A 56,841-nucleotide genomic window follows, 5' to 3' on the forward strand; every position below is an offset into this window, starting at 1 on the left:
GGTAAAGGCCACACCATTCAGGAAGTGCGCATTGTTAAAGGTCTGGACAACCCGGATCTGGACGCGGCGGTCGGGGAAGAGCTGGCCGCGCAGCTGCGCGACGAGCTGGAGCTGGTGAAGGGCGCGTCTCACGAGTTCGACAAAGAGCTGTTCCTGAGCGGCGAAATTACCCCGGTCTTCTTCGGTACCGCACTGGGTAACTTCGGCGTTGACCACATGCTCGACGGTCTGGTGGAGTGGGCGCCGCAGCCGATGCCGCGCAAAACCGACACCCGTGAAGTGGAAGCAAAAGAAGAGAAGTTCACCGGCTTCGTATTTAAGATTCAGGCCAACATGGATCCGAAACACCGTGACCGCGTGGCCTTTATGCGCGTGGTGTCCGGTAAATATGAAAAGGGCATGAAGCTGCGCCAGGTGCGTACCGGGAAAGATGTGGTCATCTCCGATGCGCTGACCTTTATGGCGGGCGACCGTTCGCACGTTGAAGAGGCCTATCCGGGCGACATCATCGGTCTGCACAACCACGGCACTATTCAGATCGGCGACACCTTCACGCAGGGTGAAATGATGAAGTTCACCGGCATTCCGAACTTCGCACCGGAACTGTTCCGTCGCATTCGTCTGCGCGATCCGCTTAAGCAGAAACAGCTGCTGAAAGGCCTGGTTCAGCTCTCCGAAGAGGGCGCCGTGCAGGTCTTCCGCCCGATTGCGAACAACGATCTGATCGTTGGTGCGGTCGGCGTGCTGCAGTTTGACGTGGTCGTTGCGCGCCTGAAGAGCGAATACAACGTAGAAGCGATTTACGAGTCGGTGAACGTCGCGACCGCGCGCTGGGTTGAGTGTTCTGACGTGAAGAAATTCGAAGAGTTTAAGCGTAAGAATGAAGTTCAGCTGGCGCTGGATGGCGGCGATAACCTGACCTATATCGCGCCAACCATGGTGAACCTGAACCTGACGCAGGAACGTTATCCTGACGTTCAGTTCCGTAAAACCCGCGAGCACTAATCCCCTCTCAGAGCACGGCTGCCGCCGTGCTCTTCTTTAATTCCTGTCTTATTAATCCCTTGCGGAATGTTCTTAATTCAACGCAATTTCACGCTATTCGCGCGTTTTTTACCCAATTCTGAAAGCGGCTCTGTGAGAGTGATCTATATTTAACTCAGTGTTTAACACCGGGCGTGGATAAATTAACTGTTCAATGCATGACTTTAGGTTATCCATTTTGCCCGTGTGTTTATTCGCAATATATATCACTACTAAGGAAGTGCGTAGCCCGAATAACGGGTCAACACAGGAATAGATCGATGAATATGACAAGACTGAAGATTTCTAAAACTCTGCTGGCTGTAACCCTGGGTAGCGTTCTGGTGAGCGGCTCCGCCCTCGCGGAAAGCAGCACCATGGATAAAGCACAATCCACGGCCGATAACGCAGGGCAAAAAATCGATAGCTCTATGAATAAAGTCGGCAACTTCATGGATGACAGCTCAATCACAGCAAAAGTGAAAGCCGCACTGGTGGATGATGAAGCCATTAAGAGCACCGATATTTCCGTTAAGACCGACAAGAAAGTGGTCACGCTGAGCGGCTTTGTTGAAAGCCAGGCTCAGGCAGAACAGGCGGTGAAAGTCGCGAAAGGCGTCGAAGGTGTTGCCTCCGTCAGCGATAAGCTGCACGTACGTGACGGCAAAAACGCGTCGGTGAAAGGTTACGCCGGTGATGCCGCCACCACCAGCGAAATCAAAGCTAAACTTTTAGCAGATGACATCGTGCCGTCCCGTAAGGTGAAAGTAGAAACCACCGATGGTGTGGTTCAGCTTTCCGGTACGGTAGATTCGCAGGCGCAAAGTGAACGTGCCGAGTCCATTGCGAAAGCGATAGATGGTGTTAAAAGCGTTAAAAACGATCTGAAAACGAAGTAAATCTGGACCATTCGCCCGCCTGGCTAACACCTGCGGGCGATATAAGAACGACTCTGGAAAAACGCCGGTGAGTGACCTGAGCGCTCACGTTTAGCGGCCGACATTAACTATGGTAAAGGAGAAGCTTATGTTTCGTTGGGGCATTATATTTCTGGTTATCGCGTTAATTGCCGCCGCATTGGGCTTTGGTGGACTGGCAGGTACAGCGGCATGGGCAGCTAAAATTGTCTTCGTTGTGGGTATTATTCTGTTCCTGGTCAGCCTGTTTACGGGTCGTAGACGTCCGTAGCAAACGCAATATTCCTTCAACAAAAAAAAGCCAGTCGCTGTGACTGGCTTTTTCTTATTTGCGTAACAGGTCGGGTGCGTTACTGTGGTGTTATAAAATAATCAAAACAGGAAAGCAGAGGTGGGGCAACGAATTCCCGTTACGCTCGGCAATATTGCGCCGCTGACGTTAAAACCGTTTCGCGCAGGTCAACTCGCGCTGGTCTGCGAAGGTGGAGGACAGCGCGGCATTTTCACCGCCGGCGTGCTGGACGAATTTATGCGCGCGCAGTTCAACCCGTTTGACCTCTACTTCGGTACCTCTGCCGGGGCGCAGAACCTTTCTGCCTATGTTTGTAACCAGCCCGGCTATGCGCGAAAGGTCATCATGCGCTACACCACGGCGAAAGAGTTTTTTAATCCGGTGCGCTTTGTGCGCGGCGGTAACCTGATCGATCTCGACTGGCTGCTGGAGTCGACCTCCAGCCAGATGCCGCTGGCCATGGACACCGCGGCCCGTCTGTTTGATAGCGGCAAAGAATTCTGGATGTGCGCCAGCCGGGGGGATGATTATTCGCCGGGCTATTTTTCGCCTCAGAAGGAGAACTGGCTGGACATCATCCGCGCCTCCAGCGCGATCCCCGGTTTTTATCGTACCGGTGCGCTGCTGGACGGCATTAGCTATCTGGACGGGGGGATCAGTGACGCGGTACCGGTGCAGGAAGCCGCCCGTCGCGGGGCGAAAACCATTGTGGTGATCCGTACCGTACCGTCGCAAATGTATTACACGCCGCAGTGGTTTAAACGGATGGAGCGCTGGTTGGGCGACAGCAGCCTGCAGCCGCTGGTGAACATCGCGAAGCAGCATGAAACCACCTACGGCGCGATGCAGCGCTTCATTGAAAAACCGCCGGGTAAGCTGCGTATTTTTGAAATCTATCCGCCTAAGCCGCTGCTGAGCATGGCCCTGGGCAGCCGCGTCCCTGCGCTGCGCATGGATTACAAAACGGGGCGGCTGTGCGGGCGCTACTTCCTGGCAACGGTGGGGAAAATGCTGGCGGAGCAACCGCCGCTTCATCGCCATAAACGCATTATTACGCCGCCTGCGATTGTCGCCAACGATGCCCTGACGATGCCGCTGGTGGACATCCCGCAGGCGAATGACGCTTTACTGGATAACGAGGATCTGGCGTGACGCACCGCTTTGTCGATACCCACTGCCACTTTGATTTCCCGCCGTTTACGGGGGAGGAAGCGCAAAGCATTGCGAAAGCGGCTGACGCAGGCGTTCAGGCCATCATTGTGCCGTCAGTGGAAGCGGCGTACTTTTCCCGCGTGCTGGATCTTTCTGCGCGGCACCCCGCGCTCTATGCGGCGCTCGGCCTGCATCCGATCGTGATTGAGCGGCATCGTGATGAGCACATAGAGAGACTTGATGAGATAGTGCAGACCGCAGGCGACAAGCTTGTCGCCATCGGGGAGATCGGCCTCGATCTTTATCGCGAGAACCCGCAGTTTGAGCGCCAGCAGACGATCCTCGACGCGCAGCTCAGGCTGGCGAAGCGTCACGATCTGCCGGTGATCCTCCATTCAAGACGCACGCACGATAAGCTGGCGATGCACCTGAAGCGCATCGATCTGCCGCGCAGGGGCGTCGTGCACGGTTTCTCCGGCAGCCTGCAGCAGGCGCAGCGTTTTATTGAGCTGGGCTATAAAATCGGCGTCGGTGGCACCATCACCTATCCGCGCGCCAGTAAAACCCGGGACGTGATGGCACAGCTGCCGCTGTCGGCGCTGCTGCTGGAAACCGACGCGCCGGATATGCCGCTGAATGGTTTTCAGGGTCAGCCGAATCGCCCGGAACAGGCGGCGCGCGTGTTCACCACCCTGTGTGAACTGCGACAGGAGCCGGAAGAGGTGATTGCCGATGCGCTGCTGGAAAATACGCGTTCGGTATTTGGTATCACGCTATAGGTAAAGCGCCGGGCGGATCACCGTTATCTTCTGTTTTTCCAGCGCCCGCGCCAGCGATTCAACGTCCTCGGGCGTGGCGCTGCGCCATGATCCCGCCTCACCGTACACGCCATGCCCATGAAACGCGTTAATACGCACCGGAATATTCCCCAGCCCGTGGATAAACGTTGTCAGCGGTTTCAGATGTTCCAGATAATCACATTGCTCTGGGATCACCAGGAGCCTCAATTCAGTCAGCCGTTGATGCTGTGCCAGCCAGCGAATACTCTGTTTAATCTGCGGGTTTTCGCGCCCGGTCAGAAAACGGTGATGCTCATTGTCCCACGCCTTCAGATCCAGCATCGCGCCATCCAGTACCGGCAGCAGCTTTTGCCAGCCGGTTTCGCTTAACAGACCGTTGCTGTCGACCAGACAGGTGAGGTGGCGCAGGGCAGGATCGGCTTTGATCGCGGTGAACAGGGCGATCAAAAACGGTAATTGCGTTGTGGCTTCACCGCCGCTGACGGTGATCCCTTCGATAAACGGTGCGGATTTGCGGACCTGAGCGAGGATCTCTTCCACGCTGAAGCGGTGCGCCATAGGCGTTGCCTGATGCTGACACAAATGCAGACAGGTGTCGCACTGCTGGCAGTCGCTCTCCTGCCACCAGACGCGCCCGGCCTGAATGGTCAGCGCATCGTGCGGACAGTGGGGCACACAGTCCCCGCAGTCGTTGCAGCGGCCAATCGTCCACGGGTTGTGGCAGGTTTTACAGCGCAGGTTGCAGCCCTGCAGGAACAGGGCCAGGCGGCTGCCCGGCCCGTCCACGCAGGAAAAAGGAATGACCTGACTAACTAAAGCGCATCTGCTGTTCATGGCTAATTACGCGCGGCTGACGTTCCAGAATGCGGGTATTGCGTGCGGCTTCTTCCCCCAGCCACGTGGTGTTCGTTCTCGACCCTGCTTCCCGGTATTTCTCCAGATCCGATAGCCGCACCATATACCCGGTGACGCGCACCAGATCGTTACCCGCCACGTTGGCGGTAAACTCGCGCATACCCGCCCTGAACGCGCCCAGGCACAGCTGAACCACCGCCTGCGGGTTGCGTTTTACCGTCTCATCCAGCGTCAGGATATCGCTTATCCCGGAAGAGTAGTGCTTGTGATGGGGAGCTACCGCCAGCAGGTGGCTGATGGGATCCGGCTCGTCGCCGTAGGGCAGGCGCGCGCCCGGCGTGGTGCCGGAGTCGGAGCTGATCCCCGACTGCGCGTGAAGCATCGCGCGCTGCTTCCAGCCGTGCTTCACCGGCGTGTTTTCGACAAACGCCGCAAGCTGTTCGCTGATGCGATAGCCCAGCGCGTTGGCCTGCTCATCTTTGCCGTAACGTCCCGCGATGCCAGCTTTCTCACAGAGCACGTTTACCGCTTCCGCCAGTCCGTACATGCCAAACATCGGCACAAACCGATCGGCATCAATCAGCCCCTCTTTTACCAGGAAGCTATTCTCAAAGAAGCCAGATTGCTCGTACAGGAAACCACAGCGTGCATCGATGATGGCCATTTGCTGCTGGCAATAGTGCGGGAGCGTGCGGGTGAAGAAGTCTTCAATGGACGTGCTGCATTCAGCAATGGCTTTGAGGTTAAGGCGCACCAGGGTGCTGCCACCGCCAGCCAGAGGCAGGGAGTTGTAACAGCTCACCACGCCATAACGACCTTTTGTGAAAATTTTATCATTCACCGGGCCATTAGAAATGTGCGGTTTACTGCATTCACATATGTTTTTTGCCACCTCAAGCAGCAAATCGTCCGGGGTGATCTCTGGATCATAAATAAAGGTCAGGTTCGGCGCGACCTGCTGCAGCTCTGCGTCGGCACGCAGAATGGCACGGGTGATGGGCGTATCTTCCGGTCCGATATTGGCATGCATAAAGGCATCCGGCAGCGTACGGTCAAGATAGCGCCAGAAACGTTTTATTCGGCTATTGATTTCTTCTTGTGTTAGAATTCTAACATATGGTTGCAGCAGCGCATCAAGCTGGCCGAGATAGACCGGCATCGATGTGACGGACGGAACATGGTGGTAAAGGATGGTTAGCAGCGAGAGGGCATCGTCGAGATCTTTTGCCCCTTCCAGCTCCAGCCATTCTGAACCGTTAGCCAGAAATTTTGCGTAATCCGGCAGAACGTAACGGGGTTTGTAAGGCGCATGGCCTTCGAACATGTCGCAGATAAACCCCTCGTCCAGCGCGGCGCGCGCAGCTTCAGGAAGTGCCGGATACGGCAGGTTGTTTTCCGCTTCCAGCGCCAGAAAATGACGTTTTTGTTCCGCGGATAACACCGGGCTTGTCACAATCTGCTGGCAACGTTGCTGCAGGGCGTCGAGGCTGGAGTGGGGCATATTCGCTTCCTTGAATGTTCTGCGGATGATGAACGGATTGTAGAAAGCCTGCCTGTTGGCGCTTTTGATCCCACAGGGGGTATTGCTGCTTTAGTCGGCAATTTGCGCACTAAAGTTTGAAGAAGATCTCATTACAGTAATGCAAATTAGTACGCAGTTTTCATTAACTGTGATGAATGTCGAAGTGTGGATGCGGGTGGATGTTAGAATACTCACAGACCCGCAAGGTAAAATTTATACGGCACTGCCGTTGGAGATTGTTATGACCGATTTAACTGCAAGCAGCCTGCGCGCGTTGAAACTGATGGACCTGACTACCCTGAACGATGACGACACCAATGAGAAAGTCATCGCCCTGTGCCATCAGGCGAAAACGCCAGTGGGTAACACCGCAGCCGTTTGTATCTACCCGCGCTTTATCCCGATTGCCCGTAAGACGCTGAAAGAGCAGGGCACGCCGGACGTGCGCATTGCAACCGTGACTAACTTCCCGCACGGCAACGACGATATCGAGATTGCGCTGGCAGAAACCCGCGCGGCGATTGCTTACGGTGCAGACGAAGTTGACGTGGTGTTCCCATACCGCGCGCTGATCGCCGGCAACGAGCAGGTCGGTTTTGACCTGGTGAAGGCCTGTAAAGACGCGTGTGCGGCGGCAAACGTGCTGCTTAAAGTGATCATCGAAACCGGCGAGCTGAAAGAAGAGGCGCTGATTCGTAAGGCATCTGAAATCTCCATCAAAGCCGGTGCGGATTTCATTAAAACCTCTACCGGTAAAGTGCCGGTTAACGCCACCCCGGAAAGCGCGCGCATCATGATGGAAGTGATCCGCGACATGGGCGTGTCCAAAACCGTTGGTTTCAAACCTGCGGGCGGCGTGCGTACCGCCGAAGACGCGCAGCAGTTCCTGGCGATTGCTGACGAACTGTTCGGCGCCGACTGGGCCGATTCCCGTCACTACCGTTTCGGTGCGTCCAGCCTGCTGGCTAGCCTGCTGAAGGCGCTGGGTCACGGCGACGGTAAGAGCGCAAGCAGCTACTGATTGCCAGACAACGCCGGATGACGCTTCGCTTATCCGGCCTACAGGATCGTAGGGCGGGTAAGCGTAGCGCCACCCGCCACAACTCCCCCGATTCCGCATGGAGGTTACCGTGTTTCTCGCACAAGAAATTATTCGTAAAAAACGTGATGGTCATGCATTAAGCGACGAAGAGATCCGCTTCTTCATTAACGGCATTCGTGATAACACCGTCTCAGAAGGGCAGATTGCGGCTCTGGCGATGACCATTTTCTTCCACGATATGTCGATGCCTGAGCGCGTGTCGCTGACCATGGCGATGCGAGATTCAGGAACCGTTCTGGACTGGAAAAGCCTCAACCTTAACGGCCCGATTGTGGATAAACACTCCACCGGCGGCGTGGGCGACGTAACGTCTCTGATGCTCGGCCCAATGGTGGCAGCCTGTGGCGGTTACATCCCGATGATCTCCGGACGCGGCCTGGGCCACACTGGCGGTACGCTCGACAAACTGGAAGCCATTCCGGGCTTCGATATCTTCCCGGATGACAACCGCTTCCGCGACATTATTAAAGACGTTGGTGTGGCGATTATCGGCCAGACCAGCTCTCTTGCTCCGGCAGACAAGCGTTTCTACGCGACCCGCGACATCACCGCGACCGTTGACTCCATCCCGCTGATCACCGCCTCTATCCTGGCGAAGAAGCTGGCAGAAGGGCTGGACGCGCTGGTGATGGACGTGAAGGTAGGCAGCGGCGCGTTTATGCCAACCTATGAACTCTCTGAGGCGCTGGCCGAAGCGATCGTTGGCGTCTCCAACGGCGCGGGCGTGCGCACTACCGCACTGCTCACCGATATGAACCAGGTGCTGGCCTCCAGCGCCGGTAACGCGGTCGAAGTGCGTGAGGCGGTACAGTTCCTCACCGGCGAATACCGTAACCCGCGCCTGTTCGACGTCACCATGGCGCTGTGCGTTGAGATGTTAATCTCCGGCAAGCTCGCCAAAGACGACGCCGACGCCCGCGCGAAGCTGCAGGCGGTGCTGGACAACGGCAAAGCGGCGGAGATCTTCGGCCGCATGGTCGCGGCGCAGAAAGGCCCGACCGACTTTGTCGAAGACTACGCGAAATACCTGCCAACCGCGACGCTCAGCAAAGCGGTGTATGCCGATAGCGAAGGGTTTGTTTCTGCGATGGACACCCGTGCCCTCGGCATGGCGGTGGTCTCGATGGGCGGCGGCCGTCGTCAGGCATCGGACACCATTGATTACAGCGTCGGCTTTACCGATATGGCCCGTCTGGGCGACAGCGTTGACGGCCAACGTCCGCTGGCGGTGATCCACGCCAAAGACGAAGCCAGCTGGCAGGAAGCGGCGAAAGCGGTGAAGGCGGCCATCACGCTTGACGATAAAGCACCGGAAACCACACCGACTGTCTATCGCCGTATCACCGAATAGCGGTATACTGATCTGATCGATAATTTTTGAAGCACTACGTACGGAGAACAATTATGAAACGTGCATTTATTATGGTGCTGGACTCATTCGGCATCGGCGCAACCGAAGATGCAGAACGTTTTGGTGACGTGGGTTCCGATACCATGGGTCACATCGCGGAAGCCTGTGCGAAAGGCGAAGCGGACAACGGTCGTAAAGGCCCTCTGACTCTACCCAACCTGACCCGCCTTGGTCTGGTGAAAGCGCATGAAGGCTCTACCGGTAAAATCGCAGCCGGTATGGACGGCAACGCGGAAGTCGTGGGCGCCTACGGCTGGGCGCACGAGCTTTCCTCCGGTAAAGACACCCCGTCTGGCCACTGGGAAATCGCCGGTGTGCCGGTGCTGTTCGACTGGGGCTACTTCTCCGATCACGAGAACAGCTTCCCGCAGGAGCTGCTCGATAAGCTGGTGAAGCGTGCCAACCTGCCGGGCTACCTCGGTAACTGCCACTCTTCCGGTACCGTGATTCTGGACCAGCTCGGCGAAGAGCATATGAAAACCGGCAAGCCGATTTTCTACACCTCTGCTGACTCCGTGTTCCAGATTGCCTGCCACGAAGAGACGTTTGGCCTGGATAAACTCTACGAGCTGTGCGAAATCGCACGCGAAGAGCTGACCGAAGGCGGCTACAACATTGGCCGCGTGATCGCGCGTCCGTTTATCGGCGACAAAGCGGGTAACTTCCAGCGTACCGGTAACCGTCACGACCTGGCCGTTGAGCCGCCAGCGCCAACCGTGCTGCAGAAGCTGGTCGATGAGAAAGACGGTCACGTGGTGTCCGTGGGTAAAATCGCGGATATCTACGCCAACTGCGGCATCACCAAAAAAGTGAAAGCCACCGGTCTGGATGCGCTGTTCGATGCCACCATCAAAGAGATGAAAGAAGCGGGCGACAAGACCATTGTCTTCACCAACTTCGTGGACTTCGACTCCTCCTGGGGTCACCGTCGCGACGTCGCGGGTTATGCTGCGGGTCTTGAACTGTTCGACCGCCGTCTGCCGGAGCTGATGGAGCTGGTGGGTGAAGATGACATTCTGATCCTGACCGCGGACCACGGCTGTGACCCAACCTGGACCGGTACCGACCACACCCGTGAGCACATTCCGGTGCTGGTGTACGGCCCGAAAGTGAAGCCGGGCTCGCTCGGTCACCGTGAAACCTTCGCGGACATCGGCCAGACTATTGCGAAATACTTTGGTACGTCTGACATGGAATATGGCAAGGCCATGTTCTGAATCATGTAGGGTGCGGTCTGATGCCCTCACCCCGGCCCTCTCCCACAGGGAGAGGGTGAAAAGAATAAACAATGTAAAAGGAACTGAAGATGGCAACTCCTCACATTAATGCAGAAATGGGTGATTTCGCTGACGTCGTATTGATGCCGGGCGACCCGCTGCGCGCGAAGCACATTGCAGAAACTTTCCTGGAAGACGTGCGTGAAGTGAACAACGTTCGCGGCATGCTGGGCTTCACCGGTACCTATAAAGGCCGCAAAATCTCCGTCATGGGCCACGGTATGGGTATCCCATCCTGCTCTATCTACACCAAAGAGCTGATCACCGACTTCGGCGTGAAGAAAATCATCCGCGTGGGCTCCTGTGGCGCGGTGCGTATGGACGTTAAGCTGCGCGACGTGGTTATCGGCATGGGTGCCTGCACCGATTCCAAAGTAAACCGCATGCGTTTCAAAGACCATGACTTCGCGGCAATCGCTGACTTCGGCATGGTGCGTGACGCGGTTGACGCGGCAAAAGCGCTGGGCGTTGACGCGCGCGTGGGTAACCTCTTCTCTGCTGACCTGTTCTATGCACCAGACGGCGGTGAGATGTTCGACGTGATGGAAAAATACGGCATCCTGGGCGTGGAAATGGAAGCGGCGGGCATCTACGGCGTTGCGGCGGAGTTTGGTGCGAAAGCGCTCACCATCTGCACCGTATCCGACCATATCCGTACCCACGAGCAGACCACCGCTGCCGAGCGTCAGACGACCTTCAACGACATGATCAAAATCGCGCTGGAATCCGTTCTGCTGGGCGATAAAGAGTAATTCTGTCTCTTCCCTCCCTCTCCCTGTGGGAGAGGGCCGGGGTGAGGGCACCAAACCGCACTTAACGTACGGCCTGCGCAATCCATGCTGACAAATCCCTTAACTCTTTTTCCTGCTCCGGGAAATCCCCAATCAACGCGTCGCATTCCAGCTGCAGCATATCCGCCCGGTATAAACAGCCCTGCAAACGTGCCGCCAGCGCCTCTAACGGTGCCGGATTCAGGCTATCGGTAAACACCTGCGTGCGGGTGATATGGCCTTTCTCCACATCAAAATGCAGCTCCACGCCGCCCCAGGTAAAACGCTCATCCAGCAGATGGGAAAACGCAGGAGCCTGGCCGAAGTTCCACTCCCAGCTGCTCTGGCGGGCGAAGGTTTCCGCAAAGTTGGGCAGGTCCGGGGTTTTGTCAGGAGAGATCACTTCGGCTTTCACGCGCTCGCCGTAATGTTCAAAGAACGCGTCACGGATCGCATCGCAAATCTGCTCGTGCGTAATTCCCGGCAGCAGCTCCACCAAATTCGCCACGCGCCCGCGCACGGAGGTAATCCCCTTAGCCTGGAGCTTTTTCTTGTCCGGATTCAGGTAGTTCGCCAGACGGCTCAGATCGGCATTCAGCAACAGGGTGCCGTGGTGGAACCCGCGATCCATCGTTTCGCGGTAGGCGGAGCCGGAGACCTTCCGGTCGCCCTCGGGGGTTTTGACCACCAGATCGTTACGTCCGGAAGCTTCAGCCTTCACGCCGAGTGAATTCAGCGCATTGAGGACAATGGAAGTAGAGATGGTTTTGTCGTACTCCGGTTTTCCTGCCATAAAGGTAAAGCAGGTATTGCCCAGATCGTGGAACACCGCGCCGCCGCCGCTGCTCCGGCGCGCCAGGCGGACGTTGTCCTCTTCCATACGCCGGGTGTTGCACTCTTTCCATGGGTTTTGCGCACGACCAATGACCACCGTATCGGCGTTACGCCAGAGAAACAGTACGCGCTGGGTGGCGGGCATCTGGCGGAAGATGCACTCTTCTACCGCGAGATTAAACCAGGGATCGTAAGAGTCAGAGATAAGCAGGCGTAACGTCGTCATGGCAAAGTTCCTTTTCCGAATCGTTCGCCTACTTTATCACTATTCTTTCTTCTCGCTCTCTTCGTCTTCAGGGACGGATTTGCTGGCGGTCAGCAGGAACGGGGATTGCTGCCAGCGCGAGCGCTTGCCCCGAAGCAGGGTGCGCGCCAGCACAACGCCGATGGCGAGTGAAAGCAGCAGCATCAGGCGCAGAATATTGGTGGTATTATCGACCTGTTTGGCTTCAGTGGGCAGGGTGTGGGTATCGAGAGTCAGGCGCAGATAGCCCAGCGGACCATTCTTTCCCTGAATAGGTTCGACGATCTGCTGGTTAAAATAACCCCCGGCTTTTTTACCGTCCAGCGCCAGCCTGTCGCGCACGTCGACGTGCTCGCCCGCGCGGGCAATCAGGTTGCCTTGCTCATCATAGACGCCGGCATCAAGAATGCGGCTGTTCTCCGTGAGCTGGCGTAAAACCTGGCCTATCCGCTTATCGTCCGGCGTTTCAGTCCGCATGGACGGCGCGACGTTGAGCGTCACCTGGCGTGCCAGCGTGCGGGCCAGCTCTTCAAACTGAGGGTTGCGTTGCCGTTGATGGTTCTGGCTAAACCAGGATGCCCCTTGCATCAGCACCACTAACAGTGCGAGACAGGAGAGGACAATCACGGCGCGATGGAGCCGGAATTTCAGTTTTGCGCGAGCCATATTCCACCTGCTGAAAATTTACGGCTTAATGTTGCCAGAAGTGATGGTTACAGGGTAGCCTCATGCGTTATTTTCCCTCTGCAACCTTCTGGCGCGAACGAAACTACAGGAGCTTTAATGCCGAACATTACCTGGTGTGACCTGCCAACGGATGTCTCTTTATGGCCAGGATTGCCGCTCTCTTTAAGTGGCGATGAGGTGATGCCTCTGGATTACCACGCCGGTCGTAGCGGCTGGCTCCTCTACGGACGCGGTCTGGATAAGCAACGCCTGACCCAGTATCAAAGCAAGCTGGGTGCGGCGATGGTCATCGTCGCCGCCTGGTGCGTGGAAGACTACCAGGTTATTCGCCTGGCGGGCTCTCTGACGCAGCGCGCAACGCGTCTGGCGCATGACGCCGGGCTGGACGTCGCGCCGCTGGGTAAAATTCCGCATCTGAAAACGCCGGGCCTGCTGGTGATGGACATGGACTCTACCGCCATTCAGATCGAGTGTATCGACGAAATTGCAAAGCTGGCGGGCAGCGGCGAGCTGGTAGCGGAAGTGACCGAGCGTGCGATGCGCGGCGAGCTGGACTTCACCGCCAGCCTGAGACAGCGCGTGGCGACCCTGAAAGGGGCCGATGCCAACATTCTGCGCCAGGTGCGCGACGTGCTGCCGCTGATGCCAGGGCTGACGCAGCTGGTGCTGAAGCTGCAGTCGCTGGGCTGGAAAGTGGCGATCGCCTCCGGTGGCTTCACCTTCTTCGCGGATTATCTGCGGGAAAAATTGCATCTGACCACCGTGGTGGCCAACGAGCTGGAGATCATGGACGGCAAGCTGACCGGCCAGGTGATCGGCGATATTGTGGATGCCCAGTACAAAGCCAATACGCTGACGCGTCTGGCGGAAAAATATGAAATTCCGGTTGTCCAGACCGTCGCGATCGGGGATGGCGCTAACGACCTGCCGATGATCAAAGCGGCCGGCCTGGGCATTGCCTACCATGCCAAGCCAAAAGTGAATGAAAAGACGGAAGTGACTATCCGTCACGCTGACCTGATGGGGGTGTTCTGCATTCTCTCCGGCAGCCTTAATCAGAAATAACGGCCTGCTTTGTAGGCCGGGTAAGCGTAAGCGCCACCCGGCTCGCAGGCCGCACAGAAATAACGAGGTAAACCGTGGCGAAAGCTCCAAAACGCGCATTTGTCTGTAACGAATGTGGTGCGGATTATCCGCGCTGGCAGGGGCAATGCAGCGCCTGCCATGCCTGGAACACCATCACCGAAGTGCGTGGTGTGGCGGCTTCGCCGAGCGTGGCGCGCAATGAACGCCTGAGCGGCTACGCGGGCAATGCGGGCGTAGCGAAAGTCCAGAAGCTCTCGGACATCAGCCTCGAAGAGCTGCCGCGCTTCTCCACCGGGTTTAAAGAGTTTGACCGCGTGCTCGGCGGCGGCGTAGTGCCGGGCAGCGCGATTCTTATCGGCGGTAATCCGGGCGCGGGCAAGTCAACCCTGCTGCTGCAAACGCTCTGCAAGCTCGCCGAACAGATGAAAACCCTGTACGTCACGGGGGAAGAGTCCCTGCAGCAGGTGGCGATGCGCGCGCACCGTCTGGGCCTGCCGACCGGTAATCTGAACATGCTGTCGGAAACCAGCATCGAGCAGATCTGCATGATCGCCGAAGAAGAGCAGCCGAAGCTGATGGTGATCGACTCCATCCAGGTGATGCACATGGCGGACATCCAGTCCTCGCCGGGCAGCGTCGCGCAGGTGCGTGAAACCGCGGCCTACCTGACGCGCTTTGCCAAAACGCGCGGCGTGGCGATTGTGATGGTCGGCCACGTGACCAAAGACGGCTCGCTGGCCGGGCCGAAGGTGCTTGAACACTGTATCGACTGCTCCGTGATGCTCGACGGCGACGCGGACTCCCGCTTCCGTACCCTGCGCAGCCATAAAAACCGCTTTGGGGCGGTGAACGAACTGGGCGTGTTTGCCATGACCGAGCAGGGGCTGCGCGAAGTCAGCAACCCGTCGGCCATCTTCCTGAGCCGTGGCGATGAGATCACCTCCGGCAGCTCGGTGATGGTGCTATGGGAAGGGACGCGCCCGCTGCTTGTCGAAATTCAGGCGCTGGTGGACGTGTCGATGATGGGCAACCCGCGGCGCGTGGCGGTCGGTCTGGAACAGAACCGTCTGGCGATCCTGCTGGCGGTGCTGCACCGTCACGGCGGGCTGCAGATGGCGGATCAGGACGTCTTCGTGAACGTGGTCGGCGGCGTCAAAGTCACTGAGACCAGCGCAGACCTGGCGCTGCTGCTGGCGATGGTCTCCAGCCTGCGCGACAGACCGCTGCCGCAGGATCTGGTGGTGTTTGGTGAAGTGGGGCTGGCCGGGGAAATCCGCCCGGTGCCCAGCGGCCAGGAGCGTATCTCCGAGGCGGCGAAACACGGTTTCCGTCGCGCGATCGTTCCCGCCGCCAACGTGCCGAAAAAAATCCCGGAAGGGATGCAGGTTTTTGGCGTGAAGAAACTCGCAGATGCGTTAAATGTCTTTGACGACTTATAATTACGTATTCGATTTTGCAGGAGGCACCGTAATTTATGTCATCATTTGACTACATCAAGACCGCTATCCGCCAGAAGGGCTGCACGCTGCAGCAGGTGGCAGACGCCAGCGGCATGACCAAAGGCTACCTGAGCCAACTGCTGAACGCCAAAATCAAAAGCCCCAGCGCGCAGAAGCTCGAAGCGCTGCACCGCTTTCTGGGGCTGGAATTCCCGCGTATGCAAAAGAACATCGGCGTGGTGTTCGGCAAGTTTTACCCGCTGCATACCGGGCATATCTATCTGATCCAGCGCGCCTGTAGTCAGGTGGACGAGCTGCACATCATCATGGGCTATGACGAAACCCGCGACCGTCAGCTGTTTGAAGAGAGCGCCATGTCGCAGCAGCCGACCGTGCCGGACCGCCTGCGCTGGCTGCTTCAGACCTTCAAGTACCAGAAAAACATTCGTATTCATGCCTTCAACGAAGAAGGTATGGAGCCGTACCCGCACGGCTGGGACGTATGGAGCAACGGCATCAAAGCGTTTATGGAAGAGAAGGGCATTGCGCCTAACTGGATCTACACCTCTGAAGAGTCCGATGCGCCGCAGTTCCGCGAGCATTTGGGCATCGAGACGGTACTGATCGATCCGAAGCGCACCTTCATGAACATCAGCGGAGCGCAGATCCGCGAAAACCCGTTCCGCTACTGGGATTACATCCCGACCGAGGTGAAGCCGTTCTTTGTGCGCACGGTAGCTATTCTGGGCGGCGAGTCGAGCGGGAAATCAACGCTGGTCAACAAGCTGGCGAACATCTTCAATACCACCAGCGCGTGGGAGTACGGGCGCGACTATGTCTTTTCCCATCTGGGCGGTGATGAGATGGCGCTGCAGTATTCCGACTACGATAAAATCGCGCTCGGTCATGCCCAGTACATTGATTTCGCGGTGAAATACGCCAACAAGGTGGCGTTTATCGATACCGATTTCGTCACCACGCAGGCGTTCTGTAAAAAATACGAAGGGCGCGAGCACCCGTTCGTACAGGCGCTAATTGACGAATACCGTTTTGACCTGGTGATCCTGCTGGAGAACAACACCCCGTGGGTGGCCGACGGCATGCGCAGCCTCGGCAGCTCCGTGGACCGGCGGGAGTTCCAGTCCATGCTGGTGGAGATGCTCAACGAAAACAACGTTGAGTTTGTGCACGTGGAAGAGTCGGACTACGACTCCCGTTTCCTGCGCTGCGTCGAGCTGGTGAAGGAGATGATGGGAGAGCAGGGGTAAGCGTTAACCTCCCTCTCCCTGTGGGAGAGGGCCGGGGTGAGGGCATCAGGCCACTCAATACTCAACCACCACTTTCCCGCGCATATGCCCGTCCAGCACCTTACGGTGCGCCTCGGTAATGCTTTCCACGCTCAGCCCGTGCAGCGTTTCACTTAGCGAGCTTTCCACCATGCCGTTATCCACCAGCTTCGCCACCTCATTGAGGATCTCACCCTGACGCGCCATATCAGCGGTCTGGTACATGCTGCGGGTGTACATAAATTCCCAGTGCAGCGCGGCGGATTTCGACTTCAGCTTGTCCTGGTTCAGCGGACGTTCATTCTCGACGATAGAACAGATATGCCCCTGAGGCGCAATCAGTTCGCTGACCGCATCCCAGTGTCCGTCGGTATCGTTGAGGATGAAAATATAATCCACAAAGGTCAGCCCGTGTTTCGCCAGTTCGCCTTTCAGATCGCGGTAGTTCACCACCACATCTGCACCGCGATCGCGGCACCACTGGGCGGAATCTTCACGCGACGCGGTTGCGATGATTTTCACCTTGCTGTTGTGCTTCGCGAACGGGATCGCCAGCGATCCCACCCCGCCAGCACCGCCGATGATCAGCAGGGTCTTGTCCGCACCGGCATCCTGAATGTTCAGCCGTTCAAACAGTCCTTCCCACGCGGTGAGTGCGGTCAACGGTAGCGCAGCGGCAGCCGCCCAGCCGAGGCTTGCCGGTTTGTGCCCGACAATGCGGGCGTCGATCAGCTGATGCGTGGTATTGCTGCCCGGACGGGTGATGTCGCCCGCGTACCACACTTCATCTCCCGGCTTGAATCCGGTCACGCCCGTCCCAACGGCTTTGACGATCCCGCTGGCATCCCATCCCAGCACGCGCGGTGCGTTCAGCCCGCTTTTAGCAATGCCCGCGTGGACTTTGGTATCGACCGGGTTAACGGAGACGGCCTTCACCTCCACCAGCAGATCGTGCTCGCCGGGCTGTGGCATCGGCGGGGTGATTTCAATGAAGGTAGAGGGATTTTCAGGGTTAACGGCGATGGCTTTCACTGACATGGTGTGCTCCTCAATGGCATGCGTTTTGTTGAGGCTAGTCTATTAAGTGGCCAGTTGCATGATAAGATGGACAATCAAGAACTCAGCGTTCGTACAGGATGAACAATCATGTTTAAGCAGCTGCAGGATATGGCGCTGTTCGCGCTGGTGGCGGAGATGGGCAGCTTTACCGCTGCGGCGCAGAAGGCGGAACTGCCGAAATCCAGCGTCAGCCAGCGTATTAGCCAGCTGGAGCAGCAGGTGGGTATCCGCCTGCTCAACCGCACCACGCGCAGGATCAGCCTCACGTTTGCGGGCGAGCACTATCTGGTGCACTGCCGCGAAATGCTGGCGGCCAGCGAGCGGGCGGAGTACGCCATTCAGCGCCTGCGCGAAAACCCGAGCGGGCGGCTGCGCATCACCTGTCCGGCTGGGATTGGGGCGACGCTGCTGGCACACATGAATGCAGAGTTCCAGCTTCGCTATCCTGAGGTTTCGCTGGACGTGTCGATCTCTGATGACGTGGTGGACCTGGTCGAGGCCGGGTTTGACGTGGCGCTGCGTACCGGCAAGCCGCAGGACTCCTCCCTGATTGGCCGCATGATCGGGCACTGCCCGCGCTACATGCTGGCTTCGCCGGACTATCTGGCGCGCCGGGCGCCGCTGACGCATCCCCGTCAGTTGGTGGAGCACCGCAGCATTACGCATCGGGCTTGGTCAGAGTGGCTTCTGCGAAGCGAGAGCGAGGATTACCGCTACCTGCCGGATAACGCGCACATGACCGATAACCTGGTATACGCCCGCGAATGTGCGATTGCCGGTGCGGGGGTTACGCTGCTTCCTGCATTTCTACTGGAAGATAAAGTTGAAAAGGGCGCGCTGGTGCAGGTGCTGCCGGAGTGGAATGTTGAAGGTAACGATCTGTGGCTGGCGTACCCAAGCCGCAAGCTGAATTCACCCGCGCTGATGAGCTATATCGACTTTGCAATGCAGTTTGATGAGGTGAAGCGGTATTACGTGGGTGGGTGATTTTGTGCGGCCTGATGCCCTCACCCTGGCCCTCTCCCACGGGGAGAGGGTACAAACATAAAAAACGGCAACCGAAGTTGCCGTTTTGCTTTTATTTCGCAATACGCTTGTACTTAATACGCTTCGGCTCCAGCGCGTCGGCGCCCAGCGTGCGTTTCTTGTACTCTTCGTATTCGGTGAAGTTACCTTCGAAGAACTCCACTTTACCTTCGTCCTGGTAGTCCAGGATGTGGGTCGCGATACGGTCCAGGAACCAGCGGTCGTGCGAGATAACCATCGCGCAGCCCGGGAACTCCAGCAGGGCGTTTTCCAGCGCGCGCAGGGTTTCGATATCCAGGTCGTTGGTTGGTTCATCGAGCAGCAGAACGTTACCGCCCACCTGTAGCAGCTTCGCCAGGTGCAGACGACCGCGCTCACCGCCGGACAGCTCGCCCACGCGTTTGCCCTGATCGGTGCCTTTAAAGTTAAAGCGACCAACGTAGGCGCGGCTTGGCATCTCGGTGTTGCCGATACGCATGATATCCAGACCGCCGGAGACTTCTTCCCACACGGTTTTGCTGTTATCCATCGCGTCACGGAACTGGTCAACTGAGGCCAGCTTCACGGTTTCACCCAGGGTGATTGAGCCGCTATCAGGCTGTTCCTGACCGGACATCATGCGGAACAGGGTTGATTTACCCGCGCCGTTCGGACCGATGATCCCGACGATAGCGCCTTTCGGTACGGAGAAGGTCAGGTCGTCGATCAGCAGGCGGTCGCCGTAAGACTTACGCAGGTTGCTGACTTCAACCACTTTATCCCCCAGACGTGCTCCAGGTGGAATAAACAGTTCGTTGGTTTCGTTACGTTTCTGGTATTCGGTGTTGTTCAGCTCTTCGAAGCGTGCCAGACGGGCTTTGCCCTTAGACTGACGGCCTTTCGCGCCCTGACGCACCCACTCCAGCTCTTTCTCGATAGACTTACGACGGGCCGCTTCCTGAGACGCTTCCTGAGCCAGACGCTGATCTTTCTGCTCCAGCCAGGAGGAGTAGTTGCCTTCCCACGGAATACCTTCGCCGCGGTCCAGCTCCAGGATCCAGCCGGCGACGTTGTCGAGGAAGTAACGGTCGTGGGTGATCGCCACAACGGTGCCTTCGAAGTCGTGCAGGAAGCGTTCCAGCCACGCCACGGATTCCGCATCCAGGTGGTTGGTTGGTTCGTCGAGCAGCAGCATGTCTGGTTTTTCCAGCAGCAGGCGGCACAGCGCCACGCGGCGGCGTTCACCCCCGGAGAGGTTCGCGATTTTCGCATCCCAGTCCGGCAGACGCAGGGCATCAGCCGCGCGCTCCAGCTGCACGTTCAGGTTGTGACCGTCGTGCGCCTGGATAATCTCTTCATACTTGCCCTGCTGTGCAGCCAGCTTGTCGAAGTCCGCATCCGGCTCGGCGTATTTGGCATACACTTCATCCAGACCTTTCAGGGCGTTAACCACTTCGGAAACCGCTTCTTCAACGGACTCACGCACGGTGTGTTCCGGATTCAGCTGAGGTTCCTGCGGCAAGTAGCCGATCTTGATGCCAGGCTGCGGACGGGCTTCACCTTCGATGTCTGTATCAATGCCGGCCATGATGCGCAGCAGGGTGGACTTACCGGCACCGTTGAGACCCAGAACACCGATTTTTGCGCCCGGGAAGAAGCTCAGCGAGATATTTTTAAGAATATGACGTTTCGGCGGGACAACTTTGCCGACACGATGCATGGTATAAACGAATTGAGCCACGTTGGACTTCGCCTCTTTTATCGTAATGAGAAGGAATTTCAGCCTCGAAGTGTAGCCTTTTTCACGGCCTAATCCCAGCCAGGAACGTCGGGAGTGTTAAAACGCGCAAGAAAGGTAAAAAAGTGTCCATGACGTGGCGCGTTGAAGGATGCCTGGTTAGCATAAGTTGATTAGACTTTGACGTGGCAAGACGCTGCAATTGACGAAAAAACAATGAGGAAGAGCTTGTGGAAAAAGCCAAACGGGTGGTCTGGCGTCTGCTGGCTGCCAGCGTATGCGTAATGGCGGTAAGCCAGGCGGTGCATGCCGATTCACTGGATGAACAACGTAATCGCTACGCCCAGATTAAACAGGCGTGGGACAACAAGCAGATGGATACCGTGCAGGCGCTAATGCCGACGCTAAAGGATTATCCGCTGTATCCGTATCTGGAGTATCGCCAGATCACGGACGATCTGATGAACCAGCCTACCGTCACCGTGAATAACTTCATTCAGGCGAACCCGACCCTGCCGCCAGCCCGAAATCTCCAGTCTCGTTTTGTGAATGAGCTGGCGCGTCGCGAAGACTGGCGTGGACTGCTGGCGTTTAGTCCTGAAAAGCCGAACGCCACCGAAGCCCAGTGTAACTACTACTACGCGAAATGGGCGACCGGCCAGCAGGAAGAGGCCTGGGCCGGGGCGAAAGAGCTCTGGCTGACCGGGAAAAATCAGCCGAACGCCTGTGATTCCCTGTTCGGCGCGTGGCGCGCATCTGGTAAACAGGACCCGCTGTCCTACCTTGAGCGCATCCGCCTGGCGATGAAGGCAGGCAACACGCGGCTGGTGACCACGCTGGCGGGGCAGATGCCGTCCGATTACCAGACGATCTCCACGGCGGTTATCTCGCTGGCAAACGATCCCAACAGCGTCCTGACCTTTGCCCGCAGTACGGGCGCGACCGATTTTACCCGCCAGATGGCGGCGGTGGCCTTTGCCAGCGTGGCGCGTGACGACGTGGAAAACGCGCGGCTGATGATCCCGCAGCTGGTGCAGGCGCAGCAGCTTAATGAAGAGCAAACCCAGGAGCTGCGCGATATCGTGGCGTGGCGACTAATGGGCACTGATGTGACCGACGAGCAGGCGCGCTGGCGAGACGATGCCATTATGCGGTCGAACTCCACGTCGCTGGTGGAGCGCCGCGTGCGCATGGCGCTGGGTACGGGCGATCGTCGCGGGCTCAATACCTGGCTCGCGCGGTTGCCAATGGAGGCCAAAGAGAAAGACGAATGGCGCTACTGGCAGGCCGATCTGCTGATGGAGCGCGGTCGTGATGATGAAGCCAAAGAAATTCTCCATACGTTGATGCAGCAGCGCGGGTTCTACCCGATGGCGGCCGCGCAGCGCCTGGGCGAGGAGTACACCTTCCGCATTGATAAGGCGCCCGCTAACGCGAACCCGGCGCTGACGCAGGGGCCAGAAATGGCGCGCGTTCGCGAGCTGATGTACTGGAATATGGATAACACCGCGCGCAGCGAGTGGGCGAATCTGGTGACCAGCCGCACCACCGACGAAAAAGCCCAGCTTGCTCGCTATGCCTTTGATAATCACTGGTGGGATCTCAGCGTGCAGGCGACGATCGCCGGCAAGCTCTGGGATCATCTGGAAGAGCGTTTCCCGCTGGCGTACAAAGATCTCTTCGATCGCTATACCAGCGGCAAAGATATCCCGCAAAGCTACGCGATGGCGATTGCCCGTCAGGAGAGCGCATGGAACCCGAAAGTCCGTTCCCCGGTGGGCGCCAGCGGCCTGATGCAGATTATGCCGGGCACGGCGACGCACACGGTGAAGATGTTTAATATCCCTGGGTACAGCAGCCCGTCACAGCTTCTCGATCCGGATACCAACATCAACATCGGTACCAGCTACCTGCAGTACGTGTATCAGCAGTTTGGCAATAACCGCATCTTCTCGTCGGCGGCGTATAACGCGGGGCCTGGACGCGTGCGCACCTGGCTCGGCAACAGCGCCGGACGCATCGACGCCGTGGCGTTTGTCGAGAGCATCCCGTTCTCGGAAACGCGCGGCTACGTGAAGAACGTGCTGGCCTATGACGCCTACTATCGCTACTTCATGGGGCAGAAAGATACCCTGATGAGCGATGCCGAGTGGCAGAGGCGTTACTGATCGGCGTGGGTTGTGTTATGCTGTACTCGCTAATGAGTACAAGAGGCAGCATAACATGACCCAGCATTCCCCGTATTCCTCGGCAATGGCCGAACAACGTCATCAGGAGTGGCTTCGTTTTGTGGAGCTGCTTCGCCAGTCTTACGAACAGGATCTGCATTTACCCCTGATGCAGCTGATGCTCACGCCGGACGAGCGCGAGGCGCTGGGCACGCGCGTGCGGATCATTGAAGAGCTGCTGCGCGGCGAGATGAGCCAGCGCGAGCTGAAGAATGAGCTCGGCGCGGGCATTGCAACGATCACCCGCGGCTCGAACAGCCTGAAGTCGGCGCCGGTTGAGCTGCGCCAGTGGCTCGAGTCAGTCTTATTAAGCGATCAACGATAAATCGCGTTATGGAACGGGCTTAACGCTAAAATCACCGCCTGGTGGTAAACGCCTGAACGCGTCAGCGCGCCTGCGGTAAAGACGCCAATCGCCCCTTCTTTACGACCAATCTCATCGATGCCGGTGTACTGCGACATTACCGGCCCGAGCGCTTCACCCGCACGGACTTTTTCCAGAATGATCTCCGGCAGCGGAAGGGTGGCCGAACGCGCTTCACCGCGCTGTTCACGGCTTTCGATCACCACCCAGCTAAAAGTTGCGCCTTCGTCGATACCGGCTTCAATCGCTACCCAAAAGTCAGCATTCGGTGCCGCGGCCTTAGCGTTTGCCACGCGATTTCGTGCGCCAGCGCGCGTTTCCTCGCTGCCAAACGGCTGTTCAGGCACGCCACTCTCGACGCCGATGGCCTCAATATGGCAGGATCCTGCGCCGAAGATCTCGTCAAATGCCCTTAGAATTGCCTGAATTTTGGCAGGATTAGTGGTAGCAGAGACAACATGGTGCATAATTAAGCTCGATTCAAAAAAAACTCATCGCAGTATAACGGAAAAAAAGCATGTTACAGGTATACCTTGTTCGCCACGGTGAAACGCAGTGGAACGCCGAGCGACGTATTCAAGGCCAGTCAGACAGTCCTCTCACTGAGAAGGGTGTGCAGCAAGCGTGGCAGGTGGCGGAACGCGCCAGAACGCTGGGCATAACCCACGTGATTACCAGCGATTTAGGTCGCACACAGCAGACGGCGCGCATCATCGCGGACGCCTGCGGCTGTGACGTCATGCTTGAGCCGCGCCTGCGCGAGCTGGATATGGGCGTGCTGGAAAAACGCCATATCGATACGCTGACGGAAACGGAAGAGGGCTGGCGCCGCACGCTGGTGAACGGTACCGAAGATGGCCGTATTCCTGAGGGCGAGTCCATGCAGGAGCTCAGCGAACGTATGCATGCCGCACTGGCGGAATGCCTGAAGCTCCCGGCAGGAAGCCGTCCGCTGCTGGTGAGTCACGGGATTGCGTTGGGTTGCCTGGTGAGCACCATTCTGGGGTTACCGGCTTACGCCGAGCGCCGTTTGCGTCTGCGCAACTGCTCCATTTCCCGGATTGATTATCAGGAAAGCGCGTGGCTGGCGTCAGGTTGGGTCGTGGAGATGGCAGGGGACATTTCGCATCTCGATGCCCCTGCGCTTGACGAACTGCAGCGTTAACGGCGTATCGGAATCAAGAATTCCATACGCAGATTGATTGGGCCTTCTTCCGGTTTGGCATCCTGCGCCGGGTAGTAGCGCTCAATGTCCTGACCTTTACGGCGATTCAGATTCAGCATCGGCATGCAGGTTCCGTAAACGGTCAGGATGAACTCCTGAACTCCCGTTCCCAGCCCTTCATAGGCGAACATCACGTATTCGCCGCCTTCCAGCACGACAGGCTTAGAACCCTGAATGTAGCCATTGGCCATATCCGGCGTCAGCGCGGTGGTGTAGAACACCTCCTGCTCGTCGTCTTTTTCCTGGCTCGGGTGCGTTTCGTTGAGACCATACAGAATTGGCGGGATCGCCGGCGCGTGGCTCAGGAAGTCGCGCCAGAACTGGACGCGCATCTGATGACGGAACTCGGAAATCTGCTCCAGTGAACAGGAGTAGCTCTGCGTTGTGCCGATCAGATGGGTTTCTGGCAGGGTAATAATTTCATACTTCGGCATCGCGAACTCGCCCAGACGCAGCGGCGGACGCATGCCAAACGAGCTCCAGTCAGGCGAGCGACGATAAAGCGCTGGCGTCAACGAGAACTGTTTTTTAAAGGCGCGGGTGAAGGTCTGCTGCGAATCGAAACGATATTGCAGGGCAATATCCAGAATCGGCCGCGCCGTCAGGCGCAGTGCCACAGCAGATTTTGATAAACGACGCGCGCGAATATAGGCCCCGATAGCATGACCGGTGACATCCTTGAACATCCTTTGCAGATGCCACTTGGAATAGCCTGCTTTAGCCGCCACATTATCCAGTGACAAAGGCTGGTCGAGATGACCTTCCAGCCAGGTGAGCAGGTCGCGAATAATTCCAGCCTGATCCATATACTATCCTTATCCTTAAAACAGCAGGTGCCTGATAACAGGTTAGCGGATAATAGCATTTTTTGATGTTTTAGCATTCAGTGTTTTTTTTGCGCATTCATGCTTTTTAGAGCACATTACAGGCAGATATATTCTAATCCTGTGATCTTGCTACATTTTTATCTAAAGTGTTGAATAATTGCTCAATGTAATTTTAAAGAATGGTAACAATATGAAATACAAGACTTTGATCTTCACCGCGTTGATGCTGATGGTCGGGCGCGCGGCGCAGGCTGAGCAGATTGGCTCCGTCGATACCGTGTTCAAAATGTTTGGCCCGGACCACAAAATCGTGGTGGAGGCGTTTGACGATCCGGACGTGAAAAACGTCACCTGCTATGTCAGCCGCGCGAAAACGGGCGGTATCAAAGGCGGGCTGGGACTGGCGGAAGACACCTCCGATGCGGCGATTTCGTGTCAGCAGGTGGGGCCGGTTGAGCTAAGCGATAAAATTAAAAACGGCAAAGCGCAGGGCGACGTGGTATTCCAGAAACGGACCTCGCTGGTGTTTAAAAAGCTGCAGGTGGTGCGTTTTTATGATGCCAAACGCAATACGCTGGCTTACCTCGCCTATTCCGATAAAGTGGTGGAAGGCTCACCGAAAAACGCGATCAGCGCGGTGCCAATTATGCCTTGGCAGTAATTCAGGGACGAATCATGCAACAACCTGTGGTCTGGCTGGTTGAAGACGAAACCAGTATCGCCGATACGCTGATCTACATGCTTCAGCAGGAAGGATTCGCGGTAAAGGCGTTTGAACGCGGTTTACCCGTGCTGGAGGAGGCTCGGCGGCAGGTTCCGGCGCTTGCCATTCTGGACGTCGGGCTGCCGGACATCAGTGGATTTGAGCTTTGTCGCCAGCTACTGGCGCAGCATCCCTCACTGCCCGTGCTGTTTCTGACGGCGCGCAGTGATGAGGTAGACAAGCTGCTTGGTCTGGAAATGGGCGCTGATGACTACGTTGCGAAACCTTTCTCCCCTCGTGAAGTCTGCGCCCGGGTGCGGACGATTTTGAGGCGCATGCAAAAATCCGCCGCACCGTCAGAAACGTTGCGTATCGGGCAGTTTGAACTGAACGAACCTGCCGCGCGGATCAGCTGGTGCGGGGAAGCACTGCCCCTGACCCGCTACGAATTCTTGCTGCTCAAAACCTTGTTACAGGCACCCGGGCGGGTCTTTTCGCGTCAGCAGCTCATGGACAAGGTATGGGGTGAAGACGGCGACAGCTTCGATCGTACCGTGGACACCCACATCAAAACCCTGCGCGCCAAGCTGCGTGCGGTGAACGAAGAACTGTCACCCATCAGCACCCATCGCGGTATGGGCTACAGTCTGGGCCTTTACTGATGCGCATTGGGATGCGGCTATTGCTGGGATACTTCCTGATCGTGGCCATCGCCGCGTGGTTTGTGCTGTCGATCTTTGTTCAGGAAGTAAAGCCCGGCGTGCGTAGGGCAACCGAGGGCACGTTAATCGATACCGCGACCCTGTTGGCCGAAATCGGACGTGATGATTTGCTTTCGGGTCATGCGCAGCAGGGCAAGCTGGCACAGGCCTTTTCCCAGCTTCATCAGCGCCCCTTCCGCGCCAATATCGGCGGGATCCATAAAGTGCGTAACGAGTATCACGTCTACATGACCGATGCGCAGGGCCGAGTCGTGTTTGATTCCGCCGGTCTGGCCGTGGGGCAAGATTACTCGCGCTGGAACGATGTCTGGCTGACGCTTCGCGGCGAATACGGCGCGCGCAGTACCCAGAGCCATCCCGACGATCCGGAGAGCACGGTGATGTATGTTGCCGCGCCGGTTGTGGATCAGGGCAAGATTATCGGCGTGCTGTCGGTGGGGAAACCGAACAGCGCGATGGCGCCGGTGATTCACCGCAGCGAGCGACGGATACTGTGGGCTGGCGGGGCGCTGCTCGGCATTGCCCTGCTGATTGGCCTCGTCGTGGCATGGTGGATCAATCGATCTATCGGTACGTTATCGCGCTATGCCGACTCGGTGACCACGGATACACCTCTCCCGCTGCCTAATCCTGGCAGCAGCGAACTGCACAAGCTGGCCCAGGCGCTGGAAAATATGCGCATTCGCCTTGAAGGGAAAAACTACATTGAACGCTATGTCCATGCGTTGACCCACGAGCTGAAAAGCCCGATTGCCGCCATACGCGGCGCGGCAGAAATTCTCTCCGAGCAGCCGCCGCCGCAGGTTGCCGCGCGGTTTATCGATAATATTCTGGTGCAAAATGCGCGCATGCAGTCGCTGGTTGAAAAGCTGCTCACTCAGGCGCGGCTTGAAAATCGTGTCGAGATTACGCCTGAAGCTGTCAGCGTTGACTCGCTCTTCACTCGGCTTGCAGACGCGCGAGCGACGCTGTTGGCAGCGAAAGAAATTGTGCTGACCCTTCAGCCGACATCGCTTTATGTGGCGGGCGATCCCGACCTTCTCGAACAGGCGCTCGGCAATTTGCTGGATAACGCTATCGATTTCACCCCGCAGGGTGGCGCCATTGCGCTGGCGGCCCGGGAAGATCGCAGGCAGGTAGAGCTGATCGTCACCGACAGCGGAAGCGGGATCCCGGATTACGCGCTGGAGCGTATTTTTGAGCGCTTTTATTCCCTTCCGCGCGAGAACGGGTTAAAGAGCAGCGGGCTCGGGCTGGCGTTTGTTCAGGAGGTGGCGCGTCTGCATCAGGGAGAGATTACATTGCGTAATCGTGATGAAGGTGGCGTGATGGCCACGCTGACACTTCACCGTCCCTTCACATAACTTCAAACTGACCCCACACAGCCTGGTTACGCTCTCCTCATCACAAAGGAGACGTAATGATGAAATCCCCCCTGTTCTGGAAAGTCAGCACCCTGCTGGGGTGCATCCTGCTGCTGTTAGTCCCGCTTTTTATGGTCAGTAACCTGATATCAGAGCGGGAGAGCTACCGCAACGATGTCGAAAATACGCTTCGTCAGAGTACCAGCGGACCGCAAAAGCTGGTCGGTCCGATGATTGCGATTCCGATGACGGAGATCTTTTACAAGATAGAGGATGAGAAGAAGGTCGAGTACAAGAAAAGCTATATGCACTTCATTCTGCCGGAATCTCTGGTTGTGGAAGGGAACCAGCGCGTGGAGTCCCGCAATATTGGCATCTATGACGGGCAAATCTGGAACACTGACCTGAAGATCAAAGCGCAGTTTAATACCGACGAGCTGAAGCAGCTGAAAGGGGAAACGATCGCGACAGGGCAGCCGTTTATCGTGACGGGCGTTGGCGACGCGCGGGGCATTGGCACGGTCAGTATCTCTAAAATCAATGGTGAGACGCTAAGCGTGGAACCCGGTTCAGGCGTCTACGGGGCGCTTGCGGGGATCCACATCCCGCTGACCGACAAAGCGCTGGAAGCCAAAACGTTTACGCTTGAGATGTCCCTCAGTCTGGCGGGAACCGGCAGTTTTGCGGTGGTACCGGTAGGGCGTAATAGCGAAATGATGCTCACCAGCAACTGGCCGCATCCGGGTTTTATGGGCGATTATCTCCCTGTTAAGCATCAGATTGGCGAGTCTGGTTTCCAGGCGAACTGGCAGAGCAGCTGGTTTGCAAATAACCTTGAGAGCTGGTTCTACGACAAGGAGTCGCCGGAGTGGGAGGCGCTCCCGGCCTTTAGCGTTACGGTAGCCACGCCTGCCGATCAGTATCAACTGACTGACCGTGCGATCAAGTACGCCATTTTGCTGATTGCGCTGACGTTTATGGCCTTCTTTGTCTTCGAAACCTTAACCGGATTACGCCTTCACCCGATGCAGTATCTGCTGGTGGGGCTGTCGCTGGTCCTGTTCTATCTGGTGCTGCTGGCGCTGTCTGAACACGTCGGGTTTACGCCCGCCTGGGTTGTTGCAAGTCTGGTTGGTGCAGCGATGAACGTAATGTACCTGCAGGCCGTGATGAAAAGCTGGAAGCGCAGCGGGCTGTTTGTACTGGCACTACTCGGGCTGGATGTCGTGATGTGGTTCCTGCTGCGCTCGGAGGACAGCGCGCTGCTGTTGGGGTCAGCGGTTCTCGCGCTGGCGCTGTTTGCCGTGATGTACCTGACCCGGCATTTCGACTGGTACTCGCTCTCTCAGCCAAAGCGGCCTGAACCTCCGGCAGAGCCTGATAACGACACGATGCGGATCTGGAAATAAAAAAAACGGCGCAAATGCGCCGTTTTTTAATGCGTTAACTGCGGGATTACTCCTGCAGGTCACCACAGAAACGGTACCCTTCGCCGTGGATCGTGGCGATGATTTCCGGCGTATCTGGCGTAGATTCGAAGTGCTTACGAATACGACGGATGGTGACGTCTACGGTACGGTCGTGCGGCTTCAGCTCGCGACCGGTCATTTTCTTCAGCAGCTCTGCACGGGACTGGATCTTGCCCGGGTTTTCACAGAAGTGCAGCATCGCGCGGAATTCACTGCGCGGCAGTTTATACTGCTCGCCGTTCGGGCTAATCAGCGAACGGCTATTGATATCAAGTTCCCAGCCGTTGAATTTGTAGCTATCGACGCTACGACGCTCTTCGCTGACCGTGCCCAGATTCATGGTACGGGACAGCAGGTTGCGTGCACGAATGGTTAACTCGCGAGGATTGAACGGCTTGGTGATGTAATCATCCGCACCGATTTCCAGGCCAAGAATTTTATCAACTTCGTTATCACGGCCCGTCAGGAACATTAACGCGACGTTCGCCTGCTCGCGCAGTTCGCGCGCCAGAAGAAGACCGTTTTTGCCCGGCAGGTTGATATCCATGATCACCAGGTTGATATCATTTTCAGAAAGGATCTGATGCATCTCTGCGCCATCGGTCGCTTCAAAGACATCGTAGCCTTCTGCTTCGAAAATGCTCTTCAACGTGTTGCGTGTTACCAACTCGTCTTCAACGATAAGAATGTGCGGGGTCTGCATGTTTGCTACCTAAATTGCCAACTAAATCGAAACAGGAAGTACAAAAGTCCCTGACCTGCCTGATGCATGTCGCAAATTAACATGATCGGCTTAACGTGACTAAAGTACGTAATTGCGTTCTTGATGCACTTTCCATCAACGTCAACAACATCATTAGCTTGGTCTTGGGTACTTTCCCTTTGGACCCGACAGTGTCAAAAACGGCTGTCATCCTAACCATTTTAACAGCAACATAACAGGCTAAGTGACACCAGACACCCAATAAAACTACGCTTCGTTGACATATATCAAGTTCAATTGTAGCACGTTAACAGTTTGATGAAATCATCGTAGCCGAATGCTAGCCTTTGTCACAATTTTTCAATAAACCAACTAGTTGCGGACATTGATTTATAAACGAAGCGAATCCAATCAGAATAGGGTATTCATGTCGCTATTATCATTATAAAACATAAGGATAATAGTGTTCTGTTAACATTCTAACTGATTGTTCAGACACAGAATAGTTTAGCGTTTTTAATTTGTTATGAAACGCTATTTCGGTGATTTGTGTTGCAATTTTGTAAATTCGCGCTGCGTAATATGTTGAAGCGCATCACATTTTTACCCGCTAACTGATTAAAAAGAGAGCATAAATGCATCTGTCGATTGTACTGGTTGCCCCAGCCAGAGCAGAAAATATAGGCGCAGCGGCGCGTGCTATGAAGACCATGGGTTTTACCGATTTGCGTATCGTGGACAGCACGGCGCACCTGGAGCCAGCCGCCCGTTGGGTGGCGCACGGATCGGGAGATATTCTCGATAATATAACCACTTACGCTACGCTTGCCGACGCGCTGCATGATATTTCGTTTACCGTCGCAACAACGGCGCGCAGCCGGGCGAAGTTCCACTACTATGCCACGCCAGCGGAGCTGGTGCCGATGCTGAGCGAGAAAAGCCAGTGGCTGGAGAAAGCCGCGCTGGTGTTTGGGCGTGAAGATTCCGGGCTGACCAATGAAGAACTGCAACTGGCGGATGTGCTGACAGGCGCGCCGATGGTTGCAGATTACCCTTCTCTCAATTTAGGCCAGGCGGTGATGGTCTATTGCTATCAATTAGCATCCTTAATACAAATTCCGCAGTCGCCTGTTACAGGTACCGATGAAAACCAGCTGGCTGCACTTCGCGCGCGCGTGGAAAACCTGCTCATGCAGCTGGGTGTGGCTGACGATCAAAAAATGGTCGACTGGTTACAGCAGCGTTTGGGCCGTCTTGAGCAACGCGACACGGCAATGCTGCACCGTTTGCTGCACGATATTGAAAAAAAATTGGCCGAGTAAAGTGCTGTCATAAATTTTTATTATGGTGTAATCATCTGATGCTAAGGGTTGCTTTTGGGGTATTCGGATGAAAATAAATCCGACGGCAGCGGGACGTGAGAGTCTCCCGAATTGTGATCAAATTAAAAATTCGTTGACTTAAGGTGCCCGATCCTTTAACCCTAAAAGAATACAGCACAGACAGATAATAATGACAGAGTACACAACATCCATGAAACGCATCAGCATCACCACCATTACCACAACCATCATCATTACCACAGGTAACGATGCGGGCTGACGCGTACAGGAAAAACAAAAAAAAGCCCGCACCTAGACAGTGCGGGCTTTTTTTTCGGCTAAAGGAAACGAGGTAGAACCATGCGAGTGTTGAAGTTCGGCGGTACATCAGTGGCAAATGCAGAACGTTTTCTGCGTGTTGCCGATATCCTGGAAAGCAACGCCAGGCAGGGGCAGGTTGCGACCGTGCTCTCTGCCCCGGCAAAAATCACGAACCATCTGGTGGCGATGATTGAAAAAACCATCGGTGGCCAGGATGCACTCCCGAACATCAGCGACGCAGAGCGTATCTTCGCTGACCTGCTGCAAGGGCTGGCAGAGGCGCTGCCTGGCTTCCCGCACGCTCAGCTGAAGTCTTTTGTTGAGCAGGAATTTGCGCAAATCAAACACGTCCTGCACGGCATCAGTCTTCTCGGTCAGTGTCCGGACAGCATCAACGCGGCGCTGATTTGTCGCGGTGAAAAACTTTCTATCGCCATCATGGCCGGCGTGCTGGAAGCGCGTGGCCATAGCGTGACCGTGATCGATCCCGTTGAAAAACTGCTGGCGGTGGGCCACTACCTCGAATCCACCGTTGATATTGCCGAATCAACCCGCCGTATCGCCGCCAGCAAAATCCCGTCTGACCACATGATCCTGATGGCTGGCTTTACCGCCGGTAACGAGAAGGGCGAGCTGGTGGTGCTGGGCCGTAACGGATCCGACTACTCCGCCGCCGTGCTGGCCGCCTGTTTACGCGCAGACTGTTGTGAGATCTGGACTGACGTCGACGGCGTTTATACCTGCGACCCGCGCCAGGTACCGGACGCCAGGCTGCTGAAGTCGATGTCGTACCAGGAAGCAATGGAGCTTTCCTACTTCGGCGCCAAAGTGCTTCACCCGCGTACCATCTCCCCGATTGCCCAGTTCCAGATCCCTTGCCTGATTAAAAATACCGGTAACCCGCAGGCGCCGGGTACGCTGATTGGCGCGAGCACCGATGAGGACGGTCTGCCGGTGAAAGGCATCTCCAACCTCAACAACATGGCGATGTTCAGCGTCTCCGGTCCGGGGATGAAAGGGATGGTCGGCATGGCGGCGCGCGTGTTTGCGGCCATGTCCCGCAACGGTATCTCTGTTGTGCTGATCACCCAGTCCTCTTCCGAATACAGCATCAGCTTCTGCGTGCCGCAGGCCGACTGCCTGCGCGCCCGTCGCGCGCTGGAGGAAGAGTTCTATCTGGAGCTGAAAGAAGAGCTGCTGGAGCCGCTCGCGATTCAGGAGCGTCTGGCGATCATCTCCGTGGTGGGCGACGGTATGCGTACCCTGCGCGGTATCTCCGCCAAGTTCTTTGCCGCACTGGCGCGCGCCAATATCAATATCGTGGCGATTGCCCAGGGCTCGTCTGAGCGTTCAATTTCTGTTGTCGTGGACAACGATGACGCGACCACCGGCGTACGCGTGGTTCACCAGATGCTGTTCAATACCGATCAGGTTATCGAGCTGTTCCTGATTGGCGTGGGCGGCGTCGGCGGCGCGCTGCTGGAGCAGGTTAAGCGTCAGCAGGAATGGCTGAAGAAGAAACACATCGACCTGCGCGTCTGCGGGATCGCGAATTCCAAAGCGCTGCTGACCAACGTCCACGGCCTGAACCTGGAAAACTGGCAGGCCGATATGAAGGAGGCGAAAGAGCCGTTCAACCTGGGCCGCCTGATCCGTCTGGTAAAAGAGTATCACCTGCTTAACCCGGTTATCGTCGACTGCACCTCGAACCAGGCGGTGGCCGACCAGTACGCGGACTTCCTGCGCGAAGGTTTCCACGTGGTGACGCCGAACAAAAAGGCCAACACCTCGTCGATGGATTACTATCACCAGCTGCGTCTGGCGGCGAGCAAGTCGCGCCGCAAGTTCCTGTACGACACCAACGTGGGCGCGGGGCTGCCGGTTATCGAGAACCTGCAGAACCTGCTTAACGCGGGCGACGAACTGCAGCGTTTCTCCGGTATTCTCTCCGGCTCGCTGTCGTTTATCTTCGGCAAGCTGGATGAGGGGATGAGCCTCTCGGAAGCCACCCGCGCCGCGCGCGAGCTGGGCTATACCGAGCCGGATCCGCGTGACGACCTTTCCGGTATGGACGTGGCGCGCAAGCTGCTGATCCTCGCCCGCGAAACGGGCCGCGAGCTTGAGCTTTCGGATATCGTGATTGAGCCTGTCCTGCCGGCAGAATTTGACAGCAGCGGTGATGTCGCTGCCTTTATGGCCAGTTTGCCGCAGCTTGACGACGCGTTTGCCGCGCGCGTTGCAAAAGCCCGTGATGAAGGTAAGGTATTGCGCTATGTTGGCAACATTGAAGAAGATGGCGTGTGCCGGGTGAAGATTGCCGAAGTGGATGGCAACGACCCGCTATACAAAGTCAAAAACGGCGAAAACGCCCTCGCGTTTTACAGCCACTATTATCAGCCACTGCCGCTGGTGCTTCGCGGCTATGGCGCAGGGAACGATGTTACGGCGGCGGGTGTGTTTGCCGATCTGCTGCGTACCCTGTCATGGAAGTTAGGAGTTTAACATGGTCAAAGTTTATGCCCCGGCTTCCAGCGCGAATATGAGCGTCGGATTTGACGTGCTGGGTGCGGCGGTGACGCCGGTGGATGGTTCGCTGCTGGGCGATACGGTTACGGTGGAAGCGGCAGACAGCTTCAGCCTGAACAACGTGGGCCGCTTCGCCAGCAAACTGCCGTCTGAGCCGCGCGAAAATATCGTCTATCAGTGCTGGGAACGCTTCTGTCAGGAGATCGGCAAAAACGTGCCGGTCGCCATGACGCTGGAAAAAAGTATGCCGATCGGCTCGGGCCTGGGCTCCAGCGCCTGCTCGGTGGTCGCCGCGCTGGTGGCGATGAACGAGCACTGCGGCAAGCCGCTGAACAACAACCGCCTGCTGGGGCTGATGGGCGAGCTGGAAGGGCGCATCTCCGGCAGCATTCACTATGACAACGTGGCGCCGTGCTTCCTCGGCGGCATGCAGCTGATGATCGAAGAAAATGGCATCATCAGCCAGCAGGTGCCAGGGTTTGATGAGTGGCTGTGGGTGCTGGCCTATCCGGGTATCAAGGTTTCAACCGCGGAAGCGCGTGCGATCCTGCCCGCGCAGTATCGTCGTCAGGACTGTATTGCCCACGGGCGTCATCTGGCGGGCTTTATCCACGCCTGCTACACCCGCCAGCCGCAGCTGGCGGCCAAACTGATGAAGGACGTCATTGCCGAGCCGTACCGCACGAAGCTGCTGCCCGGCTTTAACGAGGCGCGACAGGCATCGATGGATATCGGCGCGCAGGCGTGCGGCATCTCCGGCTCCGGGCCGACGCTGTTCGCCCTGTGCGACAAGCCTGATACCGCGCAGCGCGTGGCGGACTGGCTCTCTAAACACTACCTGCAAAATCAGGAAGGCTTTGTTCATATTTGCCGTCTGGACACGGCTGGCGCACGAGTACTGGGATAATCAATGAAACTCTATAACCTTAAAGATCATAACGAGCAGGTCAGCTTCGCGCAGGCGGTCACTCAGGGGCTGGGCAAAAATCAGGGGCTGTTCTTCCCGCATGACCTGCCGGAATTCCACCTGACCGACATCGACGAACTGCTGAAGCAGGACTTTGTCACCCGCAGCACTAAAATTCTTTCGGCGTTTATCGGCGACGAAATCCCGCAGGAGCTGCTGGAAGAGCGCGTGCGTGCGGCGTTCGCTTTCCCGGCACCGGTGAAGCAGGTGGAGCCTGACGTTGGCTGCCTGGAGCTGTTCCACGGCCCGACCCTGGCGTTCAAAGACTTCGGCGGCCGCTTTATGGCGCAGATGCTGACCCACATCAGCGGCGACAAGCCGGTGACCATCCTGACCGCGACCTCCGGGGATACCGGTGCGGCGGTGGCGCACGCGTTCTACGGCCTGAAAAACGTCCGCGTGGTGATCCTCTATCCGAAAGGCAAAATCAGCCCGCTGCAGGAAAAACTGTTCTGTACGCTCGGCGGCAACATTGAAACCGTGGCAATTGACGGTGATTTCGATGCCTGTCAGGCGCTGGTCAAGCAGGCCTTCGACGACGAAGAGCTGAAGGTGGCCCTGGGTCTGAACTCTGCCAACTCTATCAACATCAGCCGTCTGCTGGCGCAGATCTGCTACTACTTCGAAGCGGTGGCGCAGCTGCCGCAGGAAGCGCGTAACCAGCTGGTGATCTCCGTGCCGAGCGGTAACTTTGGTGACCTGACGGCTGGCCTGCTGGCGAAATCCCTGGGTCTGCCGGTGAAACGCTTTATCGCCGCCACCAACGCTAACGACACCGTGCCGCGCTTCCTGAAAGACGGGAAGTGGGCGCCGAACGCCACGCAGGCGACGCTCTCTAACGCAATGGATGTATCACAGCCAAACAACTGGCCGCGCGTGGAAGAGCTGTTCCGCCGTAAGATCTGGCGTCTGGGCGATCTGGGCTACGCCGCGGTGACGGATGAAACCACCAAAGCGACCATGCGCGAGCTGAAGGCGGTGGGGTATACCTCTGAACCGCATGCGGCGATTGCTTACCGCGCGCTGCGCGACCAGCTTAACCCGGGTGAATATGGCCTGTTCCTGGGCACCGCGCATCCGGCGAAGTTTAAAGAGAGCGTGGAAGCGATCCTGGGCGAAACGCTGCCGCTGCCGAAAGAGCTGGCCGAGCGTGCCGATCTGCCGCTGCTGTCACATGAGCTGCCGGCAGACTTTGCCGCGCTGCGTAAGCTGATGATGACCCGAGCATAATTTTTGTCGGGTGCGGCTACGCCTTACCCGACCTACAACGGCTCATAAAGTAGGCCGGGTAAGGCGAAGCCGCCACCCGGCTTTTTTGTGAAGAAATTAAGGAGAAAAATAGCAGGGAAAAAGCAGAAATTCCCAATAAATGCGGTCACTTAGCGTTTAGGATTGCAGAGAATAACATCCCCCGTTCCCCTCGCGTACTCTCCTTACATCGGCCCACGTTGGGCAAAGATAATAAGGAGTCACCGATGTCTACACTGAAACCTGTGCTGATTGCGCTTTCACTGATGCTGGTCGCTCCCATGGCGGTACAGGCATCCGAAATCACCCTTGTGCCTGCGGTCAAACTGCAGATTGGCGACCAGGATAATAACGGGCACTACTGGGACGGCGGCCGCTGGCGCGACCACGACTGGTGGAAGGCGCATTATGACTGGCGTGATAACCACTGGCGTCCGCATGATGAGCATCGTAAACATGACGATCGCCATGACGACCATCACCACGATGACCACCGCGACGATCGCGGCCCTGACTGGAAACACCATTAATGCAAAACCCCGCCAGCTGGCGGGGTTTGTTTTTACTGCTCGTGGCGCTTAAACACCAGCTCGCCTTTCCCTGACGACGCCTCGTCAAAGAAATAGCCTTCGCTGTTGAAGGCGGTCAGCTGCTCCGGCTTCGTCAGACGGTTCTGGATGATGTAGCGGCTCATCAGGCCACGCGCTTTCTTGGCGTAGAAGCTGATCACCTTGAACTTACCGTTCTTCTCGTCGAGGAACACCGGTTTGATAATCTCCGCGTCCAGCTTTTTCGGCTTCACCGACTTGTAGTATTCATCGGATGCCAGGTTAATCACCACGTTATCGCCCTGAGCGCGCAGTGCCGCGTTCAGCTTATCGGTGATGATATCGCCCCAGAAATGGTACAGATCTTTGCCTTTGGCATTCTCCAGACGAATCCCCATCTCCAGACGATAGGGCTGCATCAGATCCAGCGGGCGCAGTACGCCGTACAGACCCGACAGCATGCGCAGATGCTGCTGGGCAAAATCGAAATCGGCTTCGCTAAAATCTTCCGCCTGCAGGCCGGTATAGACATCGCCTTTAAACGCCAGAATCGCCTGGCGAGCGTTAGAGGGGGTGAAATCCGGGTGCCACTCGTGAAAGCGGGTCGCGTTCAGATCGGCCAGCTTGTCGCTGATGCTCATCAGCGAGGCGATCTGCGGTGCAGAGAGCTTGCGCGCTTCGCGGATCAGCTGTTGCGAGTAGTCCAGCAGTTCAGGCTGGGTATAGCGCTCGGTGGCGAGTGGGCTCTGGTAGTCGAGCGTTTTTGCAGGTGAAATCAGAATCAGCATATCCAGTCCTTGCAGGAAATTTAGAGCGACTTTAGCAAAAAATCGCCCCGAATTGATCGATAGCTGTTATTGCCGCGGCAAATCATCCCACGTACCGGGGGCAAGCTGCGCCTTAATATCGGGATAGCGGGCGGGATCAAATACCGGCGGAACACCCAGTTTGCGCTGACGAAGATAGTCTCTGGCAATCAGGGTCACCACGGGCGAGAGCAGCAGGATTGCCGTGAGGTTAGTGATCGCCATCAGCGCCATAATGATATCGGCCAGCTGCCAGACCAGCGGCATACTGAGCAGGGAGCCTGCTATCACCATCAGGACGACCCCGAGACGCAGGGTTCCTATTGCAGCGCGGGAGTCGAGCTTCAGGAAAATAAGGTTATTTTCGGCGTAGAGGTAATTCACCACTATCGAGCTGAAGGCAAACAAGATCAGAATGAGCGAGACAAACCCTGCACCCCAGCCGCCGGTCAGGTTCACCAGCGCCTGCTGGAGAAGCTGTATCCCGGCGGTTCCTGAGGAATGTGGGACGGGGCCTGCCAGCAGCAAAATCATGGCGCTGGCGGAACAGATGATAATGGTATCGGTAAAGACGCCAATCATCTGCACAATGCCTTGTGCGGCCGGGTGCGGCGGCCAGGAAGAGGCGGCGGCGGCCGCGTTGGGGGTTGACCCCATACCGGCTTCATTGGAGAACATGCCCCGCTGAAAGCCCGCCATCAGCGCCTGGCTGAAGGTGTAGCCCAGCGCCCCGGAGGCCACTTCGCGCCAGCCAAAGGCGCTTTTGACGATGGTGGCAATCACGCCCGGCACCTGGTCGAGATGCAGTGCGGCAACAAGCAGGCTCGCGGCAACCCAGAGCAACGCCATAATGGGCACCAGCCACTGCATCAGGCGGGCGATGCCCTTAAGACCGGCAGAAATGGTGAGCAGAACGATGAGGGCTAAAGCAATACCGGCGACCCACTCCGGGCAGGAGAAGGCGTAGCTCAGGGCATTGGCGACAGAATTTGCCTGGACGGTATTAAAAATGAGGCCGTACGCGAGCAGTAAAAAAACCGAGAACAGGACGCCCATCCAGCGCATCCCCAGGCCACGCGCCATGTACCAGGCAGGACCACCGCGAAACTGGCCGTGTTTATCTTTCTCTTTATAGAGTTGTGCAAGCGAACTTTCGGCAAAGGAGGTGGCCATTCCGAGTAGCGCCGTCACCCACATCCAGAAGACCGCGCCTGGCCCACCGGCGCTGATGGCCAGCGCAACGCCCGCCAGATTGCCGCTGCCGAGACGTGCCGCCAGGCTGGTACAGAGCGCCTGGAACGACGTTAATCCACCCGGCTGGGGCGTAACGCTGTTTTTCAGACTTCTGCCAAACTTGCGAATATAGCGAAACTGGATAAACCCACTGCGTAGCGTAAACCAAATACCTGCTCCCAGAAGCAGGTAAATCATTATCGAACCCCAGAGGACTTCGTTAATAAAGAAAAAGAAATCAGGCATTAACGTCCCTCTTGTTGATGCCAATGTGAATATGTAAGCGCTACCACTGATTGGGCATGCTGTTGCTTAGCAGCCTGTTAATCTTCCGAGTTTACCATACTCTGCCTAAGCGCACTGTCTGCGGTTGCGCTACCCCTCCGTCGTGTTATCATCAGGGCAGACCGGTTACATCCCCCTAACAAGTAAACCTGTCATTTTTCCGCTGCAGGCATGCTGTCGGTAGCGTGAATTATCCAGGGCACGTTAAAAGAGAAACACTATCATGACGGATAAATTGACCTCCCTTCGTCAGTTCACCACTGTCGTAGCTGACACCGGAGATATCGCGGCAATGAAGCTGTACCAGCCGCAGGATGCCACAACCAACCCTTCTCTGATCCTTAACGCCGCACAGATCCCTGAGTATCGCAAACTGATTGACGACGCAGTGACCTGGGCGAAAGCGCAGAGCAACGACCGCGCGCAGCAGGTTGTGGATGCCACCGACAAACTGGCAGTGAACATCGGTCTGGAAATCCTGAAACTGGTTCCTGGCCGTATCTCTACCGAAGTGGATGCGCGTCTCTCCTACGACACCGAAGCGTCTATCGCCAAAGCGAAACGTCTGATCAAAATGTACAACGACGCGGGCATCAGCAACGACCGTATCCTGATCAAACTGGCTTCTACCTGGCAGGGTATTCGCGCGGCAGAGCAGCTGGAAAAAGACGGTATCAACTGTAACCTGACCCTGCTGTTCTCCTTCGCGCAGGCGCGTGCATGTGCAGAAGCAGGCGTATACCTGATTTCTCCGTTCGTGGGCCGTATTCTGGACTGGTACAAAGCCAACACCGATAAGAAAGAGTACGCACCGGCTGAAGATCCAGGCGTGATTTCTGTGACTGAAATCTACGAATACTACAAACAGCACGGCTATGAGACTGTGGTTATGGGCGCAAGCTTCCGTAACGTCGGTGAAATCATCGAGCTGGCTGGCTGTGACCGCCTGACCATCGCGCCTGCGCTGCTGAAAGAGCTGGCAGAAAGCGAAGGTACCCTGGAGCGTAAACTGTCTTACACTGGTGAAGTGAAAGCACGCCCAGAGCGCATCACGGAATCCGAGTTCCTGTGGCAGCACAACCAGGATCCAATGGCGGTAGACAAGCTGGCGGACGGTATCCGTAAGTTTGCTGTTGACCAGGGCAAACTGGAAAAAATGATCGGCGACCTGCTGTAATCATTCTGCGTGACCGGGCTCCCGGTCACGCGACTTCTTTCGTACCCTGTCTGAATCTCCTCTCTGCGTGTATCATTCCCTTTAATCAGTACTTTTTGAATGGAATGGATATGAATACCTTACGCATCGGCTTAGTGTCGATTTCTGACCGCGCCTCCAGCGGTGTTTACCAGGATAAAGGCATCCCCGCTCTGGAAGAGTGGTTGGGCAGCGCGCTGACCACCCCCTTTGACATTCAGACCCGCCTGATCCCTGACGAACAGCCGATCATCGAGCAGACGCTCTGCGAGCTGGTGGATGAGATGAGCTGCCACCTTGTTCTGACGACGGGCGGAACCGGCCCCGCGCGCCGCGACGTGACGCCGGACGCGACGCTGGCGATTGCCGATCGTGAAATGCCTGGCTTCGGCGAACAGATGCGCCAGATCAGTCTACACTTTGTTCCGACGGCCATTCTTTCCCGCCAGGTGGGGGTGATCCGCAAGCAGGCGTTGATCCTGAACCTGCCGGGCCAGCCGAAGTCGATTAAAGAGACGCTGGAAGGGCTGAAAGCAGAAGATGGCAGCGTCCTGGTTCATGGCATCTTTGCAAGTGTACCGTATTGTATACAGCTGCTTGACGGTCCCTATGTGGAAACCGATGAGAAAGTGGTAGCAGCTTTTCGCCCGAAAAACGCGCGTCGCGAAACAATCTCCTGAAATTAACCAATATGTGACATTAGCTGAAGCGGCGATAGCGTGGTGAAGCTTTTACGGTATAGTAATCTTTTCTTTACGAATACTGTAAAAATAAATCCACAACACACGCACAATGGTTCGCTATGTCACATAACACCCGACCTCTGAATCGACAGGACTACAAAACCCTCACGCTCGCGGCCTTAGGCGGCGCGCTGGAGTTTTACGACTTTATCATCTTCGTCTTCTTCGCCGCCGTGGTGGGAGAACTCTTCTTCCCGGCGGATATCCCGGAATGGCTGCGTCAGGTGCAAACCTTCGGCATATTTGCCGCCGGGTATCTGGCGCGTCCGCTGGGCGGCATCATCATGGCCCACTTTGGCGATCTGGTCGGCCGTAAGAAGATGTTTACCCTTAGCATCCTGCTGATGGCCGTGCCGACGCTGGCCATTGGTTTGCTACCTACCTATGCCTCGATGGGCATTCTCGCGCCGTTGCTGCTGTTGCTGATGCGCGTCCTGCAGGGGGCGGCGATTGGCGGTGAAGTGCCGGGCGCGTGGGTGTTTGTCGCGGAACATGTTCCCGTGCGCCGCATTGGTATCGCCTGCGGAACCTTAACGGCGGGGCTGACGGTCGGGATCCTGCTCGGCTCGGTGGTCGCAACAATTGTGAATACCAGCATGACGCAGCAGGCCGTGCACGACTGGGGCTGGCGTATTCCGTTCCTGCTGGGCGGAGCGTTTGGTCTGGTCGCGATGTACCTGCGCCGCTGGCTGCAGGAGACGCCGATTTTCCTCGAGATGCAGCAGCGCAAAGCGCTGGCGCAGGAGCTGCCGGTGAAGGCGGTTGTGGTACGCCATAAAAAAGCGGTGGTGGTATCGATGCTGCTGACCTGGCTGCTCTCGGCGGGCATTGTGGTGGTGATATTGATGTCCCCGGTCTGGCTGCAAAAACAATACGGCTTCGCCCCTGCCGTGACGCTACAGGCGAACAGTATCGCGACAATCATGCTCTGCTTTGGCTGTCTGGCCGCCGGGCTGGCGGCAGATCGTTTTGGTGCCAGCGTTACCTTTATCGTCGGTAGCCTGCTACTGGCCGCATCAAGCTGGGCGTTTTACCATCTGGCGGGCAGCCATCCTGAACAGCTGTTCCTGCTGTACGGCGTGGTAGGGCTGTGCGTGGGCGTAGTGGGGGCTGTGCCTTACGTCATGGTGCGAGCATTCCCGCCGGAAGTTCGTTTCACCGGGATCTCGTTCTCTTACAACGTGTCGTATGCCATTTTCGGTGGGCTGACGCCGATTGCGGTCACCGTGCTGATGGGCGTGTCGCCGATGGCGCCAGCCTGGTATGTACTCGCACTCTCGCTGATGGGGCTGGTATTAGGATTTTGGCTTCGTCAGGCGGGGGAATGTCGTGCCCGCGAGGCGGGCACGACAGAGGGATCAGTGTTTTTCACCAATCGGTAGAACGGTGCGGTCAAACTGCTCGTTCAGCACTTCACCCATTGCCAGGTAGATAGCGCTTGCGCCGCAAACTAGACCAATCCAGCCTGCAACATGAACGATGCCTTCGTTATCCACCAGGTGACCAATCGCCAGCAGGGCGAACAGGACGGTCAGGCTCAGGAAGACGAACTGCAGCATGCGGTTGCCTTTCAGGGTACCGAAGAACATGAACAGGGTGAAGATGCCCCACAGGCCCAGATAAACGCCCAGGAAGTGGGCGTTTGCCGCGTCTGCCATGCCCATTTTAGGCAGCAGCAGAATGGCAACCAGGGTCAGCCAGAAAGAACCGTAAGAGGTGAATGCGGTTAAGCCGAAGGTATTGCCTTTCTTATATTCCAGCAGGCCCGCGAAGATTTGCGCGATACCGCCGTAAAAAATGCCCATCGCCAGGATGATGCCATCCATCGGGAACATCCCGATATTGTGCAGGTTCAGCAGGATAGTGGTCATGCCAAAACCCATCAGGCCCAGCGGAGCCGGATTAGCCAACTTAGTGTTGCCCATAAGTCCTCAAAAAAATCATCATTAATATGGTGAAATGGTTAAACCCGCGTCAGTTCTCCCTGACTGGGCGCGGCATCATAATGGGCGCAATCGATGGCGTCTATGATCTCATCAGGGTGAAATTAAAATTTTTTTTATCATTCCCCCTTGATGGATGCCGTCGCGACCCCATCTTGTAGTCAACCGCAGTGTGTGGACCTGAAAAAAATCAAATCTGGGCAGTTGAAAAAGCACGTTCTGCCCTTATTACAGGTACACAACCACATGTTGACTGAATTTTTAGTGGAGACGTTTAGATGGGTAAAATTATTGGTATCGACCTGGGTACTACCAACTCTTGTGTAGCGATTATGGATGGCACTACTGCACGCGTGCTGGAGAACGCCGAGGGCGATCGCACCACGCCTTCTATCATTGCTTATACCCAGGATGGTGAAACTCTGGTTGGTCAGCCGGCTAAACGTCAGGCAGTGACAAACCCGCAAAACACCCTGTTTGCGATTAAACGCCTGATCGGTCGCCGCTTCCAGGACGAAGAAGTTCAGCGTGACGTTTCCATCATGCCTTACAAAATCATCGCGGCAGATAACGGCGATGCATGGCTTGATGTGAAAGGCGCTAAAACTGCACCACCGCAGATTTCTGCTGAAGTGCTGAAGAAAATGAAGAAAACCGCTGAAGATTACCTGGGTGAGCCGGTAACTGAAGCTGTTATTACCGTACCTGCCTACTTCAACGATGCTCAGCGTCAGGCAACCAAAGATGCTGGCCGTATCGCAGGTCTGGAAGTAAAACGTATCATCAACGAACCAACCGCGGCTGCACTGGCTTACGGTCTGGATAAAGAAGTTGGCAACCGTACTATCGCGGTTTACGACCTGGGTGGTGGTACCTTCGATATCTCTATTATCGAAATCGACGAAGTTGACGGCGAAAAAACCTTCGAAGTTCTGGCAACCAACGGTGATACCCACCTGGGTGGTGAAGACTTCGATACCCGTCTGATCAACTACCTCGTTGACGAGTTCAAGAAAGATCAGGGCATTGACCTGCGTAACGACCCGCTGGCTATGCAGCGCCTGAAAGAAGCCGCTGAGAAAGCGAAGATCGAGCTGTCTTCCGCTCAGCAGACCGACGTGAACCTGCCATACATCACTGCAGACGCGACCGGTCCTAAACACATGAACATCAAAGTGACCCGTGCGAAACTGGAAAGCCTGGTAGAAGACCTGGTGAACCGTTCTATCGAGCCGCTGAAAGTTGCTCTGCAGGATGCTGGCCTGTCCGTATCCGATATCCAGGACGTTATCCTGGTCGGTGGTCAGACCCGTATGCCAATGGTTCAGAAGAAAGTGGCTGAGTTCTTTGGTAAAGAGCCACGTAAAGACGTTAACCCGGATGAAGCAGTTGCAATCGGTGCTGCGGTTCAGGGTGGCGTACTGACCGGTGAAGTTAAAGACGTACTGCTGCTGGACGTTACCCCGCTGTCTCTGGGTATCGAAACCATGGGCGGTGTGATGACTGCGCTCATCAACAAAAACACCACCATCCCGACGAAACACAGCCAGGTGTTCTCTACCGCTGAAGACAACCAGTCTGCGGTAACCATCCATGTGATTCAGGGTGAGCGTAAGCGTGCGGCGGATAACAAATCTCTGGGTCAGTTCAACCTGGACGGTATTAACCCGGCACCGCGCGGCATGCCGCAGATCGAAGTGACCTTCGACATCGATGCTGACGGTATCCTGCACGTGTCTGCGAAAGACAAAAACAGCGGTAAAGAGCAGAAGATCACCATCAAGGCATCTTCTGGCCTGAACGAAGCGGAAATCGAAAAAATGGTTCGCGATGCCGAAGCTAACGCGGAATCCGACCGTAAGTTCGAAGAGCTGGTTCAGACCCGTAACCAGGGTGACCATCTGCTGCACAGCACCCGTAAGCAGGTTGAAGAAGCAGGCGATAAACTGCCAGCGGAAGACAAGACTGCTATCGAAGCTGCACTGAGTGCGCTGGAATCCTCACTGAAAGGTGAAGACAAAGCGGACATCGAAGCGAAGATGCAGGAACTGGCGCAGGCTTCTCAGAAGCTGATGGAAATCGCTCAGCAGCAGCACGCTCAACAGCAGGCGGGCGCTGACGCTTCAGCGAACAACGCGAAAGACGACGACGTTGTCGACGCTGAGTTCGAAGAAGTTAAAGATAAAAAATAATCGCCCTGATGCAGGGTAATTAATCGGCACGGGCGTAGGAGAACTCTCCACGCCCGTGCTCGCATGTTAAGGGGCTTAAAAAAACCAATGGCAAAGCAAGACTATTACGAGATTTTAGGCGTTCCGAAAACTGCGGAAGAGCGTGAAATCAAAAAGGCGTATAAGCGCCTGGCCATGAAATTCCACCCGGACCGTAACCAGGGTGATAAAGAGGCTGAAGCCAAATTTAAAGAGATCAAAGAAGCCTACGAAGTCCTGACCGATGCACAAAAACGTGCGGCCTATGACCAGTACGGTCACGCAGCCTTTGAACAGGGCGGCATGGGCGGCGGTGGATTCGGTGGCGGCGGCTTTGGCGGCGGCGCTGACTTCAGCGATATCTTTGGCGATGTGTTTGGCGACATCTTCGGCGGTGGCCGTGGTCGTCAGCGCGCGGCGCGCGGCGCGGACCTGCGCTACAACATGGAGCTGACGCTGGAAGAGGCCGTCCGCGGTGTCACCAAAGAGATCCGTATTCCGACGCTGGAAGAGTGTGACGTTTGCCACGGCAGCGGCGCGAAAGCAGGTACACAGCCTCAGACCTGTCCAACCTGTCACGGCTCTGGTCAGGTGCAGATGCGTCAGGGCTTCTTCGCGGTACAGCAGGCCTGTCCGCACTGTCACGGTCGCGGTACGCTGATTAAAGATCCGTGCACCAAATGCCACGGTCATGGTCGCGTTGAGAAAACCAAGACCCTCTCCGTTAAAATCCCGGCCGGCGTCGATACGGGCGACCGCATTCGTCTGGCGGGTGAAGGTGAAGCAGGTGAACACGGTGCACCGGCAGGCGATCTGTACGTTCAGGTACAGGTGAAGCAGCACGCCATCTTCGAGCGCGAAGGTAATAACCTGTACTGCGAAGTGCCGATCAACTTCGCGATGGCGGCACTCGGTGGTGAAATCGAAGTACCGACGCTGGATGGTCGCGTGAACCTGAAAGTGCCAGGCGAAACCCAGACCGGTAAGCTGTTCCGCATGCGCGGGAAAGGCGTTAAGTCCGTTCGCGGTGGTGCGCAGGGCGACCTGCTGTGCCGCGTCGTCGTTGAAACGCCGGTTGGCCTGAACGACAAGCAGAAACAGCTGCTGAAAGAGCTGCAGGAGAGCTTTGGTGGCCCGACGGGTGAGAAAAACAGCCCGCGTTCCAAAAGCTTCTTCGATGGCGTCAAAAAATTCTTCGATGATTTGACCCGTTAATCTGTTCTCAGATTTTCATCCGCAAAAGCCCGGAAGCGATTCCGGGCTTTTTCTATTTACGGGTATTGATCGGTAAAACTGAATCTATACTCAATATTAATCTGTTTTTGCCGAGCTATTTGGCTTGGTATTATGGTTTTATCGAGGTATTGTTGTAACAGAGAGAATTAAAGTGAAATTACTACACCGTTTTTTTAGCAGTGAGGCGTCCGGCGGCGTGATCCTGATTATTGCCGCTGCGGCCGCGATGGTGCTGGCTAACCTTGGCATCACGCAGGAACTCTACCATGCATTTCTGGAAACGCCCGTTGAGCTGAAGGTCGGGGCGCTCGAAATTAACAAGAACATGCTGCTGTGGATCAACGATGCGCTGATGGCGGTGTTCTTCCTGCTCGTCGGGCTTGAGGTTAAGCGTGAGCTGGTACTGGGCTCGCTTGCCAGCCGCCAGCGCGCGGCGTTTCCGGTGATTGCCGCGCTCGGCGGGATGGTGGTGCCGGCGCTGCTCTTCCTGGCGTTCACCTGGCAGGATCCGATTGCACGTCACGGCTGGGCGATCCCGGCTGCGACGGATATCGCCTTTGCGCTCGGGGTGCTGGCATTGCTGGGAAGCCGCGTGCCGGTGGCCCTGAAAATCTTCCTGATGGCGCTGGCGATAATCGATGACCTGGGTGCCATTGTGATTATCGCACTGTTCTACACCAGCGATCTGTCGATCCTGTCCCTGAGCGTGGCCGCCGGGGCGATTGCGGTGCTGGCGCTGCTGAACATCTTCAATGTTCGCCGTATCGGTATATACATCCTCGTGGGGATGGTGCTGTGGACGGCGGTGCTGAAATCAGGCGTGCACGCCACGCTGGCGGGCGTGATCGTCGGCTTCTTCGTACCGCTGAAGCCGCAGGACGGCAAGTCGCCTGCCAAACAGCTGGAGCATGTGCTGCACCCGTGGGTCGCCTTTATGATCCTGCCGCTGTTTGCGTTTGCCAACGCCGGTGTGTCGCTGGGTGGCGTGACGCTGGACGGGCTAACGTCCGTGCTGCCGCTGGGCATTATTGCCGGGCTGTTTATCGGCAAGCCGCTGGGTATTAGCCTCTTCTGCTGGCTGGCGACGAAGCTGAAGCTGGCCTCTTTGCCGCACGGCACCACCTTTAAGCAGATTATGGCCGTCGGCGTGCTGTGTGGCATCGGGTTTACGATGTCGATCTTTATCTCGACGCTGGCGTTTGGTGCGCATGCGCCTGAGCTTATCGTCTGGGCGAAACTCGGCATTCTCATCGGGTCATTACTGGCCGCGGTAATCGGTTATACCTTGTTGAAGATGAAATTGTCCGGACAGGCCGTCCAGGCATAACGGAACACCGGGAGGAGGCGAGCCTTCTCCCGATACACACTCAGGGAGAGAAGACGCGATGTCTCATTTAAATTACAACCATCTGTACTACTTCTGGCACGTCTATAAACAGGGCTCGGTGGTGGGGGCGGCAGAGGCGCTCTACCTGACGCCGCAAACCATCACCGGGCAAATCAAGGCCCTGGAAGAGCGCCTGCAGGGTAAGCTGTTCAAGCGTAAGGGGCGTGGGATTGAACCCAGCGAACTGGGTGAACTGGTTTTCCGCTACGCGGATAAAATGTTCACCCTGAGCCAGGAGATGCTGGATATCGTCAACTACCGCAAAGAGTCGAACCTGCTCTTTGATGTTGGCGTGGCGGATGCGCTGTCCAAGCGGCTGGTGAGTGGCGTGCTGGATGCGGCGGTGGTGGAAGATGAGCAAATCCATCTGCGCTGCTTTGAATCCACCCATGAGATGCTGCTGGAACAGCTCAGCCAGCACAAGCTGGATATGATTATATCGGACTGCCCGATTGACTCCACCCAGCAGGAAGGGCTGTTTTCGGTGAAGATTGGTGAATGCGGCGTCAGCTTCTGGTGTATTAACCCGCCGCCGGAAAAACCGTTCCCCGCGTGCCTGGAAGAGCGTCGCCTGCTGGTGCCGGGAAGACGTTCCATGCTCGGACGCAAGCTGCTGAACTGGTTTAACTCGCAGGGGCTGAACGTGGAGATACTCGGTGAGTTCGACGATGCGGCGCTGATGAAAGCCTTTGGCGAAGCGCATAACGCGATCTTCGTTGCGCCGACGCTGTACGCGCACGATCTCTATTCGGACGATAAGATTACGGAGATAGGCAGAGTGGATAACGTGATGGAGGAGTATCACGCCATATTTGCCGAAAGAATGATTCAGCACCCGGCGGTACAGCGAATCTGTAACCGCGACTATTCAGCGCTGTTTACGCCACCGGCAATCTGAAGACATAAAAAAACCCGCGTTAAGCGGGTTCTTTAAACAAGCAACAACAAGTAGCGATTAAGCCAGTTTGTTGATCTGCGCAGTCAGGTTTGCTTTATGACGCGCTGCTTTGTTTTTATGGATCAGACCTTTAGCAGCCTGACGATCCACGATTGGTTGCATTTCGTTAAATGCGTTCTGCGCTGCAGCTTTGTCGCCTGCTTCGATTGCTGCGTATACTTTCTTGATGAAAGTACGCATCATAGAGCGACGGCTTGCGTTGTGCTTACGAGCCTTTTCAGACTGAACGGCACGTTTCTTAGCTGATTTGATATTAGCCAAGTCCAACTCCCAAATATGATCTATGTGGACAATTCAAAGGCCGAGGAATATGCCCTCTTTGCCTTCTTTTGTCAATGGATTTGTGCAAATAAGCGCCGTTAATTAGCGACGCTACGTTACGTAGTGATGGCGCAGGATTCTACCAGCTTGTCTTCCCTGAATACAGCCTTTCGGCATAAAAATCGCAGTTCACGAGCAGATTTTTTCGCTGCGAAAGGTCAGCCTGATGAAATCATTACGGCTTTCTGTTTTGCACGAACAATCGCCGGTTAACCTTAACCGTTGTACAAGGTATACTTTGGCGATTTTCACTGTTTTGAGCCAGACATGAAGCTGATACGCGGCATACATAATCTCAGTAGCGCGCCACACGGGTGCGTGCTGACCATTGGTAATTTCGACGGCGTGCATCGTGGTCATCAGGCGCTGTTGCAGGGATTGCGTAAAGAAGGGGAGGCCCGTGGCCTGCCCGTTGTGGTGATGATTTTCGAACCGCAGCCGCTGGAGCTGTTCGCGGGTGATAAATCTCCCGCCCGTCTCACTCGCCTGCGCGAGAAGTTGCGCTACCTGGCAGAGTCCGGTGTGGACTACGTATTGTGTGTACGTTTCGATCGCCGCTTTGCCGCGCTGACAGCACAAAATTTTGTCAGCGACCTGCTGGTTAAGCGTCTTGGCGTACAGTTTCTCGCCGTGGGCGATGATTTCCGCTTTGGCGCTGGTCGTCAGGGCGATTTCTTGCTATTACAGAAGGCTGGTCTGGAGTACGGTTTTGACGTCACCAGCGCGATGACCTTCTGTGAAGGCGGCGTTCGCGTCAGCAGCACGGCGGTACGCCGGGCACTGGCCGATGACGAACTGGATACGGCAGAGACCCTACTGGGGCATCCGTTCACCATCTCTGGCCGCGTGGTCCATGGCGATGCGCTGGGGCGCACGATAGGCTTCCCGACGGCGAATATACCGCTGCGTCGTCAGGTTTCCCCGGTTAAAGGGGTGTATGCGGTGGAAGTGGCAGGACTGGGCGATAAGCCGTTTTACGGCGTCGCCAATATTGGCACGCGTCCGACCGTCGCCGGTGTGCGTCAACAGCTGGAAGTGCACCTGCTGGACGTTGTAATGGACCTGTATGGTCGCCATATAGATGTGATACTGCGTAAAAAAATACGCAACGAGCAGCGATTTGGTTCGCTGGATGAACTCAAAGCGCAAATTGCGCGAGATGAATTGACGGCCCGCGAGTTTTTTGGGCTTTGAACCCGGCTTAACTGCCTACGTGATAAATACGGAACCGAGAATCTGATGAGTGACTATAAATCAACCCTGAATTTGCCGGAAACAGGGTTCCCGATGCGCGGCGATCTCGCCAAGCGCGAACCGGGAATGCTGGCGCGTTGGACCGATGATGACCTGTACGGCATCATTCGTGCAGCCAAAAAAGGCAAAAAATCCTTCATTCTGCATGATGGCCCTCCATATGCGAATGGCAGCATTCATATTGGTCACTCGGTTAACAAGATTCTGAAAGACATTATCGTGAAGTCCAAAGGCCTCGCGGGATATGACTCGCCTTACGTTCCGGGCTGGGACTGCCACGGTCTGCCAATCGAGCTGAAAGTGGAGCAGGAGTTTGGCAAGCCGGGTGAGAAGTTCACCGCCGCCGAGTTCCGTGCGAAGTGCCGCGAATACGCCGCTACGCAGGTTGACGGTCAGCGCGCTGACTTCATCCGTCTGGGCGTGCTGGGCGACTGGTCGCACCCGTACCTGACCATGGACTTCAAAACCGAAGCCAACATCATTCGTGCGCTGGGTAAAATTATCGGTAACGGCCACCTGCACAAAGGCGCTAAGCCGGTGCACTGGTGCGTGGACTGCCGCTCTGCGCTGGCAGAAGCGGAAGTGGAGTATTACGACAAAACCTCTCCATCTATCGACGTGGCCTTCCAGGCCGTCGATCAGGATGCAGTGAAAGCCAAATTTGGCGTCTCCTCAGTAAACGGCCCAATCTCGCTGGTGATCTGGACCACCACCCCGTGGACCCTGCCTGCGAACCGCGCGATCTCCCTGTCCGGTGAGTTCGAATACGCGCTGGTTCAGGTTGAAGGTCAGGCGGTTATCCTGGCGAAAGATCTGGTTGAAAGCGTGCTGAAGCGTGCGCATATCACCGACTACACCGTGCTGGGCACCGTGAAAGGTGACGCGCTGGAGCTGATGCGCTTCAAACATCCGTTCCTGGACTTCGACGTTCCGGCGATCCTCGGCGACCACGTGACGCTGGAAGCGGGTACCGGTGCGGTACATACCGCCGGTGGCCACGGTCCTGACGACTACAACATCAGCCTGAAGTACGGTCTGGAAATTGCTAACCCGGTGGGCCCGGACGGATCTTACCTGCCTGGCACCTATCCGGCGCTGGACGGCATCAACGTCTTCAAAGCGAACGACATCATCGTCGACATGCTGCGCACCAGCGGCGCGCTGCTGCACGTTGAAAAAATGCAGCACAGCTATCCGTGCTGCTGGCGTCACAAGACCCCGATCATCTTCCGTGCGACCCCGCAGTGGTTCGTCAGCATGGATCAGAAGGGCCTGCGCGAGCAGTCTCTGAAAGAGATCAAAGGCGTGCAGTGGATCCCTGACTGGGGCCAGGCGCGTATCGAATCCATGGTGGCTAACCGTCCTGACTGGTGTATCTCCCGTCAGCGTACCTGGGGCGTGCCGATGTCTCTGTTCGTACATAAAGAGACGCAGGAGTTGCACCCGAACACCCTGGAACTGATGGAAGAAGTGGCGAAACGTGTCGAAGTTGACGGCATTCAGGCGTGGTGGGATCTCGACGCCCGCGACATCCTGGGCGCTGACGCAGACAATTACGAGAAAGTGCCGGATACCCTGGACGTGTGGTTCGACTCCGGATCGACCCACTCTTCCGTGGTTGACGTGCGTCCGGAGTTTGCCGGTCACGCTGCCGACATGTATCTGGAAGGCTCTGACCAACACCGCGGCTGGTTCATGTCATCTCTGATGATCTCTACCGCCATGAAGGGTAAAGCGCCTTACCGTCAGGTACTGACTCACGGTTTCACCGTGGATGGTCAGGGCCGTAAGATGTCCAAATCTATCGGTAACACCGTTTCTCCGCAGGACGTGATGAACAAGCTGGGCGCAGACATTCTGCGTCTGTGGGTGGCGTCGACCGACTACACCGGCGAAATGGCGGTATCTGACGAGATCCTGAAACGTGCTGCCGACAGCTATCGTCGTATCCGTAACACCGCGCGCTTCCTGCTGGCGAACCTGAACGGGTTCGATCCGGCAAAAGACATGGTGAAACCAGAAGAGATGGTCGTGCTGGACCGCTGGGCGGTAGGCTGCGCGAAAGCGGCGCAGGAAGATATCCTGAAGGCCTATGAGTCTTATGACTTCCACGAAGTGGTGCAGCGCCTGATGCGCTTCTGCTCCATTGAGATGGGCTCGTTCTACCTCGACATCATCAAAGACCGCCAGTACACCGCGAAAGCGGATAGCGTGGCGCGTCGTAGCTGCCAGACCGCGCTGTTCCATATCGCAGAAGCGCTGGTACGCTGGATGGCGCCGATCATGTCCTTCACCGCGGATGAAATCTGGGGTTACCTGCCGGGCGATCGTGAGAAGTATGTCTTCACCGGCGAGTGGTACGAAGATCTGTTCGACCTCTCCAGCACCGAAGCGATGAACGATGCCTTCTGGGACGAGCTGCTGAAAGTGCGTGGCGAAGTGAACAAGGTTATCGAGCAGGCGCGTGCAGACAAGAAAGTCGGCGGCTCTCTGGAAGCAGCAGTCACGCTGTACGCTGAACCGGAGCTGGCGGCGAAGCTGACGGCGCTGGGCGATGAATTACGATTTGTCCTGTTGACCTCCGGTGCGAAAGTTGCGGATTATGCCGAGGCTTCTGCTGATGCTCAGCAGAGCGAACTGCTCAAAGGACTGAAAGTCGCGCTGAGCAAAGCCGACGGTGAGAAATGCCCGCGCTGCTGGCATTACACCACCGATGTCGGTCAGGTGGCGGAACACGCAGACATCTGCGGACGCTGTGTAAGCAACGTCGCCGGTGACGGCGAAAAACGTAAGTTTGCCTGATGAGTAAAACTCTCTGTTCAACAGGACTGCGCTGGCTGTGGCTGGTTGTGGTGGTGCTGATTATCGATCTGGGCAGCAAGTTCCTGATCCTCCAGAATTTTGCTCTGGGGGAGACGGTCCCGCTGTTCCCGTCACTTAACCTGCACTACGCACGTAACTACGGCGCAGCGTTCAGTTTCCTTGCCGATAGCGGTGGCTGGCAGCGCTGGTTCTTTGCGGGTATCGCTCTTGGTATCTGCGTGATCCTGGCTGTGCTGATGTACCGCTCGAAGGCGACGCAAAAGCTGAATAACATCGCCTACGCGCTGATCATTGGCGGCGCGCTGGGCAACCTGTTTGACCGCCTGTGGCACGGCTTTGTGGTCGATATGATCGACTTCTACGTCGGCGACTGGCACTTCGCGACCTTTAACCTCGCCGATAGCGCAATTTGCATCGGTGCGGCGTTAATCGTGCTGGAAGGCTTCCTGCCGAAACCCGCCGCGAAAGAGCAGGCGTAAAAACCAGCCGGGGGGCGCTGCGCTTACCCGGCCTACGGTTAATGTAGGCCCGGCAAGCGCAGCGCCACCGGGCAAAACAAGCGAGCAATTTGCATGTCTAAATCCGTACAGAGCAACAGCGCGGTTCTCGTTCACTTCACGCTGAAGCTGGATGATGGCTCAACGGCCGAATCCACCCGCAATAACGGCAAACCGGCCCTGTTTCGTCTTGGCGATACTTCCCTGTCTGAAGGTCTTGAGCAGCAGCTTCTCGGTCTGAAAGAGGGTGAGAAAAAAGCCTTTTCGCTGGAGCCGGATGCCGCGTTTGGCGTGCCAAGTCCCGATCTGATCCAGTATTTCTCGCGCCGTGAGTTCATGGACGCGGGCGAACCGGAAATCGGGGCGATTATGCTCTTTACCGCTATGGACGGCAGCGAAATGCCTGGCGTGATCCGCGAAATCAACGGCGACTCGATTACCGTTGATTTCAACCATCCGCTTGCCGGGCGTACCGTTCATTTTGATGTTGAAGTGCTGGAAATCGATCCTGCACTGGAGGCCTGAAATGCAGATCCTGTTGGCTAACCCGCGCGGCTTTTGCGCCGGTGTAGACCGCGCTATCAGCATTGTTGAAAACGCGCTGGAGATTTACGGCGCGCCGATTTATGTACGTCACGAAGTGGTGCATAACCGCTACGTGGTTGACAGCCTGCGCGAGCGCGGCGCCATCTTTATTGAGCAGATCAGCGAAGTGCCGGACGGTGCAATCCTGATCTTCTCCGCGCACGGCGTCTCCCAGGCGGTACGTAACGAAGCGAAAAGCCGCGATCTGACCGTATTCGATGCCACCTGTCCACTGGTGACCAAGGTGCATATGGAAGTGGCGCGCGCCAGCCGTCGTGGTGAAGAGTCGATTCTGATTGGCCATGCCGGTCATCCGGAAGTTGAAGGCACCATGGGCCAGTACAGCAACCCGGAAGGGGGGATGTATCTGGTCGAGTCGCCTGAAGATGTCCTGACGCTGAACGTGAAAAATGAAGCCCGTCTATCGTTTATGACCCAGACGACGCTCTCCGTAGACGATACCTCAGACGTGATTGACGCCCTGCGTCAGCGCTTCCCGAAAATCGTCGGTCCGCGTAAAGATGATATCTGCTATGCGACCACTAACCGTCAGGAAGCGGTGCGCGCACTGGCTGAACAGGCGGATGTGGTGCTGGTGGTCGGCTCCAAAAACTCGTCTAACTCCAATCGCCTGGCCGAACTGGCGCAGCGCATGGGGAAGGCAGCGTTCCTGATTGATGACGCGTCGGATATTCAGGAAGCGTGGGTTAAGCATGCGGCCTGTGTCGGCGTGACGGCCGGGGCGTCTGCGCCAGATATTCTGGTTCAGAACGTCATTTCCCGTTTGCAGGAGCTGGGCGGTGGCGAAGCGGTGCCGCTGGAAGGACGTGAGGAGAACATCGTTTTCGAAGTCCCGAAAGAACTGCGCATTGATGCCCGCGAAGTCGAATAGTCCCTTTTCTGATGAAAGGCCAGCACCTCCTGTGCTGGCCTTTTTTTTAACCGTTACTTTATCGTGACGACAAAATCATGTCTTTTACTGATATTTAAGTCGGTTTCACGTTAAATTCTAATTATCGGTGTTTTCAGTTGGCAGTGCTTCTCAAGGCTGGTTAATCTGAAAACGGTTTACATCATTTTAACGTAAGAGAATAACTATGCATGATGCACAGATCCGTGTCGCCATTGCGGGCGCGGGTGGACGTATGGGCCGTCAGCTTATTCAGGCGGCTCTTCAGATGGATGGCGTCGCGCTTGGCGCGGCCCTGGAGCGTGAAGGTTCTTCACTTCTGGGGACCGATGCCGGTGAGCTGGCGGGCGCAGGCCACACGGGCGTTACCGTGCAAAGCAGCCTGGAGGCGGTAAAAGAGGACTTCGATGTCTTCATCGATTTTACCCGCCCGGAAGGGACGCTCACGCATCTGGCGTTTTGCCGTCAGCACGGCAAGGGGATGGTGATCGGCACCACCGGTTTTGACGACGCGGGTAAGCAGGCTATCCAGGATGCATCAAAAGAGATTGCGATTGTCTTCGCCGCAAACTTCAGCGTGGGCGTTAACGTCATGCTGAAGCTGCTGGAGAAGGCCGCGAAGGTGATGGGCAACTATACCGATATTGAGATCGTAGAAGCTCACCACCGTTACAAAGTTGATGCGCCATCAGGTACGGCGCTGGCGATGGGCGAAGCGATTGCGCATGCACTCGATAAAGATTTAAAAGAGTGCGCGGTCTATACCCGCGAAGGTCACACCGGCGAACGCGTACCGGGCACCATTGGTTTCGCCACCGTGCGAGCGGGTGACATTGTCGGCGAACACACGGCGATGTTCGCCGATATTGGTGAACGTGTCGAGATTACGCATAAAGCCTCCAGCCGAATGACATTTGCTAACGGCGCCGTACGCTCCGCTTTGTGGCTGAAAAATAAAAAAGATGGCCTTTTTGATATGCGAGATGTGCTTGATCTCAACAATTTGTAAGCATTATTACCCATCGTGATGTGGTTATTGCAGTCGTAATTGTTTGATTGCATAGGGCAATATTTTATTGCCCTTTTATTTTTGACTGTTTAAATGTGAATCAGGCTATAGACCTATAAAAAACTATCTATTGCTGCGTTTTAACGTTGCTGAAATGTAAATTTTGACCATTTGGTCCACTTTATGATGCTCCATCCGCTGATTTTTTATTAAACCAAGCGCGCAAGCGTTTTCCGCAGTGATTTACCTGATCTTTTTGTCGCTTAAGCCTCATTCCTCTCGCCAGGCCTGCAAAAGACTAAACAAAATATCCGTTTTAAGTTGACTTTTACCCACCAAATCCCCAGAATGCCGCCGTTTGCCAAAAATCCGCTGGCAACACATTTGCATTGATCCATGACATGGTTATG

The 56,841-nt window shown here is 56.4% G+C and carries 53 protein-coding genes, 1 pseudogene and 1 other annotated feature (1 of these 55 only partly in view); of the genes and pseudogenes, 41 read left to right on the forward strand and 13 right to left on the reverse strand.

Features of this window, described 5'->3' with window-relative positions; genetic code table 11:
• The 5 genes from prfC to AC0TOY_RS20245 all read left to right on the forward strand — a co-directional run.
• Positions 1-1,005: the 3' portion of a peptide chain release factor 3 gene (gene prfC, locus AC0TOY_RS20225; protein WP_473722447.1), read on the forward strand. The gene continues 585 nt to the left of window position 1, outside the view; 1,005 of the gene's 1,590 nt are visible here — the last part of the coding sequence; its start codon lies off the left edge, out of view; the stop codon is at positions 1,003-1,005.
• 299 nt (positions 1,006-1,304) lie between these two features.
• Positions 1,305-1,922 (forward strand): molecular chaperone OsmY, encoded by a 618-nt coding sequence (gene osmY / locus AC0TOY_RS20230; RefSeq protein WP_039260909.1) that lies wholly within the window; start codon positions 1,305-1,307, stop codon positions 1,920-1,922.
• A gap of 127 nt (positions 1,923-2,049) precedes the next feature.
• Positions 2,050-2,211, forward strand: a complete 162-nt coding sequence (locus AC0TOY_RS20235) for a DUF1328 domain-containing protein (protein ID WP_003856556.1) — start codon at positions 2,050-2,052, stop codon at positions 2,209-2,211.
• 120 nt (positions 2,212-2,331) lie between these two features.
• Positions 2,332-3,384 (forward strand): patatin-like phospholipase family protein, encoded by a 1,053-nt coding sequence (locus AC0TOY_RS20240; protein WP_024908268.1) that lies wholly within the window; start codon positions 2,332-2,334, stop codon positions 3,382-3,384.
• Complete coding sequence (locus tag AC0TOY_RS20245) at positions 3,381-4,163, forward strand: TatD family hydrolase (RefSeq protein ID WP_417927881.1); 783 nt, start codon at positions 3,381-3,383, stop codon at positions 4,161-4,163. The genes AC0TOY_RS20240 and AC0TOY_RS20245 overlap by 4 nt, the downstream gene beginning before the upstream one ends.
• Here AC0TOY_RS20245 and AC0TOY_RS20250 read toward each other — a convergent pair.
• Positions 4,158-5,018, reverse strand: a complete 861-nt coding sequence (locus tag AC0TOY_RS20250; RefSeq protein ID WP_473722449.1) for a YjjW family glycine radical enzyme activase — start codon at positions 5,016-5,018, stop codon at positions 4,158-4,160. The two genes, AC0TOY_RS20245 and AC0TOY_RS20250, sit on opposite strands and share 6 nt — an antisense overlap.
• Positions 4,993-6,540, reverse strand: a complete 1,548-nt coding sequence (locus AC0TOY_RS20255) for a YjjI family glycine radical enzyme (protein ID WP_473722450.1) — start codon at positions 6,538-6,540, stop codon at positions 4,993-4,995. The genes AC0TOY_RS20250 and AC0TOY_RS20255 overlap by 26 nt, the downstream gene beginning before the upstream one ends.
• Positions 6,541-6,802: 262 nt before the next feature.
• Here AC0TOY_RS20255 and deoC point away from each other — a divergent pair, with 262 nt between their 5' ends.
• The 4 genes from deoC to deoD all read left to right on the forward strand — a co-directional run bounded on the left by deoC (position 6,803) and on the right by deoD (position 11,103).
• Positions 6,803-7,582, forward strand: a complete 780-nt coding sequence (deoC, locus tag AC0TOY_RS20260) for a deoxyribose-phosphate aldolase (protein WP_003856543.1) — start codon at positions 6,803-6,805, stop codon at positions 7,580-7,582.
• 109 nt (positions 7,583-7,691) lie between these two features.
• On the forward strand, positions 7,692-9,014 hold the full coding sequence (gene deoA, locus AC0TOY_RS20265) for a thymidine phosphorylase (RefSeq protein WP_248165950.1): 1,323 nt from the start codon (positions 7,692-7,694) through the stop codon (positions 9,012-9,014).
• Positions 9,015-9,067: 53 nt separating this feature from the next.
• The gene (gene deoB, locus AC0TOY_RS20270; protein ID WP_024908262.1) at positions 9,068-10,291 is read left to right on the forward strand and encodes a phosphopentomutase; all 1,224 of its coding nucleotides are present in this window, start codon (positions 9,068-9,070) and stop codon (positions 10,289-10,291) included.
• 89 nt (positions 10,292-10,380) lie between these two features.
• On the forward strand, positions 10,381-11,103 hold the full coding sequence (gene deoD, locus AC0TOY_RS20275; RefSeq protein WP_024908261.1) for a purine-nucleoside phosphorylase: 723 nt from the start codon (positions 10,381-10,383) through the stop codon (positions 11,101-11,103).
• A gap of 61 nt (positions 11,104-11,164) precedes the next feature.
• Here deoD and lplA read toward each other — a convergent pair whose 3' ends face one another.
• A complete protein-coding gene (gene lplA, locus AC0TOY_RS20280; protein WP_473722451.1) occupies positions 11,165-12,181 on the reverse strand; it encodes a lipoate--protein ligase LplA in 1,017 nt (338 codons plus the stop codon).
• A gap of 39 nt (positions 12,182-12,220) precedes the next feature.
• Entirely contained in the window at positions 12,221-12,865 is a 645-nt protein-coding gene (locus tag AC0TOY_RS20285; RefSeq protein ID WP_061715993.1) for a YtjB family periplasmic protein, read from the reverse strand.
• 117 nt (positions 12,866-12,982) lie between these two features.
• Here AC0TOY_RS20285 and serB point away from each other — a divergent pair, with 117 nt between their 5' ends.
• The 3 genes from serB (at position 12,983) to nadR (ending at position 16,679) form a co-directional block, all read left to right on the forward strand.
• Positions 12,983-13,951 (forward strand): phosphoserine phosphatase, encoded by a 969-nt coding sequence (gene serB / locus AC0TOY_RS20290; protein WP_025757501.1) that lies wholly within the window; start codon positions 12,983-12,985, stop codon positions 13,949-13,951.
• Between the two features lie 74 nt (positions 13,952-14,025).
• The gene (radA, locus tag AC0TOY_RS20295; protein ID WP_014068810.1) at positions 14,026-15,411 is read left to right on the forward strand and encodes a DNA repair protein RadA; all 1,386 of its coding nucleotides are present in this window, start codon (positions 14,026-14,028) and stop codon (positions 15,409-15,411) included.
• A 35-nt stretch (positions 15,412-15,446) separates the two neighbouring features.
• Positions 15,447-16,679, forward strand: a complete 1,233-nt coding sequence (gene nadR / locus AC0TOY_RS20300) for a multifunctional transcriptional regulator/nicotinamide-nucleotide adenylyltransferase/ribosylnicotinamide kinase NadR (RefSeq protein ID WP_024907400.1) — start codon at positions 15,447-15,449, stop codon at positions 16,677-16,679.
• A gap of 54 nt (positions 16,680-16,733) precedes the next feature.
• On the opposite strand, the gene AC0TOY_RS20305 is transcribed toward nadR, so the two are convergent.
• The gene (locus AC0TOY_RS20305; RefSeq protein ID WP_473722453.1) at positions 16,734-17,735 is read right to left on the reverse strand and encodes a zinc-binding alcohol dehydrogenase family protein; all 1,002 of its coding nucleotides are present in this window, start codon (positions 17,733-17,735) and stop codon (positions 16,734-16,736) included.
• Between the two features lie 108 nt (positions 17,736-17,843).
• Between AC0TOY_RS20305 and AC0TOY_RS20310 the strand changes: the two genes are divergently transcribed.
• Complete coding sequence (locus tag AC0TOY_RS20310; protein WP_148769074.1) at positions 17,844-18,743, forward strand: LysR family transcriptional regulator; 900 nt, start codon at positions 17,844-17,846, stop codon at positions 18,741-18,743.
• A 91-nt stretch (positions 18,744-18,834) separates the two neighbouring features.
• On the opposite strand, the gene ettA is transcribed toward AC0TOY_RS20310, so the two are convergent.
• Positions 18,835-20,502: an energy-dependent translational throttle protein EttA gene (gene ettA, locus AC0TOY_RS20315; RefSeq protein ID WP_032649883.1), complete on the reverse strand. Its 1,668-nt coding sequence runs from the start codon at positions 20,500-20,502 to the stop codon at positions 18,835-18,837.
• Positions 20,503-20,729: 227 nt separating this feature from the next.
• On the opposite strand from ettA, the gene sltY reads away from it, so the two are divergent.
• Both sltY and trpR read left to right on the forward strand, forming a co-directional pair.
• Positions 20,730-22,667: a murein transglycosylase gene (sltY, locus tag AC0TOY_RS20320; protein WP_121424984.1), complete on the forward strand. Its 1,938-nt coding sequence runs from the start codon at positions 20,730-20,732 to the stop codon at positions 22,665-22,667.
• A gap of 55 nt (positions 22,668-22,722) precedes the next feature.
• Positions 22,723-23,052, forward strand: coding sequence for a trp operon repressor (gene trpR, locus AC0TOY_RS20325; RefSeq protein ID WP_024907404.1), 330 nt, complete (start codon positions 22,723-22,725; stop codon positions 23,050-23,052).
• Here trpR and yjjX read toward each other — a convergent pair.
• Positions 23,043-23,558, reverse strand: coding sequence for an inosine/xanthosine triphosphatase (gene yjjX / locus AC0TOY_RS20330; RefSeq protein ID WP_023334447.1), 516 nt, complete (start codon positions 23,556-23,558; stop codon positions 23,043-23,045). The genes trpR and yjjX overlap by 10 nt on opposite strands.
• Before the next feature lie 50 nt (positions 23,559-23,608).
• Between yjjX and gpmB the strand changes: the two genes are divergently transcribed.
• Positions 23,609-24,256 (forward strand): 2,3-diphosphoglycerate-dependent phosphoglycerate mutase GpmB, encoded by a 648-nt coding sequence (gene gpmB, locus AC0TOY_RS20335; protein ID WP_473722454.1) that lies wholly within the window; start codon positions 23,609-23,611, stop codon positions 24,254-24,256.
• Here the strand turns inward: gpmB and robA are convergent.
• Positions 24,253-25,122 carry an MDR efflux pump AcrAB transcriptional activator RobA gene (gene robA, locus AC0TOY_RS20340; RefSeq protein WP_024907406.1) on the reverse strand — a complete coding sequence of 290 codons (870 nt, stop codon included), beginning with the start codon at positions 25,120-25,122 and terminating at the stop codon, positions 24,253-24,255. The two genes, gpmB and robA, sit on opposite strands and share 4 nt — an antisense overlap.
• A gap of 211 nt (positions 25,123-25,333) precedes the next feature.
• On the opposite strand from robA, the gene creA reads away from it, so the two are divergent.
• From creA to creD, 4 genes are read left to right on the forward strand one after another with little or no spacing between them, the layout of a single operon-like run.
• Positions 25,334-25,804, forward strand: coding sequence for a protein CreA (creA, locus tag AC0TOY_RS20345; protein WP_024907407.1), 471 nt, complete (start codon positions 25,334-25,336; stop codon positions 25,802-25,804).
• Positions 25,805-25,818: 14 nt separating this feature from the next.
• Positions 25,819-26,508, forward strand: coding sequence for a two-component system response regulator CreB (creB, locus tag AC0TOY_RS20350; protein ID WP_024907408.1), 690 nt, complete (start codon positions 25,819-25,821; stop codon positions 26,506-26,508).
• Positions 26,508-27,932, forward strand: coding sequence for a two-component system sensor histidine kinase CreC (gene creC / locus AC0TOY_RS20355; protein ID WP_473722455.1), 1,425 nt, complete (start codon positions 26,508-26,510; stop codon positions 27,930-27,932). The genes creB and creC overlap by 1 nt, the downstream gene beginning before the upstream one ends.
• Before the next feature lie 56 nt (positions 27,933-27,988).
• Positions 27,989-29,341: a cell envelope integrity protein CreD gene (gene creD, locus AC0TOY_RS20360; RefSeq protein WP_473722456.1), complete on the forward strand. Its 1,353-nt coding sequence runs from the start codon at positions 27,989-27,991 to the stop codon at positions 29,339-29,341.
• A 46-nt stretch (positions 29,342-29,387) separates the two neighbouring features.
• Here creD and arcA read toward each other — a convergent pair whose 3' ends face one another.
• Positions 29,388-30,104 carry a two-component system response regulator ArcA gene (arcA, locus tag AC0TOY_RS20365; RefSeq protein WP_003856501.1) on the reverse strand — a complete coding sequence of 239 codons (717 nt, stop codon included), beginning with the start codon at positions 30,102-30,104 and terminating at the stop codon, positions 29,388-29,390.
• Positions 30,105-30,199: 95 nt separating this feature from the next.
• Here arcA and yjjY point away from each other — a divergent pair, with 95 nt between their 5' ends.
• The 7 genes from yjjY (at position 30,200) to AC0TOY_RS20400 (ending at position 37,018) form a co-directional block, all read left to right on the forward strand.
• Entirely contained in the window at positions 30,200-30,340 is a 141-nt protein-coding gene (yjjY, locus tag AC0TOY_RS20370; RefSeq protein WP_085928893.1) for a YjjY family protein, read from the forward strand.
• Between the two features lie 399 nt (positions 30,341-30,739).
• Positions 30,740-31,426: a tRNA/rRNA methyltransferase gene (locus AC0TOY_RS20375; protein WP_473722458.1), complete on the forward strand. Its 687-nt coding sequence runs from the start codon at positions 30,740-30,742 to the stop codon at positions 31,424-31,426.
• A gap of 211 nt (positions 31,427-31,637) precedes the next feature.
• Positions 31,638-31,706: a thr operon leader peptide gene (gene thrL, locus AC0TOY_RS20380; protein ID WP_015572623.1), complete on the forward strand. Its 69-nt coding sequence runs from the start codon at positions 31,638-31,640 to the stop codon at positions 31,704-31,706.
• Positions 31,645-31,762 (forward strand) — a sequence feature (Thr leader region). Its footprint overlaps the gene before it by 62 nt.
• Before the next feature lie 24 nt (positions 31,763-31,786).
• Positions 31,787-34,249: a bifunctional aspartate kinase/homoserine dehydrogenase I gene (gene thrA / locus AC0TOY_RS20385; RefSeq protein WP_473722459.1), complete on the forward strand. Its 2,463-nt coding sequence runs from the start codon at positions 31,787-31,789 to the stop codon at positions 34,247-34,249.
• 1 nt (position 34,250) lies between these two features.
• Positions 34,251-35,180 carry a homoserine kinase gene (gene thrB, locus AC0TOY_RS20390; protein WP_032660770.1) on the forward strand — a complete coding sequence of 310 codons (930 nt, stop codon included), beginning with the start codon at positions 34,251-34,253 and terminating at the stop codon, positions 35,178-35,180.
• A gap of 3 nt (positions 35,181-35,183) precedes the next feature.
• The gene (thrC, locus tag AC0TOY_RS20395; RefSeq protein ID WP_024907414.1) at positions 35,184-36,470 is read left to right on the forward strand and encodes a threonine synthase; all 1,287 of its coding nucleotides are present in this window, start codon (positions 35,184-35,186) and stop codon (positions 36,468-36,470) included.
• A gap of 245 nt (positions 36,471-36,715) precedes the next feature.
• Entirely contained in the window at positions 36,716-37,018 is a 303-nt protein-coding gene (locus tag AC0TOY_RS20400; RefSeq protein WP_045327616.1) for a DUF2502 domain-containing protein, read from the forward strand.
• Between the two features lie 32 nt (positions 37,019-37,050).
• Here the strand turns inward: AC0TOY_RS20400 and yaaA are convergent, their stop codons facing one another.
• Together yaaA and AC0TOY_RS20410 are read right to left on the reverse strand one after the other, a co-directional pair.
• The gene (gene yaaA, locus AC0TOY_RS20405) at positions 37,051-37,824 is read right to left on the reverse strand and encodes a peroxide stress protein YaaA (protein ID WP_061715988.1); all 774 of its coding nucleotides are present in this window, start codon (positions 37,822-37,824) and stop codon (positions 37,051-37,053) included.
• A gap of 66 nt (positions 37,825-37,890) precedes the next feature.
• On the reverse strand, positions 37,891-39,321 hold the full coding sequence (locus AC0TOY_RS20410; protein WP_370884209.1) for an alanine/glycine:cation symporter family protein: 1,431 nt from the start codon (positions 39,319-39,321) through the stop codon (positions 37,891-37,893).
• Positions 39,322-39,583: 262 nt separating this feature from the next.
• On the opposite strand from AC0TOY_RS20410, the gene tal reads away from it, so the two are divergent.
• The 3 genes from tal (at position 39,584) to AC0TOY_RS20425 (ending at position 42,680) form a co-directional block, all read left to right on the forward strand.
• Entirely contained in the window at positions 39,584-40,537 is a 954-nt protein-coding gene (tal, locus tag AC0TOY_RS20415; RefSeq protein WP_024907418.1) for a transaldolase, read from the forward strand.
• Positions 40,538-40,647: 110 nt separating this feature from the next.
• Entirely contained in the window at positions 40,648-41,235 is a 588-nt protein-coding gene (gene mog, locus AC0TOY_RS20420; RefSeq protein WP_023310343.1) for a molybdopterin adenylyltransferase, read from the forward strand.
• A 122-nt stretch (positions 41,236-41,357) separates the two neighbouring features.
• Complete coding sequence (locus AC0TOY_RS20425) at positions 41,358-42,680, forward strand: MFS transporter (RefSeq protein ID WP_473722460.1); 1,323 nt, start codon at positions 41,358-41,360, stop codon at positions 42,678-42,680.
• Here the strand turns inward: AC0TOY_RS20425 and satP are convergent.
• The gene (gene satP / locus AC0TOY_RS20430) at positions 42,657-43,223 is read right to left on the reverse strand and encodes an acetate uptake transporter (RefSeq protein ID WP_032649862.1); all 567 of its coding nucleotides are present in this window, start codon (positions 43,221-43,223) and stop codon (positions 42,657-42,659) included. The genes AC0TOY_RS20425 and satP overlap by 24 nt on opposite strands.
• A 296-nt stretch (positions 43,224-43,519) precedes the next feature.
• Between satP and dnaK the strand changes: the two genes are divergently transcribed.
• From dnaK to nhaR, 4 genes are all read left to right on the forward strand, one after another.
• Positions 43,520-45,433 carry a molecular chaperone DnaK gene (gene dnaK / locus AC0TOY_RS20435; protein WP_024907421.1) on the forward strand — a complete coding sequence of 638 codons (1,914 nt, stop codon included), beginning with the start codon at positions 43,520-43,522 and terminating at the stop codon, positions 45,431-45,433.
• Positions 45,434-45,520: 87 nt separating this feature from the next.
• Complete coding sequence (gene dnaJ, locus AC0TOY_RS20440) at positions 45,521-46,666, forward strand: molecular chaperone DnaJ (RefSeq protein WP_023310347.1); 1,146 nt, start codon at positions 45,521-45,523, stop codon at positions 46,664-46,666.
• A gap of 172 nt (positions 46,667-46,838) precedes the next feature.
• Positions 46,839-48,014 (forward strand): Na+/H+ antiporter NhaA, encoded by a 1,176-nt coding sequence (gene nhaA, locus AC0TOY_RS20445; protein ID WP_473722461.1) that lies wholly within the window; start codon positions 46,839-46,841, stop codon positions 48,012-48,014.
• A gap of 58 nt (positions 48,015-48,072) precedes the next feature.
• Positions 48,073-48,972: a transcriptional activator NhaR gene (gene nhaR / locus AC0TOY_RS20450; RefSeq protein ID WP_003856462.1), complete on the forward strand. Its 900-nt coding sequence runs from the start codon at positions 48,073-48,075 to the stop codon at positions 48,970-48,972.
• A 57-nt stretch (positions 48,973-49,029) separates the two neighbouring features.
• Here nhaR and rpsT read toward each other — a convergent pair whose 3' ends face one another.
• Positions 49,030-49,293 (reverse strand): 30S ribosomal protein S20, encoded by a 264-nt coding sequence (rpsT, locus tag AC0TOY_RS20455; protein ID WP_003856458.1) that lies wholly within the window; start codon positions 49,291-49,293, stop codon positions 49,030-49,032.
• Positions 49,294-49,394: 101 nt separating this feature from the next.
• Between rpsT and AC0TOY_RS20460 the strand changes: the two are divergent.
• The 7 genes and pseudogenes from AC0TOY_RS20460 to dapB all read left to right on the forward strand — a co-directional run bounded on the left by AC0TOY_RS20460 (position 49,395) and on the right by dapB (position 56,431).
• Positions 49,395-49,613 (forward strand): annotated as a pseudogene (locus tag AC0TOY_RS20460) (DUF2575 domain-containing protein).
• 7 nt (positions 49,614-49,620) lie between these two features.
• Positions 49,621-50,547, forward strand: coding sequence for a bifunctional riboflavin kinase/FAD synthetase (gene ribF, locus AC0TOY_RS20465; RefSeq protein ID WP_032644021.1), 927 nt, complete (start codon positions 49,621-49,623; stop codon positions 50,545-50,547).
• A gap of 45 nt (positions 50,548-50,592) precedes the next feature.
• On the forward strand, positions 50,593-53,409 hold the full coding sequence (gene ileS / locus AC0TOY_RS20470) for an isoleucine--tRNA ligase (RefSeq protein ID WP_473712547.1): 2,817 nt from the start codon (positions 50,593-50,595) through the stop codon (positions 53,407-53,409).
• On the forward strand, positions 53,409-53,909 hold the full coding sequence (gene lspA, locus AC0TOY_RS20475) for a signal peptidase II (RefSeq protein WP_008502034.1): 501 nt from the start codon (positions 53,409-53,411) through the stop codon (positions 53,907-53,909). The genes ileS and lspA overlap by 1 nt, the downstream gene beginning before the upstream one ends.
• 93 nt (positions 53,910-54,002) lie before the next feature.
• Positions 54,003-54,452, forward strand: a complete 450-nt coding sequence (gene fkpB / locus AC0TOY_RS20480; protein ID WP_003856450.1) for an FKBP-type peptidyl-prolyl cis-trans isomerase — start codon at positions 54,003-54,005, stop codon at positions 54,450-54,452.
• A 1-nt stretch (position 54,453) separates the two neighbouring features.
• Positions 54,454-55,404, forward strand: coding sequence for a 4-hydroxy-3-methylbut-2-enyl diphosphate reductase (gene ispH / locus AC0TOY_RS20485; protein WP_024907425.1), 951 nt, complete (start codon positions 54,454-54,456; stop codon positions 55,402-55,404).
• A 205-nt stretch (positions 55,405-55,609) separates the two neighbouring features.
• Positions 55,610-56,431: a 4-hydroxy-tetrahydrodipicolinate reductase gene (gene dapB / locus AC0TOY_RS20490; protein ID WP_024907426.1), complete on the forward strand. Its 822-nt coding sequence runs from the start codon at positions 55,610-55,612 to the stop codon at positions 56,429-56,431.
• Positions 56,432-56,841: the final 410 nt, after the last annotated feature.

The sequence above is a fragment of the Enterobacter sp. PL_is379 genome, assembly GCF_055817355.1.

What these genes read in the sequence shown, in the direction of transcription:
- osmY (WP_039260909.1), top strand. Translation starts at nt 1,305, where the DNA reads ATGAATATGACAAGACTGAAGATTTCTAAAACTCTGCTGGCTGTAACC.
- AC0TOY_RS20235 (WP_003856556.1), top strand. Translation starts at nt 2,050, where the DNA reads ATGTTTCGTTGGGGCATTATATTTCTGGTTATCGCGTTAATTGCCGCC.
- AC0TOY_RS20250 (WP_473722449.1), bottom strand. Translation starts at nt 5,018, where the DNA reads ATGAACAGCAGATGCGCTTTAGTTAGTCAGGTCATTCCTTTTTCCTGC.
- AC0TOY_RS20255 (WP_473722450.1), bottom strand. Translation starts at nt 6,540, where the DNA reads ATGCCCCACTCCAGCCTCGACGCCCTGCAGCAACGTTGCCAGCAGATT.
- deoC (WP_003856543.1), top strand. Translation starts at nt 6,803, where the DNA reads ATGACCGATTTAACTGCAAGCAGCCTGCGCGCGTTGAAACTGATGGAC.
- deoB (WP_024908262.1), top strand. Translation starts at nt 9,068, where the DNA reads ATGAAACGTGCATTTATTATGGTGCTGGACTCATTCGGCATCGGCGCA.
- deoD (WP_024908261.1), top strand. Translation starts at nt 10,381, where the DNA reads ATGGCAACTCCTCACATTAATGCAGAAATGGGTGATTTCGCTGACGTC.
- lplA (WP_473722451.1), bottom strand. Translation starts at nt 12,181, where the DNA reads ATGACGACGTTACGCCTGCTTATCTCTGACTCTTACGATCCCTGGTTT.
- AC0TOY_RS20285 (WP_061715993.1), bottom strand. Translation starts at nt 12,865, where the DNA reads ATGGCTCGCGCAAAACTGAAATTCCGGCTCCATCGCGCCGTGATTGTC.
- serB (WP_025757501.1), top strand. Translation starts at nt 12,983, where the DNA reads ATGCCGAACATTACCTGGTGTGACCTGCCAACGGATGTCTCTTTATGG.
- nadR (WP_024907400.1), top strand. Translation starts at nt 15,447, where the DNA reads ATGTCATCATTTGACTACATCAAGACCGCTATCCGCCAGAAGGGCTGC.
- AC0TOY_RS20305 (WP_473722453.1), bottom strand. Translation starts at nt 17,735, where the DNA reads ATGTCAGTGAAAGCCATCGCCGTTAACCCTGAAAATCCCTCTACCTTC.
- AC0TOY_RS20310 (WP_148769074.1), top strand. Translation starts at nt 17,844, where the DNA reads ATGTTTAAGCAGCTGCAGGATATGGCGCTGTTCGCGCTGGTGGCGGAG.
- trpR (WP_024907404.1), top strand. Translation starts at nt 22,723, where the DNA reads ATGACCCAGCATTCCCCGTATTCCTCGGCAATGGCCGAACAACGTCAT.
- yjjX (WP_023334447.1), bottom strand. Translation starts at nt 23,558, where the DNA reads ATGCACCATGTTGTCTCTGCTACCACTAATCCTGCCAAAATTCAGGCA.
- gpmB (WP_473722454.1), top strand. Translation starts at nt 23,609, where the DNA reads ATGTTACAGGTATACCTTGTTCGCCACGGTGAAACGCAGTGGAACGCC.
- robA (WP_024907406.1), bottom strand. Translation starts at nt 25,122, where the DNA reads ATGGATCAGGCTGGAATTATTCGCGACCTGCTCACCTGGCTGGAAGGT.
- creA (WP_024907407.1), top strand. Translation starts at nt 25,334, where the DNA reads ATGAAATACAAGACTTTGATCTTCACCGCGTTGATGCTGATGGTCGGG.
- creB (WP_024907408.1), top strand. Translation starts at nt 25,819, where the DNA reads ATGCAACAACCTGTGGTCTGGCTGGTTGAAGACGAAACCAGTATCGCC.
- creC (WP_473722455.1), top strand. Translation starts at nt 26,508, where the DNA reads ATGCGCATTGGGATGCGGCTATTGCTGGGATACTTCCTGATCGTGGCC.
- creD (WP_473722456.1), top strand. Translation starts at nt 27,989, where the DNA reads ATGATGAAATCCCCCCTGTTCTGGAAAGTCAGCACCCTGCTGGGGTGC.
- arcA (WP_003856501.1), bottom strand. Translation starts at nt 30,104, where the DNA reads ATGCAGACCCCGCACATTCTTATCGTTGAAGACGAGTTGGTAACACGC.
- AC0TOY_RS20375 (WP_473722458.1), top strand. Translation starts at nt 30,740, where the DNA reads ATGCATCTGTCGATTGTACTGGTTGCCCCAGCCAGAGCAGAAAATATA.
- thrA (WP_473722459.1), top strand. Translation starts at nt 31,787, where the DNA reads ATGCGAGTGTTGAAGTTCGGCGGTACATCAGTGGCAAATGCAGAACGT.
- thrB (WP_032660770.1), top strand. Translation starts at nt 34,251, where the DNA reads ATGGTCAAAGTTTATGCCCCGGCTTCCAGCGCGAATATGAGCGTCGGA.
- thrC (WP_024907414.1), top strand. Translation starts at nt 35,184, where the DNA reads ATGAAACTCTATAACCTTAAAGATCATAACGAGCAGGTCAGCTTCGCG.
- AC0TOY_RS20400 (WP_045327616.1), top strand. Translation starts at nt 36,716, where the DNA reads ATGTCTACACTGAAACCTGTGCTGATTGCGCTTTCACTGATGCTGGTC.
- yaaA (WP_061715988.1), bottom strand. Translation starts at nt 37,824, where the DNA reads ATGCTGATTCTGATTTCACCTGCAAAAACGCTCGACTACCAGAGCCCA.
- AC0TOY_RS20410 (WP_370884209.1), bottom strand. Translation starts at nt 39,321, where the DNA reads ATGCCTGATTTCTTTTTCTTTATTAACGAAGTCCTCTGGGGTTCGATA.
- tal (WP_024907418.1), top strand. Translation starts at nt 39,584, where the DNA reads ATGACGGATAAATTGACCTCCCTTCGTCAGTTCACCACTGTCGTAGCT.
- mog (WP_023310343.1), top strand. Translation starts at nt 40,648, where the DNA reads ATGAATACCTTACGCATCGGCTTAGTGTCGATTTCTGACCGCGCCTCC.
- AC0TOY_RS20425 (WP_473722460.1), top strand. Translation starts at nt 41,358, where the DNA reads ATGTCACATAACACCCGACCTCTGAATCGACAGGACTACAAAACCCTC.
- satP (WP_032649862.1), bottom strand. Translation starts at nt 43,223, where the DNA reads ATGGGCAACACTAAGTTGGCTAATCCGGCTCCGCTGGGCCTGATGGGT.
- dnaK (WP_024907421.1), top strand. Translation starts at nt 43,520, where the DNA reads ATGGGTAAAATTATTGGTATCGACCTGGGTACTACCAACTCTTGTGTA.
- dnaJ (WP_023310347.1), top strand. Translation starts at nt 45,521, where the DNA reads ATGGCAAAGCAAGACTATTACGAGATTTTAGGCGTTCCGAAAACTGCG.
- nhaR (WP_003856462.1), top strand. Translation starts at nt 48,073, where the DNA reads ATGTCTCATTTAAATTACAACCATCTGTACTACTTCTGGCACGTCTAT.
- ribF (WP_032644021.1), top strand. Translation starts at nt 49,621, where the DNA reads ATGAAGCTGATACGCGGCATACATAATCTCAGTAGCGCGCCACACGGG.
- ileS (WP_473712547.1), top strand. Translation starts at nt 50,593, where the DNA reads ATGAGTGACTATAAATCAACCCTGAATTTGCCGGAAACAGGGTTCCCG.
- lspA (WP_008502034.1), top strand. Translation starts at nt 53,409, where the DNA reads ATGAGTAAAACTCTCTGTTCAACAGGACTGCGCTGGCTGTGGCTGGTT.
- fkpB (WP_003856450.1), top strand. Translation starts at nt 54,003, where the DNA reads ATGTCTAAATCCGTACAGAGCAACAGCGCGGTTCTCGTTCACTTCACG.
- ispH (WP_024907425.1), top strand. Translation starts at nt 54,454, where the DNA reads ATGCAGATCCTGTTGGCTAACCCGCGCGGCTTTTGCGCCGGTGTAGAC.
- dapB (WP_024907426.1), top strand. Translation starts at nt 55,610, where the DNA reads ATGCATGATGCACAGATCCGTGTCGCCATTGCGGGCGCGGGTGGACGT.